45 protein-coding genes, 1 pseudogene and 1 riboswitch (2 of these 47 only partly in view) are annotated in these 57,671 nt (G+C 60.6%); of the genes and pseudogenes, 25 read left to right on the top strand and 21 right to left on the bottom strand.

What is annotated here, in order from left to right:
* The 6 genes from AC1RME_RS07680 to AC1RME_RS07655 form a co-directional block, all read right to left on the bottom strand.
* Positions 1 to 1,016: the 5' portion of an amidohydrolase family protein gene (locus AC1RME_RS07680; protein WP_096819988.1), read on the bottom strand. It extends 472 nt beyond the left edge of the window; the window shows 1,016 of its 1,488 coding nt (coding positions 1-1,016); the start codon lies at positions 1,014 to 1,016; its stop codon lies off the left edge, out of view.
* Positions 1,013 to 2,209 (bottom strand): amidohydrolase family protein, encoded by a 1,197-nt coding sequence (locus AC1RME_RS07675; protein ID WP_096819987.1) that lies wholly within the window; start codon positions 2,207 to 2,209, stop codon positions 1,013 to 1,015. The genes AC1RME_RS07680 and AC1RME_RS07675 overlap by 4 nt, the downstream gene beginning before the upstream one ends.
* An 85-nt stretch (positions 2,210 to 2,294) precedes the next feature.
* The gene (locus tag AC1RME_RS07670) at positions 2,295 to 3,347 is read right to left on the bottom strand and encodes an extracellular solute-binding protein (protein ID WP_096819986.1); all 1,053 of its coding nucleotides are present in this window, start codon (positions 3,345 to 3,347) and stop codon (positions 2,295 to 2,297) included.
* A 15-nt stretch (positions 3,348 to 3,362) separates the two neighbouring features.
* Positions 3,363 to 4,151, bottom strand: coding sequence for an ABC transporter permease (locus tag AC1RME_RS07665; RefSeq protein ID WP_064597101.1), 789 nt, complete (start codon positions 4,149 to 4,151; stop codon positions 3,363 to 3,365).
* Positions 4,148 to 5,065: an ABC transporter permease gene (locus AC1RME_RS07660; protein ID WP_007959454.1), complete on the bottom strand. Its 918-nt coding sequence runs from the start codon at positions 5,063 to 5,065 to the stop codon at positions 4,148 to 4,150. Before AC1RME_RS07660 ends, AC1RME_RS07665 begins: the two co-directional genes overlap by 4 nt.
* Before the next feature lies 1 nt (position 5,066).
* On the bottom strand, positions 5,067 to 6,152 hold the full coding sequence (locus AC1RME_RS07655; protein ID WP_096819984.1) for an ABC transporter ATP-binding protein: 1,086 nt from the start codon (positions 6,150 to 6,152) through the stop codon (positions 5,067 to 5,069).
* Positions 6,153 to 6,303: 151 nt separating this feature from the next.
* On the opposite strand from AC1RME_RS07655, the gene AC1RME_RS07650 reads away from it, so the two are divergent.
* The 4 genes from AC1RME_RS07650 to AC1RME_RS07635 all read left to right on the top strand — a co-directional run bounded on the left by AC1RME_RS07650 (position 6,304) and on the right by AC1RME_RS07635 (position 9,912).
* On the top strand, positions 6,304 to 6,993 hold the full coding sequence (locus AC1RME_RS07650) for a GntR family transcriptional regulator (RefSeq protein ID WP_096819983.1): 690 nt from the start codon (positions 6,304 to 6,306) through the stop codon (positions 6,991 to 6,993).
* Between the two features lie 130 nt (positions 6,994 to 7,123).
* Complete coding sequence (locus AC1RME_RS07645) at positions 7,124 to 9,235, top strand: PAS domain-containing hybrid sensor histidine kinase/response regulator (protein WP_096820225.1); 2,112 nt, start codon at positions 7,124 to 7,126, stop codon at positions 9,233 to 9,235.
* Positions 9,236 to 9,376: 141 nt separating this feature from the next.
* Positions 9,377 to 9,619: an HP1242/YdcH family protein gene (locus tag AC1RME_RS07640; protein WP_096819982.1), complete on the top strand. Its 243-nt coding sequence runs from the start codon at positions 9,377 to 9,379 to the stop codon at positions 9,617 to 9,619.
* Positions 9,620 to 9,726: 107 nt separating this feature from the next.
* Positions 9,727 to 9,912 (top strand): hypothetical protein, encoded by a 186-nt coding sequence (locus AC1RME_RS07635; protein WP_096819981.1) that lies wholly within the window; start codon positions 9,727 to 9,729, stop codon positions 9,910 to 9,912.
* 77 nt (positions 9,913 to 9,989) lie between these two features.
* Here the strand turns inward: AC1RME_RS07635 and AC1RME_RS07630 are convergent, their stop codons facing one another.
* The 4 genes from AC1RME_RS07630 to AC1RME_RS07615 form a co-directional block, all read right to left on the bottom strand.
* The gene (locus AC1RME_RS07630) at positions 9,990 to 11,006 is read right to left on the bottom strand and encodes an SMP-30/gluconolactonase/LRE family protein (protein WP_493091135.1); all 1,017 of its coding nucleotides are present in this window, start codon (positions 11,004 to 11,006) and stop codon (positions 9,990 to 9,992) included.
* Positions 11,007 to 11,062: 56 nt separating this feature from the next.
* Positions 11,063 to 12,208 carry a sterol desaturase/SRPBCC family protein gene (locus tag AC1RME_RS07625; protein ID WP_096819979.1) on the bottom strand — a complete coding sequence of 382 codons (1,146 nt, stop codon included), beginning with the start codon at positions 12,206 to 12,208 and terminating at the stop codon, positions 11,063 to 11,065.
* Between the two features lie 110 nt (positions 12,209 to 12,318).
* On the bottom strand, positions 12,319 to 13,182 hold the full coding sequence (locus AC1RME_RS07620; protein WP_102621816.1) for a LysR family transcriptional regulator: 864 nt from the start codon (positions 13,180 to 13,182) through the stop codon (positions 12,319 to 12,321).
* A gap of 84 nt (positions 13,183 to 13,266) precedes the next feature.
* Positions 13,267 to 14,985 (bottom strand): hydrogenase maturation protein, encoded by a 1,719-nt coding sequence (locus AC1RME_RS07615; protein ID WP_096819978.1) that lies wholly within the window; start codon positions 14,983 to 14,985, stop codon positions 13,267 to 13,269.
* A gap of 298 nt (positions 14,986 to 15,283) precedes the next feature.
* Between AC1RME_RS07615 and AC1RME_RS07610 the strand changes: the two genes are divergently transcribed.
* From AC1RME_RS07610 to AC1RME_RS07565, 10 genes are all read left to right on the top strand, one after another.
* Positions 15,284 to 15,790, top strand: a complete 507-nt coding sequence (locus tag AC1RME_RS07610; protein WP_096819977.1) for a sigma-70 family RNA polymerase sigma factor — start codon at positions 15,284 to 15,286, stop codon at positions 15,788 to 15,790.
* Positions 15,787 to 16,737 (top strand): FecR domain-containing protein, encoded by a 951-nt coding sequence (locus AC1RME_RS07605; protein WP_096819976.1) that lies wholly within the window; start codon positions 15,787 to 15,789, stop codon positions 16,735 to 16,737. Before AC1RME_RS07610 ends, AC1RME_RS07605 begins: the two co-directional genes overlap by 4 nt.
* Positions 16,738 to 16,828: 91 nt before the next feature.
* Positions 16,829 to 19,750 (top strand): TonB-dependent receptor, encoded by a 2,922-nt coding sequence (locus AC1RME_RS07600; RefSeq protein ID WP_096819975.1) that lies wholly within the window; start codon positions 16,829 to 16,831, stop codon positions 19,748 to 19,750.
* 269 nt (positions 19,751 to 20,019) lie between these two features.
* Positions 20,020 to 20,496 (top strand): antitoxin Xre/MbcA/ParS toxin-binding domain-containing protein, encoded by a 477-nt coding sequence (locus AC1RME_RS07595; protein WP_096819974.1) that lies wholly within the window; start codon positions 20,020 to 20,022, stop codon positions 20,494 to 20,496.
* Positions 20,493 to 20,996, top strand: a complete 504-nt coding sequence (locus AC1RME_RS07590; protein ID WP_096819973.1) for an RES family NAD+ phosphorylase — start codon at positions 20,493 to 20,495, stop codon at positions 20,994 to 20,996. The genes AC1RME_RS07595 and AC1RME_RS07590 overlap by 4 nt, the downstream gene beginning before the upstream one ends.
* Positions 20,997 to 21,114: 118 nt before the next feature.
* Positions 21,115 to 23,769, top strand: a complete 2,655-nt coding sequence (locus AC1RME_RS07585; RefSeq protein ID WP_096819972.1) for a TonB-dependent receptor — start codon at positions 21,115 to 21,117, stop codon at positions 23,767 to 23,769.
* A 114-nt stretch (positions 23,770 to 23,883) separates the two neighbouring features.
* Entirely contained in the window at positions 23,884 to 25,734 is a 1,851-nt protein-coding gene (locus tag AC1RME_RS07580; RefSeq protein WP_096819971.1) for an extracellular solute-binding protein, read from the top strand.
* Positions 25,721 to 26,791 (top strand): microcin C ABC transporter permease YejB, encoded by a 1,071-nt coding sequence (locus tag AC1RME_RS07575; protein WP_493090907.1) that lies wholly within the window; start codon positions 25,721 to 25,723, stop codon positions 26,789 to 26,791. The genes AC1RME_RS07580 and AC1RME_RS07575 overlap by 14 nt, the downstream gene beginning before the upstream one ends.
* On the top strand, positions 26,785 to 27,807 hold the full coding sequence (locus AC1RME_RS07570) for an ABC transporter permease (protein WP_096819969.1): 1,023 nt from the start codon (positions 26,785 to 26,787) through the stop codon (positions 27,805 to 27,807). Before AC1RME_RS07575 ends, AC1RME_RS07570 begins: the two co-directional genes overlap by 7 nt.
* Before the next feature lies 1 nt (position 27,808).
* Positions 27,809 to 29,392, top strand: coding sequence for an ABC transporter ATP-binding protein (locus AC1RME_RS07565; protein ID WP_096819968.1), 1,584 nt, complete (start codon positions 27,809 to 27,811; stop codon positions 29,390 to 29,392).
* Between the two features lie 52 nt (positions 29,393 to 29,444).
* Here the strand turns inward: AC1RME_RS07565 and AC1RME_RS07560 are convergent, their stop codons facing one another.
* Entirely contained in the window at positions 29,445 to 29,762 is a 318-nt protein-coding gene (locus AC1RME_RS07560) for an SCP2 sterol-binding domain-containing protein (RefSeq protein ID WP_085730743.1), read from the bottom strand.
* Positions 29,763 to 29,810: 48 nt separating this feature from the next.
* A complete protein-coding gene (locus tag AC1RME_RS07555; RefSeq protein ID WP_096819967.1) occupies positions 29,811 to 30,521 on the bottom strand; it encodes a histidine phosphatase family protein in 711 nt (236 codons plus the stop codon).
* A 205-nt stretch (positions 30,522 to 30,726) separates the two neighbouring features.
* Here AC1RME_RS07555 and sohB point away from each other — a divergent pair, with 205 nt between their 5' ends.
* On the top strand, positions 30,727 to 31,749 hold the full coding sequence (sohB, locus tag AC1RME_RS07550; RefSeq protein ID WP_096819966.1) for a protease SohB: 1,023 nt from the start codon (positions 30,727 to 30,729) through the stop codon (positions 31,747 to 31,749).
* 193 nt (positions 31,750 to 31,942) lie between these two features.
* Positions 31,943 to 36,823, top strand: coding sequence for a dermonecrotic toxin domain-containing protein (locus AC1RME_RS07545; protein ID WP_493090904.1), 4,881 nt, complete (start codon positions 31,943 to 31,945; stop codon positions 36,821 to 36,823).
* Between the two features lie 42 nt (positions 36,824 to 36,865).
* On the opposite strand, the gene AC1RME_RS07540 is transcribed toward AC1RME_RS07545, so the two are convergent.
* Positions 36,866 to 37,360, bottom strand: coding sequence for a DUF934 domain-containing protein (locus tag AC1RME_RS07540; protein WP_096819964.1), 495 nt, complete (start codon positions 37,358 to 37,360; stop codon positions 36,866 to 36,868).
* Positions 37,344 to 39,002: a nitrite/sulfite reductase gene (locus AC1RME_RS07535; protein ID WP_096819963.1), complete on the bottom strand. Its 1,659-nt coding sequence runs from the start codon at positions 39,000 to 39,002 to the stop codon at positions 37,344 to 37,346. Before AC1RME_RS07535 ends, AC1RME_RS07540 begins: the two co-directional genes overlap by 17 nt.
* A 525-nt stretch (positions 39,003 to 39,527) precedes the next feature.
* Between AC1RME_RS07535 and AC1RME_RS07530 the strand changes: the two genes are divergently transcribed.
* Positions 39,528 to 40,601, top strand: coding sequence for an ABC transporter substrate-binding protein (locus AC1RME_RS07530; protein ID WP_096819962.1), 1,074 nt, complete (start codon positions 39,528 to 39,530; stop codon positions 40,599 to 40,601).
* Between the two features lie 6 nt (positions 40,602 to 40,607).
* Here the strand turns inward: AC1RME_RS07530 and AC1RME_RS07525 are convergent, their stop codons facing one another.
* Positions 40,608 to 40,826, bottom strand: a complete 219-nt coding sequence (locus AC1RME_RS07525; RefSeq protein ID WP_096819961.1) for a DUF2970 domain-containing protein — start codon at positions 40,824 to 40,826, stop codon at positions 40,608 to 40,610.
* Positions 40,827 to 40,942: 116 nt separating this feature from the next.
* The gene (gene metH, locus AC1RME_RS07520; RefSeq protein WP_493090902.1) at positions 40,943 to 44,653 is read right to left on the bottom strand and encodes a methionine synthase; all 3,711 of its coding nucleotides are present in this window, start codon (positions 44,651 to 44,653) and stop codon (positions 40,943 to 40,945) included.
* Positions 44,654 to 44,811: 158 nt separating this feature from the next.
* Here metH and AC1RME_RS07515 point away from each other — a divergent pair, with 158 nt between their 5' ends.
* The 3 genes and pseudogenes from AC1RME_RS07515 to nfuA all read left to right on the top strand — a co-directional run bounded on the left by AC1RME_RS07515 (position 44,812) and on the right by nfuA (position 48,118).
* Entirely contained in the window at positions 44,812 to 47,106 is a 2,295-nt protein-coding gene (locus tag AC1RME_RS07515) for a fatty acid cis/trans isomerase (RefSeq protein WP_096819959.1), read from the top strand.
* A gap of 140 nt (positions 47,107 to 47,246) precedes the next feature.
* A pseudogene (locus tag AC1RME_RS07510) lies at positions 47,247 to 47,475 on the top strand (acyltransferase family protein); the annotation flags it as partial.
* Positions 47,476 to 47,533: 58 nt separating this feature from the next.
* The gene (nfuA, locus tag AC1RME_RS07505) at positions 47,534 to 48,118 is read left to right on the top strand and encodes a Fe-S biogenesis protein NfuA (protein ID WP_003225494.1); all 585 of its coding nucleotides are present in this window, start codon (positions 47,534 to 47,536) and stop codon (positions 48,116 to 48,118) included.
* Between the two features lie 47 nt (positions 48,119 to 48,165).
* On the opposite strand, the gene cobM is transcribed toward nfuA, so the two are convergent.
* The 5 genes from cobM to gltA all read right to left on the bottom strand — a co-directional run bounded on the left by cobM (position 48,166) and on the right by gltA (position 52,729).
* Positions 48,166 to 48,912 (bottom strand): precorrin-4 C(11)-methyltransferase, encoded by a 747-nt coding sequence (gene cobM / locus AC1RME_RS07500; protein ID WP_096819958.1) that lies wholly within the window; start codon positions 48,910 to 48,912, stop codon positions 48,166 to 48,168.
* 91 nt (positions 48,913 to 49,003) lie between these two features.
* Positions 49,004 to 49,417, bottom strand: coding sequence for a cobalamin biosynthesis protein (locus AC1RME_RS07495; RefSeq protein WP_085730754.1), 414 nt, complete (start codon positions 49,415 to 49,417; stop codon positions 49,004 to 49,006).
* Positions 49,414 to 50,115, bottom strand: a complete 702-nt coding sequence (locus AC1RME_RS07490) for a CbtA family protein (RefSeq protein WP_096819957.1) — start codon at positions 50,113 to 50,115, stop codon at positions 49,414 to 49,416. Before AC1RME_RS07490 ends, AC1RME_RS07495 begins: the two co-directional genes overlap by 4 nt.
* An 11-nt stretch (positions 50,116 to 50,126) precedes the next feature.
* A complete protein-coding gene (locus tag AC1RME_RS07485) occupies positions 50,127 to 50,324 on the bottom strand; it encodes a CbtB domain-containing protein (protein WP_016983301.1) in 198 nt (65 codons plus the stop codon).
* Between the two features lie 122 nt (positions 50,325 to 50,446).
* A riboswitch (cobalamin riboswitch) is annotated at positions 50,447 to 50,666 on the bottom strand.
* 773 nt (positions 50,667 to 51,439) lie between these two features.
* Positions 51,440 to 52,729 (bottom strand): citrate synthase, encoded by a 1,290-nt coding sequence (gltA, locus tag AC1RME_RS07480; protein ID WP_007959044.1) that lies wholly within the window; start codon positions 52,727 to 52,729, stop codon positions 51,440 to 51,442.
* Between the two features lie 364 nt (positions 52,730 to 53,093).
* On the opposite strand from gltA, the gene sdhC reads away from it, so the two are divergent.
* The 5 genes from sdhC to AC1RME_RS07455 all read left to right on the top strand — a co-directional run.
* The gene (sdhC, locus tag AC1RME_RS07475; protein ID WP_055137330.1) at positions 53,094 to 53,468 is read left to right on the top strand and encodes a succinate dehydrogenase, cytochrome b556 subunit; all 375 of its coding nucleotides are present in this window, start codon (positions 53,094 to 53,096) and stop codon (positions 53,466 to 53,468) included.
* Complete coding sequence (gene sdhD, locus AC1RME_RS07470) at positions 53,462 to 53,830, top strand: succinate dehydrogenase, hydrophobic membrane anchor protein (protein WP_085710546.1); 369 nt, start codon at positions 53,462 to 53,464, stop codon at positions 53,828 to 53,830. The genes sdhC and sdhD overlap by 7 nt, the downstream gene beginning before the upstream one ends.
* 3 nt (positions 53,831 to 53,833) lie before the next feature.
* Positions 53,834 to 55,606, top strand: a complete 1,773-nt coding sequence (sdhA, locus tag AC1RME_RS07465) for a succinate dehydrogenase flavoprotein subunit (protein ID WP_085608857.1) — start codon at positions 53,834 to 53,836, stop codon at positions 55,604 to 55,606.
* 11 nt (positions 55,607 to 55,617) lie between these two features.
* Positions 55,618 to 56,322, top strand: coding sequence for a succinate dehydrogenase iron-sulfur subunit (locus AC1RME_RS07460; protein WP_007959035.1), 705 nt, complete (start codon positions 55,618 to 55,620; stop codon positions 56,320 to 56,322).
* Positions 56,323 to 56,581: 259 nt separating this feature from the next.
* Positions 56,582 to 57,671: the 5' end (the start) of a 2-oxoglutarate dehydrogenase E1 component gene (locus AC1RME_RS07455; RefSeq protein WP_096822973.1), read on the top strand. Its footprint extends 1,742 nt past the window's final position; 1,090 of the gene's 2,832 nt are visible here — the first part of the coding sequence; its start codon is at positions 56,582 to 56,584; the stop codon falls past the right edge of the window.

Here is a 57,671-nt window from a genome sequence, read left to right as displayed (position 1 = left end):
TTTGCCAGCAAATCCGCCGGCCAGGTGTCGGTGCCGAGGGCGAAGTTGATGCCCTTGGCGCGATAACGTCCGAACGAATTCAGTGCCTCGCCGTCGCGGGCGAACACCAGTGGGCAGTGCACCAGACTCGCGCCGCCGTCGATGACCCGCTGCAAATCGTCATCGCCCGAGGTGTAGATGCCGTGGGGCAACAGGCTCCGCGGGGTGAGCAGGTCGAGTTGCTGCAACCAGCCCAGCGGCGAAGCACCGCGCAATTGCTCGACCATCGCCACTTCACCCTGCGCCTGACAGCAATGCAGACGCATCGGTGCGTTCAGTTCGCGGCTCAGGGCGGATGTGCGCTGAAGCAGCGCCGGGGTGCAGGTCTGGATACGATCCGGCAGCAGCGCACCGCGAATCAGCCCGGCGTGTGCGCCATCAAAATCCTTGAAGAACCGTTCGGCCGCGTCCAGCCCAGCCAGACCCCGCGCCTCATCCCAGTGGTGGGCGAGGGTGCCGTCGGCGCGCCAGTAACTCATGCCGCTCATGTAGCAGGGGCCGAGATAGGTGCGCAGCCCGAGTTCGCTCGCCACGTCGGCGACAGCGGCGAACTCGTCGTAGGTTTCCGCCCATTCGCGGTAGTACATCGAGGTGATCGGCATCGCCGTGGTGATGCCATTGCGGATCAACTGGGTGAAGGCGTAGCGGTATTTGAAGACCTCTTCTTCCGGGCTGAACGACTCACGCGGGCCGGTCGCCAGATATTCCGCAGACCACATCCGGCCCATGCTGCGTTCGTCACCGTTGTCCAGGGTCAGCACCGTGGAATCGAGGTCGCCGAGGGCGTCGAGGTCGATGAAACCGGGGCCGATCAGCGCATTGCCGTAGTCGATCCACTGATCCACAAGCCCTTGGTAACCGCGCCCGACAAACTCGATGCGCGATCCGCTGAATACCACTTCACCGTCACGCCACAACACATGCTGCGTGCCGTCGAAGCCGACCACGCAACCGGCCTTCAGGCCGATCCGTTTCACAGACGGCTGCCCAGCAAGCGACCGCCGCCGGCGATCAATTCGCCGCCGCGATAGACCTGACGCACAGGGCGCGAAACGACCGCTTCACCGAGCGTCTCGACCGGCATCAGCAGAAAGTCCGCCGGCCGGCCGATGGCGAAACCGTAATCCTCGATCCCCAATGCGCGCGCACCGTTGACTGTCGCCGCTTCGAACGCCGCCGCCAATTCATCGTCCTTGCCCAGGTCGAAACGGAACGCCAGCAACATCGCCCGTTCCAGCATGTCGCCATTGCCCATCGGCGACCATGCATCGCGAATACCGTCGGAGCCCAGGCACACGTTGACCCCGGTCTCGCGCAGCGCCATAAACGGCGGAACGGCGCAGTCGGCCGGCGCCGAACTCATCAGCGAAATGCCCAGCGCGGCGAGGCGTTCGGCGACGGGTTTGACCTGGCTCCACGGCAGCATGCCGAGGCAATAGGCGTGGCTGATCATCACCCGGTTCTGCAGGTTGAAACGCTCGGTGTAATCGGCGATCCGGGCGATCTGCCACAGGCCCAGTTCTCCTTTGTCGTGCAGGTGAATGTCGACGCCACGCTGGAATTCACTGGCCAGTTTGAACACGAAATCCAGTTGCGCGATCGGGTCGTTGTCGATGCCGCACGGGTCGAGCCCGCCGACGTTTTCCACGCCCAGGGCCATGGCTTCGCGCATCAGCTCGGCGGTGCCGGGGCGGCTGATCAGGCCGGTTTGCGGGAACACCACCAGTTGAAGGTCGATCAGGTCGCTGTAGGTTTCGCGCAGTTGTTGCATGGCTTCGACGTGACGCAGGCCGAATTCCGGGTCGATGTCGACGTGGCAACGCATCGTCAGCGAACCCCGGGCGATGCAGTTTTCCAGCAGGGCGCCGGCGCGTTCGGCAATCGGCGCTTTCACTTCGCGCAGGACGCGGCGCTCGTTGCTGATGTAGTCCTTGAGCGTCGGGCCGGCGCTGTTCGGGCGCCAGGGCTGGCCGTACAGGGTCTTGTCGAGGTGGACGTGGCTTTCCACCAGCGGGGCGGTGAGTAGCTGGTTCTGGCCGTCGATGTCGGTGGTAGCCAGCGGGGTGTTCGAGGCCGGGCGGCGTTGGGTGAACTTGCCGTTTTCGATCAGCAGGTCTTCGCCGGGGGCGCCGTAGGGTCGGATGTTTCTGAGCCAGCGGGGGTGGGACATTTCATACCTCTGTTTCTATGTTGTCTGGGTGGGCCTCATCGCTGGCATGCCAGCGATGGCCGCGCCACCGGTTCAAGTCAGGCAATCAACCCTTAAGCTTCGACCAAATCCGATCCTGCAGCTCCCGCGCCTTGTTGCTGCATTCCTTCTCCGGACGCAGCCGCGAGGCGTACTCTTCGGGCATGTTGATCGCATCCATGACCTTCCATTTCGCGTCCAGCAACTGATCGCTCTGAATCCCGTTGGCATAGGCAATCGCGTTGGACACGGCCGCCGCGTTTTCCGGTTTCATCATCCAGTCGATGAAGATCTTCGCGTTGCCCGGATGCGGGGCGCTTTTCGGTACGGCGAAGTTGTCCTGGAACATCGCCAGGCCTTCTTTCGGGTACACGTATTTGATCGTGCTCTTCTGCAACGTGGCGCGGGCCGTCGAGCCGTTCCAGTTCTGCATCATGATCACTTCGCCCGAGGCCATGCGGTCGACGGTGTTGTCGGAGCTGTACATCTTCAAAAACGGTTTCTGCTTTTGCAGCAGTTCGAGGATGCGTTTGGCGTCCTGCGGGTTTTCCGTGCATTCGTCGACATTCAGGTAATGGCTGGCGGCGTTGATCACGCTGCTGGAGGTGTCGAGGGCGGCGAGCTGGCCTTGCAGTTCCTTGCGCGGTTCGAAGAACTCTTTCCACGAGTCGTCGAGTTTGCCGCCGGGTACGCGGGCGCTGTCATAGGAAAAACCGGTGGTGCCCCACAGGTACGGAGCCGAAAACTTGCGCCCCGGGTCGAAGCTCGGATCGCGGAACGGGCCTTTGACGTACTGGAAGTTGCTCAGGGTCGGCGTGTCGATTTCCAGCAGCAGGTCCTGTTTGATCAGCGTCTGCATGATCGACTGCGACGGTACGATCACGTCATACGCGGCGCCGCCGGCCTGCAACTTGGCGAGCAGGGTTTCGTTGCTGTCGTAGCCGTCCATGGTGACCTTGATCCCGGTCTCCTTTTCGAACTTGGCCAGCAGGTCCACCGGGTAGTAATCGGTCCAGTTGTAGAAGAACAATTCCTTGGGCTCGGCGGCGTGGGCGCCGAACGCGGTGAAACAACTCAGGGCCAGACCGGATACTGCCAGACGCATGTTTTTCAATTTCATGAGAGCGCTCCAGGTTTATTGTTGTTTGCCGCGTTGGCCGAGCCAGAAGGCCAGCACCACGAGCACGATGGAAATCACCAGCATCAGGGTCGAAATCGCGTTGATCTCAGGTGTTACGCCAGCCTTGATCGCCGAGAAGATGTACACCGGCAACGTGGTCGAACCGGGCCCTGCGACGAAGAAGGTCATGATGAAATCGTCGAGGCTGACCACGAACGCCAGCACCGAACCGGACAACACCGCCGGCCACAGCAACGGCAAGGTCACGCGGCGGAACACCTGCCACGGGTTGGCGTACAGATCGTTGGCGGCCTCGAGCAGGCTCTTGTCCAGATCGTTGAGCCGTGCGCGGATCGGCAGGTAGGCGAACGGTATGCAGAAGCCAATGTGCGCGACGATCACCGTCATCAGGCCGAGCTTGATCCCCAGTGCCATGAACAGCAGCAGGGTGGCCACGGCGGTGACGATTTCCGGCAGGATCAGCGGCAGGTTGATCCCGCCTTCGACCATTTTCTGCCCGTAGAACGGCCGGTATGTCGCCAGTGCTGCGAGCAGCGCAATCGCCGTGGCGCACACGGTGGCGATGGTCGCGACGATGATCGAGTTCAGCGCCGCGGTCTGGATCGACGGGTTGGCCAGGATCCGCCCGTACCAGGCAAACGAGAACTCGGTCCACACCGTCGCCGAGCGGTTGGCATTGAAGCTGTAGGCGATCAACACCAGGATCGGTACGTACAGATAGGCGAGGATCAGCAGGCTGATTTCCCGGGTCGCCGGGAGTTTCTTCAGGTGCAGAGAGATCATGCTTTCGCTCCCCGATTCAGGGTTTTCGCCGCGCTGCGGCTGTAGAGGGCGTAGAGCACCAGTGACAGCAGCAGAATCCCCAGCAACAGGAACGACAGCGAACTGCCCAGCGGCCAGTTGCGCGCGGTGCCGAACTGTTGCTGGATCAGGTTGCCGATCATCAGGGTCTTGCCGCCGCCGAGGATCGCCGGAGTGATGAAGGCGCCGAGACTCGGCACGAACACCAGCAACGCACCGGCAATCACGCCGGGCATCGACAGCGGCAGGATGATCCGGCGCAGCGCATGCCAGCGATTGGCGCCCAGGTCATAGGCGGCCTCCACCAGACGCCAGTCGAGTTTTTCCAGGGTCGAGTAGATCGGCAGGATCATGAACGGCAGGAAGCTGTAGACCAGACCCACGCTGACCGCGAAGTCGTTGTAGAGCAGGGTGATGCCGCCGGCGCTCGGGAACAGCGCGTTGAGGCTCTGGGCGACCCAGCCCTGTTCACGCAGGATGATCAGCCACGCGTAGTTGCGGATCAGCAGGTTGGTCCAGAACGGAATGGTGATGAGCAACACCATCAGGTTGCGCCGGCGCGGAGTCAGGCTCGACATCCACAACGCCACCGGAAACCCGAACAGAAAGCACAACACCGTGGTGCCACCGGCCTGGAACACCGAGCGCAGCAGCGCCTGGGCGTAGACCCAGTTCAGCTCCAGTTCGCCGTCGAAACCTTCCTGGAAAAACAGCTGCACGTAACTCTGCAGTTGCCATTGGGCCTGCCAGTCGACGCCGCCGTAGGTGTTGCGCGGCAGCAGGCTGATGTAGCCCATGATCCCCAGCGGAATGGCGATCAGGGCGAGCAGGGTCAACACCACCGGGCTGAGCAACAGCGCGCGGTTGAGGGAGGGGGAAGTGCTGCTGACGCTCATCTCAGGCCTCCATCAACAGGCAGGCCTGGGGCGGCAGGTGCACCGCCACGCGCTCGCCGACCGCCCGACCACGGTTCAGGCCTTCGTTGTTTTCCCGCAGCATGACTTTGATGTCGTTGTTCAAACGGCACTGGTACAGGGTCGCGGTGCCGACATACAGCACGGCCTCGATCACGCCGCGCAGATGATGCGGCTGGTCCGCCGTGACCAGTTGCGAACGCTCGGGACGAAACGCCAGTTGCACGCTGCTGCCATTGACGCCCTGCGGCGGGCAGGGGATTTCCACCGGCATGCCGTTGGGCACGAAAATGTTTTCGTTGTGCTCGCCGCGCTTGAGCTGTCCGGGAAGGAAATTGATGTCGCCAATGAACTGGGCGACGAAACGGTGCTGCGGGCGTTCATAGATGTCGGTCGGGGTGCCGATCTGCAGGATCTTGCCGGCGGACATCACCGCGATCCGGTCGGACAGGGTCAGGGCTTCTTCCTGATCGTGGGTGACGAAGATGAAGGTGATCCCGGCTTCCTGCTGCACGCGCTTGAGTTCGACCTGCATTTCCTTGCGCAGCTTCAAGTCCAGCGCCGACAGCGGCTCGTCGAGCAACAGCACTTTCGGCTTCGGCGCCAAGGCCCGGGCCAGCGCCACTCGCTGCTGCTGGCCGCCGGACAGTTCCGCCGGTTTACGTCCGGCCAGGTGCTCCATCTGCACCAGCGCGAGCATCTCGTCGACCCGTCCGGGAATCGTCTTGCGATCAAGACCCTGCATCTCGAGGCCGAAGGCGATATTCTGCGCGACACTCATGTGCGGAAACAGCGCGTAACTCTGGAACACCGTGTTGACCCGACGCTTGAACGGCGGCAGGTGGTTCACCGTTTCGCCCGCCAGACGGATCTCGCCGTCGCTGACGTGTTCGAAACCGGCGATGGTGCGCAGCAGGGTGGTCTTGCCGCAGCCCGAGGGGCCGAGCAGGGTGAAGAACTCGTTATCGGCGATGTTCACCGACACGTTGTCGAGGGCCGGCGCGAGGCCAGGATCATCAGAGTACCGTTTGGAGACATTACGCACTTCAATTGCTATTGGTTGACCCATAATGGTGCAATCCTCTAATTATTGTATGCAATATCTGAATGCAATTTAGAAATACCCGGATTAATCTGCGGGTGCAACCCCCTTTTTCCCTGGCTGACGCTCTTGTAGGGATCGCGCCGGGAACCGTTGCCCGCACTGAAGGAGTTTTCAAATGACCGAGAAGAAACTGGAAACCACGGTCGACCGCGTCTACCAAGGGGTTTACGAGGCGATCAGCAAGCGTTCGCTGCGTCCGGGAATGAAACTGGGCGAAGCGTCGCTGGCGGAATTGTTCAATGTCAGCCGCACGTCGGTTCGAGCGGCGCTCAAGCAATTGGAGGCCGACGGACTGGTCACCACCGAGCCCAATAAAGGTGCGTCGGTGTCGCTGCCCAGCGATGAAGAGATCCGTTCGCTGTTCGAAACCCGGCGCCTGATCGAGATCGGCATCGTCACCGAGCTGTGCCGACGCAAGGACTCCGCCGCGATGCAGGACCTGCGCGAGCACCTGCTGCTGGAAGACGAGGCCCATGCGGCCGGTGACCACGAGCGGCTGATTCACCTGCTTGGCGAGTTCCACATCAAACTGGCCCGCAGCCTGAACAACCCGGTGTTGCTCGACTGGTTCCAGAAGCTGATTTCCCGCGCCTCGCTGTATGCCGCCGCGCTGGATGACGACAGCCACGAAGCTTGCCGCGATGACGAGCATCTGCGCCTGATCGAGTACATCGAGGCCGGCAATCAGAGCGCCGCCATCGAGCTGACCTGCATGCACCTGGACGGCATTCAGAAGGCGATTCTCGACGTCGCTGCGAAGCTCAAGACCGGCTACCACCCGCTCAAGCACCTGATCGAAGTCTGAGCGCCGGCCGCCAGTGAAATCGGCTATACCTCTATGAAACCATCGCTGCCCGATGCGCTCGAAACAGACGGGCGCCACGTCATCGGGCGTAGCGATCGAGCGAACCAACCACAAGGCGTTGAAGCAGTCGATGCAGTTTTTATCCGATAGCCACGGGTGTGACGGCTGGCAGGGCGAGATGGCCGGACGCATCCGCGCCTTTGACTGGAGCGGGACCGACCTGGGCCCCCTCGAAACCTGGCCGGCCAGCCTGTGCAGCACGGTACAGTTGATGCTTGCCTCGCCGTTGCCGATGGTCATGCTCTGGGGCCATGCCGGCTACATGATCTACAACGACGCCTACTCGCGGTTCGCCGGCGGCCGGCACCCTTATCTGTTGGGTGTGCCGGTGGAACTGGGCTGGCCGGAAGTCGCCGACTTCAACCGGCATGTGGTCGACACCTGTCTGGCGGGCGGCACCCTCGAATACCGCAACAAAGTGCTGGTGCTGTTGCGCGACGGCGTGCCCGAGGATGTCTGGCTCGACCTTTATTACAGCCCGGTGGCCAATGATGCCGGGGTGCCTTCGGGCGTGATGGCGATGGTGGTGGAAACCACTGAACTGGTGCTGTCCGAGCGTCTGCGCCAGGCCGCCGAAGACGCTTATCGCGCCGACAACGAACGGGTTCGACTGGCGCTGAACGCCGGGGCACTGCTCGGCTCGTTTGTCTGGGACGTGCGTAACAACGTGCTGTCCGCCGACGAGCGATTCGCCCGCACCTTTTCCTTTCCGCCGGATCAGGACCTGACCAACCTGCCGCAGCACATTGCCGAAGCGCACATTCATCCCGATGACCGCAGTTGGGTGCAGGAATGTGTCGAAAACTCGGTGCGTACCGGTGAACCGTACAACGCCGAATACCGCGTATTGCGCGCCGATGGCACTCATCTGTGGGTGCTGGCCAGCGGCGGTTGCGAATTCGATGAGCAGGGCCAGGCATTTCGATTCCCCGGTGTGTTGATCGACATTCATGAACGCAAGACCGCTGAAGAATCCCTGCTCAAATTCACCCGCAACCTCGAGCAGCGTGTGGCCGATGAGGTTGAGGCGCGCCTGAGCGCCGAAGAGCAATTGCGCCAGTCGCAGAAGCTCGAAGCCATCGGCGGCCTTACTGGCGGCGTGGCCCATGACTTCAACAACCTGCTGCAAGTGATCGCCGGCAATCTGCATCTGCTGGCGCGCCACGAACCGAACAATGCCAACGTGCAACGCCGGGTCAGCGCCTCGCTGGCGGCGGTGGAGCGCGGCGCCAAGCTGTCCTCGCAACTGCTCGCGTTTGCCCGCCGCCAGCCGCTGTCGCCGGCGGTGTGTGATCCGCGGCAGATATTCGAAGGCGTCGGGGAGCTGCTGCAACGGGCGTTGGGCGAAACCATCCAGATCGATGTGCAGTTGCCCGAGGAACCGTGGCACATCAACGTCGACCGCAACCAACTGGAAAACGCCATTCTCAATCTGGCGATCAATGCCCGGGACGCCATGAAAGGCGAGGGCACCATCGTGCTCGGCGCCGCCAACACCTCGCTCGACCGGGCGTTCTGCGTCGGCAAGGGCATCGTGCCGGGGGATTTTGTGCGAGTCTCGGTCAGCGACAGCGGCGTGGGCATTGCGCCGCACATGCTGGAGCAGGTCTTCGAACCGTTCTTCACCACCAAGGCCGATGGCCAGGGCACGGGCCTCGGATTGAGCATGGTGTTCGGGTTCGTCAAACAGAGCGGCGGGCATGTCGAGATCGACAGCCAGGTCGGCGAGGGCACGCGGGTGCAGTTGTATTTCCCGCGCAGCCTGCGGCCGCTGATCGATGAGACGCCCGGTGTGCGTCGTCAGCAGGCGGGCGGCAACGAAACCATTCTGGTGGTCGAAGACAACGAAGCGGTGCGCACGTCGGCGGTCGAATTGCTGCGTGAAGAAGGCTACCGCGTGCTGGTCGCGGGCAATGGCGACACGGCGATGCAGATGTTGCTGGAGGGCGCCCGGGTCAACCTGATCTTTACCGATGTGGTCATGCCCGGGCTGATCAAGAGCTCCGACCTGGCGGCGTGGGCCAAGGTGCAAATGCCGCCGGTGGCCGTGCTGTTCACGTCGGGACATACCCGGGACATCATCTCGCGCAATCACCAGCTCAGCCCCGACACCCATTTGCTCGGCAAACCTTACGGACCTGAGGCGTTGTTGCAGATGATCCGTGCGGTGCTGAGTACCTGACTGTCGCGGATCAACGAAGGGCGACGAACGGGCACCGCTGGTCTGACAGGTGGTCGACAGAACCGGTCAACCGAGGCCATTCTGATAACTGGCCAGCGCAATCGGTCGCGTTGGCTGCCGATCAACTGACGGAGGTGTTCCATGCCGGTGACCCATGATCTGTTACAGGACTTGAAGCTTACGAAGGAAGAGATCCAGCAAAAACGCACCGCGGATCCACATCTGGATGCACTGATCAACAAGTACTCCCAGGCGGACGCCGAAGTCGTCAAGGCCGAGACGGCGACCTCGGATGCGCCGAGCGACGACACGCTGAAGAAACTCAAAGAGAAACGCTTGCAGGTCAAAGACAAGATCGTTCAGCAGTTGCAGGCGCGAACCTGACCGTCAGTCGCGCCATTGATCTTCGGTGGTGCACGACTGGAACGACAGCCACGACGGCACCTCGAATGTACAGAGTCTTCACTTGGCGACTCTCTGCGAGGTGCCTCATGAACAAACCCAAGCTCCCCAATTACAAGTTCCCCAGTGAAGAGCTGGGCGCATTCGACCCGGTTCCCACGCATCCCGAGCCCAACAGCCCGGCGCATACCGTCCGCCATCCTGAGGAGGAACGGAAGATCGCGGATCTGCCGGAAGATGAAGACCCGGAAAAATTCGATCGGTCCAACAACTGACCGTCCGCCATCGCTGGATCGTCGGCCCGCCGCATCGCAGCGATGGCGCCCGCCGGTTCAACACGAATTTCAGGCCTTCATTTCAAGGCCGCATCCAGCGGCATCCGCGCCATGTGCGTGGCCTTCAGCGAGCCGAAATACAACCAGTCGCCATACTCGCGCGCCGTGGTGATCGGCGAGTAATTGCCGGCGCTGGCATCCTGCAGATTGGCGATCACCTTGCCGTCCAGATCCAGCCCCAACACGAACCCACGTTTTTCCAGCGGTTTGGGCAGGACGGTCATCGCCCGCACCAGCATCTTGCGCACGAACGGATGGCCGGCGGTGCGATCCAGCAACGGATTGCGCGGCGTGTACAGCGCCACCCAGAAACGATCCCGCCCATTGAACGCAAGGTTGTCCGGCAACCCCGGCAGGTTGTCGATGAACAGGTCATGGGTGCCGGCCTTGGGCCCCGTCAGCCAATAGCGGCTGATGCGGTAGGCGCCGGTTTCATTGATCAGCACATAGGCGTCTTCCGGGCCGAGGGTCACGCCGTTGGCGAATTCCAGTTTATCGAGCAGGACGCTGGTCTTGCCGGTCTGGAAGTCATAGCGCAGCAGACGCCCGTCACCGCCGTGCTCGATGATCGCTTCGCCGTCATGGCCGTAACCCCAGCGACTGGAGGCATCGCTGAAGTAGGCGTAATGCCCGGATTTGTCGATGGCCACGTCATCGGTGAAACCGAACTTCAGGCCATTGGCTTCAGTGGTCAGCGCAATCAGTCGGCCCTGGGCATCGAGTGACAGCAAACCCTTGACCCCGTCGGCGATCACCAGCAAGCCGTTGGGGTGCCGCGCCAGACCCAGAGGCCGGCCGCCGGTATCGGCCAGCACTTTGCGCTGCTGGCCGTCGAGGCTGGTGCGGATCAGGCGTCCATCGTGCAATCCGGTGATCAGCGCATCGTTTTCCAGCAGCAGGGCTTCCGGGCCTTCGATGTCGCTGGGGCCGACCTGCGCTGCGCTTTTGAGGCGCTGATTTTCGGTGTATATCCCTTCGGTCAGCGACGGTGCTGGTTGTGGTGTCCAGGCCACCGGTTCAACCTTGGTCGGCATCAGCAGCAGAAACGCCAGGATGAGGGCAATCAGCAGCAAGATCAGATGGCGCAGCTTCACACGTGAGCTCCCGCGAGTGCCAGATGCCGGGTCGCCCTGTCGCGCAGGGCCAGCATCGAGGCCGCCGATTCACGCTCGATGCGGCGCTTGAGCAGCAACTGATTGGCGATGCGCATGCCCAGGCTCTCGAAGCGATAATCCAGAGTACGCACGAAAGCCGTACCTTCGCCTGCGGCCGAGCATTCGTAGGTCAGATGCAATGACAATCCATGATCGCCCTGGGCCCGGGCACACCAGCGTCGTCCCGGCAGGTATTCGGTGACTTCCCAGCTCAAATGGCCTTCGCGGCCACCGGCATGAATGTCTTCCTCGAAACGCGCGCCGGCATGCAGCGGCCCTGCGGGACCATCGATTTTCAGCGAGGAAGGGTGCCATTCCGGCCAGCGGCTGACGGTGGCGGCATAGGCGAGTACGGCAATCGGGTCGCCGGCGATGTCGATCGGATGCTGCATGCGGGTCATGGGCGTTCTCGAATCGGTCAAAGGGACGGGCTCCGGCTCCCAATAGAGGGTGCCGAACAGGTAATCCATCAGGGGCAGGACGATGTTGAAATTGCGCTCCTGCATGCGCTCGCGCCGGTGATGCAACTCGTGCAGACGGCGCATCTGGCGAATCCACGGCAGGCGGCTCAGCGGGTGTTGCGCCGGCAAGTGCTCGCAGGCGTGAAACACCTCGTAGGTCAGGTAGCCCAGCACCATACTGCCGCCGAACAGTCCGGCGACGTTGGCGTTGACCTGCGCGAACAGCCACCACAGGGGCAGGGTGATCACCAGCGTGTGCACTACGATCAGCCACGCCGGAAACAGGATCACCCGCCAGTCGCGGGCGCTGTCCCAGGTCATGTGGCCGGGGGTGAAGAAGCTGTGATGGTCGCCGGCATGACGGGCATAGAACATCTTGGCGAAGGCTTTCTTGTGATGCCCGAGGTGGCGGTGCACCACGTACACACCGAAATTGAAGAACAGCAAGGTCAGCGGCAGAGCCAGCCATTCCAATGGACGCACCTGATGTGCGCTACTCCAGAACCCGCCGATGGCCAGCACTCCGAACAGCAGCACGAAGGCGCCGTGCAGCCACGGGTTGTACAGCGGATGAATCGCCGCACGATAGCGGCTGCGAAATGCCTCGGTGGTCTGCCTCACTGCGGTCACCTGCGGATATTGTCGTTATACCCGGCAGATTAGCCGATCCCACCGTTTGTGCAGGGTCTACCTTGAGGTCACAACTGCCATGCTCCGGTGTGTAGCGGTCGTCAGCTCAACGGGTTCCAGCGTTGCGACCAGTCGTCATCGGCCTTGATCACTTCGCGCAGCAGATCGAATGCCTGCTGCAGCGTCGCCGAATCGCGGTCACGGGAGTAGACGAGGTAGGTCGGGTAGCCGAATTCCGGGGCTTTGGTGACGGTTTCCAGTGCGCCGCTGTCCAGATAGGTGCGCACCACCCGCGTGCGGAAATAGCCGCTGCCGCCGTTCTCCAGAATGTATTGCAGGGCCAGCGGGCCGAGGTTGAAGCTCAGGGCGGCCTTGGCTTTTTCCGGCAGTGCGGCGTCGTGTTGACGGCGGAAGTCCTCGCCCCAATCGATGTACACGTAGGGAGCAGGGCGGTTGGGGGTTCTGACCAGAATCAGTTTCTCTTCCAGCACTTGCTCGACCTGCAATCCCGGCCAGTATTCCGGTTGGTAGACCAGCGCTGCGTCGAGCACGCCGAGTTCAAGTTGGCGCAGCAGGTTCTCGCCGTCGCGGATGTCCATGCGCAGGGCATGGCTGGGAATCTTCTCGCGCAGTTCGGCAGCCCAACTGAGCATCAACGGGTTGCACAGACTGACCTCGCCGCCGATGTGCAGCACGTTGTCGTAGCCTTCGGGCAGCGGCAGGTCGCGGCGGGCGGCTTCCCAGGTCTGCACCAGTTGATTGGCGTAGACCACGAAAGCCTCGCCGTTGGCGGTCAGGCGCGCACCGGCGCGGTTGCGCACGAACAGCGTGCTGCCCAACTGGCTTTCGAGTTTCTGCACACGGGCGGTGATGGCGGTCTGGGTGACGAACAGCTTCTCGGCCGCCGCAGCGAGGCTGCCGTGGCGGACGATTTCCAGAAAGGTGCGGGCGAGGTCGATGTCCATGGGCGGGCCGGTGTCTGAGGTGCCCGCATTGTAGGTGCAGGCTCGCGATCGCGTCATCGTGAAATCGCGAACCTGCATCGGGACTCAACCGGCGAGCTCAGCCTCACGCACTCGCGCCCAATCCTCCACCAACCGCGCTGGCGTGCAGCAAGTCTTGCGCTTGTACACAAAATTCCGGCACTTCTCGGCGAACTGATTGCGGTTGTACAGCATGTCTTCCTGCATCTCTTGCAACTCGGTTTCGCGGCATTGGCGGATCAGCTCATGATCGACCCGCAGCTTGCGTTCACGCACTGGCGCATACGTCGGATCGCTCAGTACCGAATTGGCCCGTTGCAGCAGCCACAAACCAAACTCGTCCGGGCAACGCGGGCCGATTTCCTGGACCATGCCCAGTTGCAGCGCCTGCGCAGCGCTGACCGGCAGACAGGCCTGGGTCAGTTGTTCGGCCATGGCCGGGCCGACGGCGCGGGGCAGGCTGTAGGTCCAGTATTCCGAGCCGTACAGGCCCATGCTTTTGTAATGCGGGTTGAGCACGATGTCGGCGCGAGCGAACACGATGTCAGCCGCCAGGGCGAGCATCACACCGCCCGCGCCGGCATTGCCGGTGACGCCGCTGACCACCAGTTGCCGCGCGCTGAGCAATTCCTCGCACACATCGTCGATCGCCTGGATATTGGCCCAGGCTTCGGCACCCGGATCTTCGGCGGCCTGGATCACGTTCAGGTGCACACCGTTGGAAAAGCTGCCGCGTCCACCCTTGATCAACAGCACTTGAGTGTCGCGGGATTTGGCCCAGCGCAGGGCCTCGACCATGCGCTGGCACTGCTCGGTGCTCATGGCGCCGTTGTAGAACTCCAGTGTCAGTTCGCCGACCTGCCCGGATTCGCGATAACGGATCGGCTGATACGCCTCGTCGCTGAACGGCGCATTGGCAATCGACCAGTCCAGCACCGGCACGTGCGCCAGTTGCCCGGCCAGCACATGCCGTGCCGGTCGCTTGAAGGCTTCTTCGCCCGGTTGCGGTTTGCGCCGCAGCGAGCCGATCCACAGGCTGTGATCACCGGTCGCCACCAGCACCGCATCGTCGTGCACCGCGAGGATCTCGCCGGGTATCCCGGTGCGCTGATCAAGGTGCGCGTCGTACACGTAATATTGGCCGCCAGCGAGGCTCGCGAGCACGCCGGGCTGACCGTCAGCCGCGTCGATGCAGCGCTTGATGAAGCGCGAGCAGTCGTGCCAACCGAAGGTGCGATCGTCCTGCTTCATGTTCGGTTGCAGGCGTCCCAGAACCTTGGGATCGGCATAATCCAGGTCCATCGGGACAAAGCCGTCGATGAATTTCTCCACCACTTCACGGATGCAACGGATCGCTGCGTCACTGACCCGGCCGTTGTACAGCTCGGATTTGCGCAAGCCTGTCGGCAAGTTGAATTCGCAGGTAGCCCAGACCGGGCCGGCGTCCATTTCTTCCACCGCTTGCAGGGCTGTCACGCCCCAGGATGGCAGTTCGCGCATGATCGCCCAGTCCAGTGCGCTGGCACCGCGATCGCCGACGATGCCGGGGTGGATGATCACCACCGGGCGTTGCGGGTTGCTCCACAGCGCATGGGGGACACGGTCCTTGAGAAACGGGCAGATCACCAAGTCAGCGCCGCTGTTTTCGATCTGTTCGCACACGGCGGCTTCGTCGGTGAACAGCACCACGCTGGGCGAATGGCCCGCCTGACGCAGGTCCAGCCAGGCACGTTGGGTCAGACCGTTGAATGCCGACGACAAAAGAATGATGTTGAGTGATCGCATGATTGCTCTTCCTTGAAGGGTCAGCCGCAGGCTCCCGGTGAGCCGTCCGTGGCTATCGATGGAGGCGCAAGGTTAGAGACTGGCGTGGCCGGCACCACTGATCGAGATCAACGTTGTGTCAGCCAATGTTGCCGTGGCGACGACGTGCCTTATTCTCAAAGGTTTGCTGATCCTGATTTTTTATTACTTCAAATGTCTTCGATGCTATTGCACAGTCGCTCCCCTGATCAACGCCGGACGATCCCGGCGTATCCATGGATTTTCGCAGCGGGTGGAGCCCGTTTTCAGGGAGTAAGGCATGGGGAGTCACAACCCGCATTACCAGGTCATCGGGCAAATGTTCCAAAAGGACTACCGATGGTTGTGCGCCGCAGTCAGCCGTACCCTCGGTTGCCCGCACAGCGCACAGGACATTGCTTCGGAAACCTTTCTTCGGGTGTTGGCGTTGCCCGATCCACTGGCCATACGTGAACCCCGCGCACTGTTGACCACGATTGCCCGGCGGCTGGTGTATGAAGGCTGGCGCCGGCAGGATCTTGAACGTGCCTACCTGCAAAGCCTGGCCCTGGCGCCAGAACCGGTGCATCCGTCACCCGAAGAACGGGCATTGGTGATCGAAGCACTGCTGGCGGTGGATCGCTTGCTCAACGGTCTGTCGGCCAAGGCCAAGGCTGCGTTTCTCTACCATCAGCTCGACGGCCTGACCTACAGCGAAATCGGCGAGCGCCTCGGCGTGTCCACCAGCCGTGTGCAGCAATACATGGTCGAGGCGTTCAAACGTTGCTATCAGGCGATGCAGGCATGAGGCCGGACGAAACGCTGATCGACGAAGCGGCGCAGTGGATGGCGTTGTTGCAATCAGGGGATGTCAGCCTGCAGGAGCGCGCAGCGTTCGACGCCTGGCGTGCGGCGGATCCACGGCATCAACAGATCATCGAGCAAATGGGCGGCGGGCTGAATCTGCTGCGTCAATCGAACCTGCGCGGGTTGCCGCGTGAGAGTGTGCTGCACAGCCTGAATGCGCCCTCCAGCAGTCGCCGCCGATTCATCAGCGGCAGCCTGAGTGTGCTCGGCATTGCGGTGCTGGCCGGTTTGCTCGGCCGACGTTATGGCTGGCTGCCGGAGGCCGGCGAGTTGTCGACCGGGACCGGGGAGCGCCGTCAATTCACGCTGGAGGATGGCAGCGCCCTGACGCTGAACGCCCGCAGCCGTGTGGTGCCGCGATTCGATAACGTCGAGCGCCTGCTGGGGTTGCGCAGCGGTGAACTGCTGGTCGATGTGGCGAAAAATCTGGCTCGACCGTTTGTGGTCGAAACCGAGCACGGGCGGATGCGTGCACTCGGTACGAAATTCCTGGTGCAGCGTGCTGAGGATTCGACGCGGCTGGTGATGCTGCATTCGCAGGTCGAAGTGGTTACTGCTGGCGGCGCGCGGCAAGTGGTGGAGGCGGGCGAGAGTCTGCTGTTCAACGGGCAGGAAATCCTCGCGCTGGAACGCAGCAAAGGGCAGGAAAGCGCCTGGGTACAAGGGCGACTCGAAGTGCGTGATCGTCCCTTGAGCGAAGTCATCGACAGCCTGCGCAGCTACCGTCGCGGCATTCTGCACCTGAGCCCCGACGTCGCCGGTCTGCGCCTCAGCGGCCTCTATCCGTTGGACGACAGCGACCGCACCTTGCAATTGCTCGAACGTTCGCTGCCGATCCGCGTCACCTGGCACAACCCGTACTGGGTGAGCATCGAAGCACGGTTATAAAACCATAACTTCCTGGTCTATCCGCGACCCTATAAAAAGCGCCGGCCCGCTGCTCATTCCCTGCAGACGCCTTCAACAGGGAAGCCCCTCGATGTTCTCATTCAAACAACAATTACCCCGCCTGACGCTGGCCGCCGCGCTAGCGATGGGCATCGTTCCTTCGGCCGTATTGGCGCAAGACGCCGCCACTCAGGTCTTTACTTTCGACATCGCCGCAGGAGCCCTCGACGAGGTGCTGCTGGACATCTCGCGTCAGACCGGCGTGCCGATTTCCTTCAGCCAGAATCTGGTGCAGGGCAAGCGCAGCGGTGCCGTGCGCGGTGCGTTGGGCGGCCGGCAGGCGGTGGAGAAGGCGTTGCTTGGCAGCGGTCTGCAAGTCGAGCAGGGCACTCAGGGTTTGAGCATTCGCCAGGCCGAGGTAACGAGCGCCGCACCGGTCAAGGCTGCCGTCGTGGCACCTGCCAGCAACGCCGATTACCGCATGGAAAAAGTCACGGTCACCGGTTCGCGGATCGCCCGTGCCCAGAGCGATGGCGCGACGCCGGTCAATGTCATCACCCACGAAGAAATGGAAGCGCGGGGCTACAAGAACGTCTACGACGCCCTCGCCACGCAGACGCAAAACACCGGCATGACCCAGGGCGAAGACTATGGCAACACCTGGCAACCGGCCGCCAGCGCCCTCAACCTGCGCGGCCTGGGGCCCAACCACACGCTGGTGCTGATCAATGGCCGGCGGGTCGCCGATTACCCGACGCCGTACGACGGCAAGGTCAACTTCACCAACCTTGCGAACATTCCGTCGGCGATCATCGACCGCATCGAAATCCTCAGCAGCGGCGCCTCGGCGATCTACGGTTCGGATGCGATTGCCGGGGTGGTGAACATCATCCTCAAGGACAAAATGAATGGCGTCGACGTCAACCTCAAGGGCGGCACCAGCGAGCGCGGCGGCGGTGACAATCAGCGGTTGCAGATCAGCGGCGGCGGCAGCTGGGGCGACTTCGATGGTTTGTTCGGGCTTGAGCTGACCAATCGTGATCCGATCTGGGCCGATGACCGAGGTTTCATGCAGAGCGGGCCGTTGGCGGATGTCGGTTACCGCCGCGACTTGAGCAACAACCGTTATCTGGGACCGGGCTGCGGTGCTTATCAAGGCACGTTCGACAACAAACTGTTCAACAGCGGCGGGCGCTGCCGCACCGACCAGATGTACAACGATTACTGGACGATCCAGACACAAAAGGAAAACTACGACGGCTACACCCGCGGCACCTGGCATTTCAGCGACAGCGGCCAGGTGTTCGCCGACCTGATGTATGGCCTCGACCACATTCAGAACAACACCCGTGGCCCGACCTTCACCTCGCCGGACTTCATCAACCAGAACAGCGGCAATCTGGAACGTTGGTATCGCCGTTTCGGTGAAGAAGAAATCGGCGGGCGCACCAGTAACAACAGCAAGTGGCGCGATACCTCGTGGACCGGCACGCTGGGGCTGTCGGACAAGATCGCCGACACCGGCTGGCACTATGATCTGGCGGCCAATCGCTCGGAATATAAAAGCGTGCGCACCACACGCTACACGCCGCTGTCGTCGATCCAGGATTTCTATCTCGGCCCGCAGCTCGGTACGCGCGGCGGCTACCCGGTATTTTCCCCGGACGCCTCGCGCCTCGACCGGCCATTGACGCCTCAAGAGTGGGAGCAGTTTCGCGGCAACCTGACCCAGAGCAGCAAGTCGGTGTCCACCAGCTACAACGCCTCGGTCAATGGCGATCTGTTTGACCTGCCGGCCGGCCCGGTCGGATTTGCCGGCGTACTGGAAGCCGGTAAACAGGAATACCGCATCGACCCGGACGACAGCCTCAACGACGGCAGTTTCTATGGCGTGACGCCGGCGCAAAGCTCCGGCGGTTCGCGCAAGCGATACGCGGCGGGTGGTGAGTTCAGCATTCCGGTGACCGACACAGTGCTGGCGACGGCGGCGGGGCGCTGGGACCAATACAAATTCAGCGGGCGCAGCGAACAGCAGAAAACCTACAACCTCGGTATCGAATGGCGACCGGTCACCAGCCTGTTGTTGCGCGGCAGCTACGGCACCAGTTTCCGGGCTCCGGACTTGAACTACATCTACCAGTCCGACAGCAACGGTTACTACCCGGCGCAGATCGATTATTACGGTTGCAGCCAGGGCGTGGCGGGCGCGTGTGATCGTGGGCGGGTCGACTACACACAAAGCGGCACGGCGGATCTGGAATCCGAACGCGGCAAGTCGTGGACCTACGGTTTTGTCTGGTCGCCGTCGCGCAACTTCGATTTTTCCACCGACTTCTGGCGCGTGGAAATCGATGACCTGCTGACCACCGTCGACGAAAACCGCCTGTTGCAGCAGGAGAACGAATGCCGCAACGGCACCCAGGACATCAACTCGGCCAACTGTCAGTCGACCCTCGCGCGTGTTGACCGCAATCCCGGCAATGCCGCCATCGATCCCAACCAGTTGCAGCGGGTGCGGGTGAATGCGATCAACGCGGCCAGCGAGCGGGTCAGCGGTCTCGATTTCAAGAGCAACATTCGCTGGGGCGCGGGCCAGTACGGCGCGTTCAGTTCGGCGCTGGGCTACACCCTGGTGCTGTCGCACTTCTACAAGGAATCGGATGAAGCCCCGACCCAGGACTGGCGCACTTCGCGCACCAACTACGACTGGCGCAGCAAGGTCAACGCCAGCCTGACCTGGGACTATCAGAAGGCCACGGCGACGCTGATGGGCATTCGCTATGGCTCGGTCACCAACGGCGCGGGTGACGGGCGTCTGTCGCCGTGGACGGTGTTCAATGCCAGTGCGCGCTATCGCTTGAACGACCGGGCAAGCGTCGGGCTGACCGTGAACAACGTGCTCAATCAGGTCAAACATGACGACTCGGCAGGCTGGCCGTATTACCCGACGGGCAACTACGACCCTTACGGTCGTCAGTGGTGGCTGGATGTGAGTTATCACTTCGGGAGTTGAGTAGGGAATGACGCTCGGCAACGTCCTACGGAAGTTGTCGGATTTTGAGTGAAAGCAGGGATATTTCCGACGACTTTTTAAGGTTGGCCGTCGGAAGCGGGGCCTATAGCATCGGTCGTGACATGAAGTCACTGACCGGCCTGAACGCTCGGGCCCCTGACATTGGATGGATTATGCGAACCGCACATCTCGAGCACGAAAACTCTACTTATTCCCCTCGTGATTTCTGGCGTGCCGATCACGCCAGGTGCCCTACGGAGGGTGCTCCCATGCCCCAGACAAAAGCACCCCGGCTCACCGGGCTGAAGAGAGTCGAGGGCAAACCCGTGGAGTTGTTGCTGCATGGCCGGATATGGGACAGGGACACCATGTACATCATCCGTTATGCGCTGGAAGGCTTTGATCTGCGTGACGTCGTCAACATGATTTCAACGTCTGAGCTGTACCGGGAAAGCGAACTTGTGCAGCTCATCACCGGAAGGTCCGTCAGAACCGTACGGCGCTTGCTTAACAGCGACGAGCCTACGCGCCTGAGCCGCCAGCAGAGCATGATCGCCTTCCAGTATGCGCACGCTCTGGAGTCCGCCATCGAGGTGTTCCACGATCAGTCGAGCGCCGAGGAATGGTTGAACAAGGCAACCAAATGGTTAAACGGTTACAGACCCGTCGCATTGATTGAGAGCTCTTTGGGGTATCAATCGGTCGATGCTTATCTGCACCGAATCAAATACGGGGTTTATCAATGAACCCGTTGCCTTGGGACGACCGTTGGTACGCGTGGCGGCTGGACCCTGAGGTTTATCGATGCACCTGGGACAGCGGTATTGGTTCGGAACTGCAGGGTGGCCGATGGAACCGGCCCGGCCGGCGTGTCGTTTATGCCTCGATCGATCCCTCTACCGCCATTCTGGAGGTGGCAGCTCATGGGAGTTTTAACGCACTGGATAAAAGTCCCTATGTGCTGACGTGCTTTGAGGTGATCAGTGAGGCACTTGTGAAAATCGTGCAACCCGAGGAGCTGCCCAACCCTTACTGGATGAGCCCGGCACAGTCTTCGCCTAACCAGCAGGAATTTGCCGATGCATTGCTCGCCGAGCATCCGTTCGTACTGATCCCCTCGGCAGCCACCCGGCATTCGTGGAACTTGCTGGTGAGCTGCGATTTGGCGGAAGGGCAATTCAGGATGGTCTCGCAAGAGCGGTTCGGGCTGGATACACGATTGCTGAGGGATGCAGAACTGGCCTGAGCAATCCACATGCCTTTTTTTGCATAACCTCAGCACCCAACGGTCTAAATCGCGCCCTATAAATCGCCATCTGCCATCGCACATCCCTGCATAAACCAAAACGCAGGGATGGCTGTTCATGATTCGATTTTCACCCGTTAAATCCCCGTTGAGCCTGGCCTTGCTGCTGGCGATCAACACATTGCCGGCGATTGCCGCCGACAGCAGTGCTACAGAGCCGACCACCCAACTGCAACGGGTTGAAGTCACTGGTACCGCGATCCGCCGAGTCGATGCCGAAACGGCGGTACCCGTCACCATCCTTCGGGTAGAGGAGCTGCAGAAGCAAGGCGTGACCACCACTGAAGAACTGGTCAATCGCATTTCTGCCAACCAGTCTTCCGTGGGCTCCGGACGTTCGGTGGGTTCGAGCAGCGGCGGGGCGTCTTACGCTGACCTGCGAGGCATTGGCCCGAACAAGACGCTGGTGCTGCTTAACGGTCGCCGCTTGAGCAATAACGCGACCAACGCCATCAACGGCTCCGGCGTGGACCTCAATACCATCCCGTTCGCCGCCATCGACCGGGTTGAAGTGCTGCGCGACGGTGCTTCGGCGTTGTACGGCACCGATGCCATCGGCGGGGTGATCAACTTCATCACCAAGACCAGCCTCACCGAAGGTCAGATCAGCACCAACTACGACACGCCGACCCATTCCGGTGGCGGTGAAAGCCGCAACTTCAGCGGCAGTTGGGGTTTTGGAGATTTGCAGGACGATCGCTTCAACGTGTTCGGCGTTGTGAGTTACGACAAGCAGCAACGGCTGGCCGCCGAAGATCGCGCTTACACCTACAACTACCAGCCGGGGCGAGGACTTGATTACACCTCCGGTACCGCGTCACCCGCCAACTGGAGTCAGGGCAGCAACGCCACCAACCCGTTGGCCGGTTCCGGTTGCAATGCACCGGGCCTGCTGTCGCGCAACGGCATCTGCCGCCAGAGCCTGTGGAATTACCTCGATCTGGTGCCGGAAACCGAAAAGACGTCGGCCTTCGCCAAAGCCACCGGCAAGCTGTCGGACGATCACAACGTCAGCCTCGAATACTTCTGGGCGCGCAACGAAAACCGCACCCAGATCGGCCCCGGTACGTTGATGGGCAATCAGGTCAATTCTGGTACTACGTTTTATCCGGGCAACGGCGTCACCCCGGGGCCGAGCGGTTTTGCCCTTGATCCAACGCAACCGGTAGACGTGAACTGGCGCGAAACCGCTGTCGGTGCTCGCCAGCATGAGGACGACAATACGGGTCAGCGCCTGCTGCTGAGCTTCGACGGCACGCTCGTCGGTTGGGACTACAACGTCGGTGCCTCGTACAACCAGAACAAAGTGGTCAATACCATCCGTAGCGGTTATGTGAACGACCGGGCTGTCAGCCAGGGCATTGCCAATGGCGTGATCAACCCGTTCGGCCCGCAGACGGCTGCAGGTTCCGCATTGCTGGCGGCCAACGCGGTGGACGGCGATTACGGAACAGCTGTTGGCCGGGTGAAGGCCATTGATGGCCGTGTCAGCCGCGAGATTGGTGACTGGTTTGGCGCAGGCCCTTCGGCGCTGGCACTGGGTGGCGAGTACCGAAAGGAAGACTTCCATCAGGATTTCGCCCAGTTCGCGGCCGATGTGCAGAGCCTGGGCGTTGACCCCAATGCCAGCGTCACCGGGGACCGCAGCGTCTCGGCGCAGTACGCCGAGGTCAACGTGCCGGTGCTCGACAGCCTGGAGCTGTCCGCCGCCGTGCGCCACGACAAATACAGCGATTTCGGCAGCACCACCAACCCGAAATACTCGTTCCGCTTCCAGCCGTTCAAGGAGCTGGTGGTTCGCGGCGCCTATAGTGAAGGTTTCCGCGCGCCGTCGCTGTATGAACTCTATAACCCGAACTTCACCACCTTCACCAACGCCAACTACAACGACCCGCGCCTGTGCGCCGGGGGTAATCCGAGCAATGGCGGGATCGCCAACCGAGACTGCGCCCAGCAGTTCAACCGGACCACGGGCGGCAACACGGACCTGAGCCCGGAGACGGCGCGCAACGTCACCCTCGGCTTCGTGTATCAGCCGTTCGATCGCCTGACCACCGGGCTGGATTTCTGGTGGATCAACATCGCCAACCAGATCGCCGAATTCCCTGAGTCGGCGGTGTTCGAAAACCCGGAACTGTACCCGGATCGTTTAATCCGCAAGCCTGATGGCTCCATCGATCACATCGTCACGGGACTGGCCAACCTGGGCAAGATCAAGACCAACGGCGTCGACGTGAGCTTCGACTATCGCCTGCCGAGCACGTCCTACGGCGATTTCGGCATCGGTCTGCAAGGGACCTATGTCAGTCGTTACGAGTATCAGCAGCAACTCAAGGGCGACTACATCGACAAACTCGGCGATTTTCGCGGCGGCGACTTTGCTTCGGCCGGTGCCGTGGCCCGCTGGCGTCACAGCCTGACCGGCAGCTGGAACTACGGCCCGTTCGGCGCAAGCCTGACCAACCGCTACACCAGCGGTTATCACGACTCGGATCGTGAGACCCACGACTATGTTGGCTCCTACAACGTCTGGGACGTGGCCGGTACCTACACCTGGCGCAAGACCCTGGCCGTGACGCTGGGGGTGAAGAACCTGTTCGACCGCGAGCCGCCATTCAGCAACCAGACCTACACGTTCCAGAGCGGCTACGACCCGAAGTACGGCGATCCGTTCGGGCGGACGCTGTTCACGCGGGTCAACTACAAGTTCTGAGAGTGACCAGTCGGTGCCGGTTTTAGTAACCGATCGTTCTAAAACCGGCCCTATAAAAAATGCCTGCCCGCTGCACATCAAAGGTAGGCAGGTACGCGGTTAAAGGATCTGCCCATGTTTTCCAGACTCACTTTGCTGGGCGTATGTCTTGTTCTGAGCCCGGCGATATTTGCGCAGCCTCAACATGCCCTCACGGTCTACGGCGAAGCTCCGAAGTACGCCCCGGACTTCCAGCACCTGGCCTACGCCAACCCCGACGCCCCCAAGGGCGGTAGCCTGCGGCGTTCTTCGCTGGAAAGCGGTCCGTTCGATCACCTGATTCCCTATGTCGAAAAAGGCACCGGCGTCGCCGAGATCGACGGTTGGCTCTACGCGCCACTGGCTTATCGCAGCAAGGATGAGCCCTACAGCGTCTACGGCCTGGTGGCGCAACGCATGGAACTGGACACGGATCGGCGCTGGGTGCGCTTCTATCTCAATCCAGCGGCGCGTTTCGATGACGGCACGCCGATCACCGCCGAGGACGTGCGCTACACCTTCGAGCTGTTCACCACACAGGGCAGCCTGAAGTATCGGCAGCAGTTTCGGGATGTCGCCGAAGTGCAGGTCGAGTCGCCAACGCAGGTGCGCTTCGTGTTCAAGAACAACGACAGCCGCACGTTGCCGCTGGATCTGGCGGTGCTACCCGTGCTGCCCGAGCATTGGTGGCGCACCCGGGACTTTGCCGAAGGCGCTGGTTTCGAGATTCCGCCCGGCAGCGGCCCCTATCGGGTCAGCGCCGTGGATGCCGGTCGCAGTGTGAAATTCCAGCGGGTTCAGGACTGGTGGGGCAAGGATCTGCCAATCAGTCGCGGGCTCTACAACTTCGATCAATTGAGTGTGGAGTTCTTCGCCGACACCGACGTATCGCGGCAAGTGCTCAAGGCCGGCGGCTTCGATTACAACCGCGAGTTCTCCGCCACCAGTTACACCATCGGTTATGCCGGCGCAGCGCTGGAGCAGGGCAAACTGTTGCGCGAACACCTCGCTCCCGGTGCTGCTCAAGGCTCTCAGGGTTTCGTGTTCAACCTGCAGAAACCGTTGTTTCAGGATCGCCGGGTGCGCCAAGCGATCGCCATGCTCTGGGATTTCGAATGGAGCAATCGGCAGATGATGCGCAGCATGTACCTGCGCCAGCGCAGTTACTTCTCCCACAGCGAGCTGTCAGCCACTGAATTGCCGGACGCCGGAGAACTGAAAATCCTAGAACCCTTGCGCGGCAAGATCCCCGATGAGGTGTTCAGCCAGGTGTTCGAAGCGCCGCGCACCGACGGCAGCGGCAACATCCGCGCGCAACAGTTGCAGGCGCTGAAACTGCTGGAAGCCGCTGGTTGGAAACCCCGTGGCGATCAACTGGTGAATGCCGCCGGCGAGCCGCTGCAATTCACCTTTCTCAACGGCCAGAAAGGTTTCGAGCGCTTGTTGCTGCCGTTCAAACGCAACCTGGCGCAGATCGGCATCGGCTTCGATATTCGTCAGGTCGACACCGCGCAATACACCAACCGCGTGCGCAATCGCGACTACGACATGATCGTCGTCGGTTATCCGGTGAGTCAGGCACCAGGGCGCGAAATGTTCAATTACTTCGGCTCCGACGGCGCCGATGATCCGGGTTCCAACAACTACATGGTGCTGCGTGATCCGGCGGTGGATGCGCTGCTCGAAGGCGTGGTGCAGGCCGACAGCCGCGCGAGTCTGTTGCGCCATGCCCGTGCGCTGGACCGGGTGTTGCAGTGGGGCTACTACTGGATTCCCAACTATTACCCACCGGGTATTTCCACGGTGTGGTGGAACCGTTTCGGCCGGCCGGCGATTGCGCCGCTGTACGACGCTGGCCTGGATACCTGGTGGGAAATCAGTCCGACGGCGTTGACCGCCACTCAGGCGCAAAAACAGCAAAAGGAGTTGGCCCATGTGGGGTTATAGCCTGCGGCGTCTGCTGCTGATCGTGCCGACCTTGTTGGCGATTCTGTTGGTGAACTTCGTGATCGTGCAGGCTGCGCCCGGTGGCCCGGTCGAGCAGGCCATCGCCCGTTTGCAGGGGATCGGTGTCGGTGGGGCAGTGGGTGCAAGTCATGTCGAAACCATTGGCGGCGAGTCCCGCGCGACCCGTGGCCTGGACCCGAAACTGGTGGCCGATATCGAGCGCCAGTACGGGTTCGACAAACCCGCCAGCGAGCGCTTGTGGCTGATGCTCAAGAGCTACGCGCAGCTGGATTTCGGCAAGAGTTTCTTTCGTGGCGCGACGGTGACGGAATTGATCTGGCAGAAATTGCCGGTGATCTTGTCGCTGGGGCTGTGGGCGACGTTGATCACCTATCTGGTGTCGATCCCGCTGGGCATCCGCAAGGCCGTGCACAACGGTTCGGCGTTCGATGTCTGGAGCAGCGCGACGATCATCATCGGTTACGCGATGCCGGGCTTTCTGTTCGCCCTGTTGTTGATCGTGGTGTTTGCCGGCGGTACGGCGCTGGACTGGTTTCCGGTGCGCGGGCTGGTCTCGGACAACTTCGCCGAGCTGACGCCGTGGGGCAAGGTGGCGGACTACTTCTGGCATCTGGTGTTGCCGGTCAGCGCGCTGGTGATCGGTGGTTTCGCGACCCTGACGATCCTGACCAAGAACAGCTTCCTCAACGAGATCTCGCGGCTGTACGTGGTCACGGCCCGGGCCAAGGGGTTGAGTGAGCGACAGGTGTTGTACGGACACGTGTTTCGCAATGCGATGCTGTTGGTGGTCGCCGGGTTGCCTCAGGCGCTGGTGACCGTGTTCTTCGGCGGCTCGCTGCTGATCGAGGTGATTTTTTCCCTCGATGGCCTCGGGCGCCTCAGTTACGAGGCGGCAGTGTCGAGGGATTACCCGGTGGTGTTCGGTTCGCTGTTCATCTTCACCCTGTTCGGACTCTTGATAAAACTGCTCGGTGACCTGTGCTACACGCTGGTCGACCCGCGCATCGACTTCTCTGCGAGGACCGCCCGATGCTGACGTTATCTCCCATCGGACAGCGCCGTTGGGCGCGGTTCAAGGCTCATCGGCGCGGCTGGTGGTCGTTGTGGCTGTTTCTCGCACTCTTCGGATTGAGCCTTGGCGGCGAACTGGTCGCCAACGACAAACCGCTGTTGGTGAGCTACCAGGGCGGTTGGTATTTTCCGGCGTTCAAGCGTTACACCGAACAGGACTTCGGCGGCGAGTTGCCGTTTCAGCCTGACTATCGCAGCGCCCAGGTTCGCGAGCTGATCGAGGGGCAGGGCGGGCGGATGTGGTTTGCGCCGATCCCGTTCGGTTTCGACACGGTCAATTACGACCTCATGGAACCGGCACCGAGCCCGCCCACCGGTGAGAACTGGCTGGGCACCGATGATCAGGCGCGGGATGTGCTGGCGCGGGTGATTTTCGGTACGCGGGTGTCACTGCTGTTTGCCTTGGCACTGACCGCGACCAGTGCGTTGATCGGCATCGCCGCCGGTGCGTTGCAGGGCTACTACGGCGGTTGGGTCGACTTGATCGGACAGCGTTTGCTGGAGGTCTGGTCGGGGCTGCCGGTGCTCTATCTGCTGATCATTCTGTCGGGCTTCGTCGAGCCGAATTTCTGGTGGCTGCTGGGCATCATGGCGCTGTTTTCCTGGCTGAGCCTGGTGGATGTGGTGCGCGCCGAGTTTCTGCGCAGCCGTGGGCTCGAGTACGTGAAAGCGGCGCGGGCACTGGGCGTCGGCGATGCGCAGGTGATCGTGCGGCACATCCTGCCCAACGCCATGAGCGCGACGCTGACGTACCTGCCGTTCATTCTCACCGGAGCCATCGCAACGTTGTCTGCGCTGGATTTTCTGGGCTTCGGCATGCCGGCGGGCAGTGCGTCGCTGGGTGAATTGATCGGTCAGGGCAAGACCAATCTGCAAGCGCCGTGGCTGGGCCTGACAGCGTTCTTTGCTCTCGCGCTGATTCTTTCATTGCTCGTATTCATCGGCGAAGCGTGCCGTGATGCCTTCGACCCCAGGACTTGATATGCGTGAACACTTGATCGAAATACGCGACCTGCGGGTTGCCTTCAAAGGCCAGGAAGTGGTCCACGGCATCGACCTCGACATCCGTCCGGGTGAATGCCTGGCGCTGGTGGGGGAGTCCGGTTCCGGTAAGTCGGTGACGGCCCACAGCATTCTGCAACTGCTGGACCCGAACATCACGAAGATCGACGGCAGCATTCGTTATGGCGGCGAAGAGTTGCTGGGCGTCCATGAACGTTATCTGCGGCAATTGCGCGGCAACCGCATTGCGATGATTTTTCAGGAGCCGATGAGTTCGCTCAACCCGTTGCACAGCATCGAGCGACAACTCGGCGAAAGTCTGGCGCTGCACAAAGGTCTGGCAGGCGCGGCGGCGCGCAAACGGATTCTGGAGCTGTTGGAACTGGTGGGCATTCAACGCCCAAGTGAACGTCTGAAGGCTTATCCGCATCAGCTCTCCGGCGGGCAACGGCAGCGAGTGATGATCGCGATGGCGCTGGCGTGCGAGCCTCAGTTACTGATCGCCGATGAGCCGACCACTGCCCTCGATGTTACCGTGCAGCGCAAGATTCTTCTGTTGCTAAAAGAGCTGCAACAACGCCTGGGCATGGCGCTGCTGATCATCAGTCACGACTTGAATCTGGTACGCACCATCGCCCAGCGAGTCGCGGTGATGCGCGGCGGCGAGATCGTCGAACAGGCGACTTGCGAGCAACTGTTCCGGGCGCCGCAGCATCCCTACAGTATTGAATTGCTTAACGCCGAACCCGGGGGCATGGCGCTGTGTCGGGACAAGTCGGAGGAACTGTTGCAAGTGCGCGATCTCAACGTGCGCTTTCGACTCGGTGGCGGCTGGCTGCGCCCAAAGTCGTATCTGCACGCGGTCAACGGTATCGATCTGAGCCTGCAACGGGGGCGGACCTTGGGGATTGTCGGTGAGTCGGGCTCCGGCAAGTCCACCCTCGGCCAGGCGATCCTGCGACTGATCGAGGCTGACGGCAGCATCCGTTTCGAAGGCAAGGCGCTGGAAGGCCTGAGCGGAAAGCAGCTACGGCCGCTACGCAAACGCCTGCAAGTGGTGTTTCAGGATCCGTTCGGCAGCCTCAGTCCGCGCTTGTGCGTGGAGCAGATCATCGCCGAGGGTTTGCAGGTGCACAGCGACATGAATGCGCGGGAACGTGAACAGGCCGTGATTGATGTCTTGCGGGAAGTGGGCCTCGATCCGGCGACACGTCATCGCTATCCCCACGAGTTTTCCGGCGGGCAACGACAACGCATCGCCATCGCCCGGGCGTTGGTGCTCAAGCCGGATCTGATCCTGCTCGACGAGCCGACGTCGGCGCTGGATCGCACGGTGCAGAAACAGATCGTCGCGCTGTTGCGCCGGTTACAGGAGGAGCACGGTCTGACGTATCTGTTCATCAGTCATGACCTGGCGGTAGTGCGGGCACTGGCTCACGACCTGATCGTGATGAAGGATGGCGAGGTGGTGGAGCGAGGGGAAACGGGTGAGTTGTTCGGCTCGGCAAAACACCCGTATACGCGGGAGTTGCTGGCGGCTTCGTTTGCCGGTTCGAGCGCCTGAAACGACAAATCCCGCCACAGGGGCGGGATTTGTTTGCAGTCTGGCTGCCGACTTATGCCGGGAACAGCTCGGACAGTTTCATCGACAGCATCATGTCGCCTTCAACGCGCAGCTTGCCGCCCATGAAGGCTTGCATGCCGTCGGTTTCGCCGCTGACGATGCCTTTCAGGGTTTCGCTGTCCAGCACGAGCGTGCAGTTGGCGTCGGCGTTTTCGCCTTCCTGGATGTCGCAAGTGCCGTCTTTGACGATCAGGGCGTAGTGCTTGTCTTCGTCAGTGATGTTGAAACCGAAGATCAGATCCAGACCGGCAGCAGCGGCTGGGTTGAACTTGGCTTGCATTGCTTTTACGGCATCAGCTACGGAGGTCATGGTTCGATCCTTTTTGGTTGATTGCAGCAGGGTCACAGTAATCCGGACTCAGCGAAAAGTGATGAGTTCCGGGGCCTTCAGCAGTTGCAGGTGTGCATGACTGTTGAAGGAAGCCAGAGCCACCTCGCGACCGCGGAACTTCAGCTGGTTGAGCGAGGTGTTGACGATTTGCCAGTTCAGTTCAAAGGCCTGCCGTGCAGGCATTTGCGTAATCAGGTGGAGCAGGGCGGTGATGGTGCCGCCCGAGGTGAACACTGCGATTTTCTGGGTGTTGTCGGCCTGATCGAGTAGGCGGTTCAGCCCGGCCTGGACCCGTTCGACGAAGCCCAGCCAGCTTTCCAGCCCCGGCGTGTCGTAGGTGCCGGCCAGCCAGCGTTCGATGATCAGGGCGAAGATGCGCTGGAACTCGCCACGATTCTGTGCGGCGTTGCGCAGGATCTCCAGCGCTTCGGGTTCTTCGGGCAGCATGGCCGGGAGCAGGGCGCGGATCACGGCGTCGGCGTCGAATTCGTTGAAGGCCGAATCGATTTCCAGAGCAGGGACCGGCAATCCGATGGCGGCGAACTGTTCCAGCGCGCTGTTGGCCGTGTGTTGCTGACGGCGCAGATCGCCCGACAGGCAGCGATCGAAGCTGACGCCGAGCTCGGCGAGGTGGCGGCCGAGGATCTCTGCCTGGCGTACACCGGTCGGCGACAGGACGTCATAGTCGTCTGCACCGAAGGAGGCCTGGCCATGTCGAATCAAGTAGATGCTGCCCACGTCCGCGTCATCCCGGTACGTTGAAGGTTGTGGCGAGGTTATGGGGATGGCGGAGAGCTGTCAATGAAAAAACATACGCTTGTTTGAAATGCCCGTTACAGGCCTGTTTCCAGAGGTTTCACGGCTGGCCGACGAAGCAGTGCATGGGTATGCTGGGGGTATCCCGCGCGTGTTAAGCAATTGCGCATCGTTTGAAGGAGTCACTGTGGAGTTTTTGACTGAATACGCCAGTTTCCTGGCCAAGACCGTGACACTGGTCATCGCGATTCTGGTGGTGCTGGCCAGTTTTGCTGCATTGCGCAGCAAGGGCCGACGCAAGTCTGCGGGCCAGTTGCAGGTCAACAAGCTCAATGATTTCTATAAAGGCCTGCGTGAGCGCCTGGAGCAGACCCTGCTCGACAAGGATCAGCTCAAGGCCTTGCGCAAGGGCGAGGCCAAGGCCGAGAAGAAACAGAAGAAGAACCCGGACGCCAAACCGCGGGTATTCGTGCTGGATTTCGATGGCGACATCAAGGCGTCGGCCACCGAAAGCCTGCGCCACGAAATCACCGCACTGCTGACCCTGGCTACACCGAAGGATGAAGTGGTCCTGCGTCTGGAGAGTGGCGGCGGCATGGTTCACAGCTATGGCCTGGCCTCGTCGCAACTGGCGCGCATCCGTGAAGCCGGCGTGCCGTTGACCGTGTGCATCGACAAGGTCGCGGCGAGCGGCGGCTACATGATGGCCTGCATCGGCGAGAAGATCATCAGCGCGCCGTTTGCCATTCTTGGCTCGATCGGGGTGGTTGCGCAGCTGCCGAACGTCAATCGCCTGTTGAAAAAACATGACATCGATTTCGAAGTGCTGACCGCCGGCGAATACAAGCGCACCCTCACCGTGTTTGGCGAAAACACCGAGAAGGGCCGGGAGAAATTCCAGGAAGACCTGGACATCACCCATAAGCTGTTCAAGAACTTCGTCGCCCGTTATCGCCCGCAACTGGCGATCGACGAAGTGGCCACCGGTGAAGTCTGGCTCGGCATCGCGGCGCTGGAAAAGCAATTGGTGGATGAGCTCAAGACCAGTGACGAATACCTGGCCGAGCGGGCCAAACAGTCCGAGGTCTATCACCTGCACTATGCCGAACGCAAAAGCCTGCAGGAGCGTATCGGCATGGCGGCCAGCGGCTCGGTGGATCGCGTGTTGCTGAGCTGGTGGAGCCGGCTGACCCAGCAACGATTCTGGTAAGTGTTGCGTACGCTCGTGAGGTTTCAGCCTCGCGAGCGTGAAGCGCTTTTATCGTAAGTCAGTGCGGTATATAGATGTTTTATCGTCGCATAATGTTGTTATTTTGGTCGGCAATACATCAACTAATCGCGCTGTATTGAGTGTTGTTTCAACTTTATTCTGGATGTTCATTTCAGAATGAGAGTTGTTAAACATGGAAGTTGAAAAGAATCAATCAAGTTTGCCCGTCATGACGCCAGCTCAACAAGGTGTCTTCTTTGAGTTGTATAAAAAGCGGATGCCCGCCTGGCTGCTTGAATCGTCAGAGGTCGCGCGCAATGATCTCTATGAAAGTTTCAAGGCCAGTTTCAAATCACGCCATGCCGCGCTGGAAAAGCTGCGGACGTTAAAATCCCCACAGAGCTTTTGCACACCCCTTCTGGCCAAGGCCATGGCTGAGAAACTGGGCGAACCCTTCGAAGTCGATGGGGCGATTTTTCAGCATGTGCGCTCGACGTCAAGTCTGTTGGGGCTGCGAAAGAAACTGGTGTTGCCGATCGATCGCGATCTGTTGACGGCGGCCTGTGAAAATTTCGAGTTGTCTGAAACCCTGGCCAGCAGCTATCACGAGAGCTCTTTGCTCTACGTTCCGCAGAAAGTAACGGGGCGGTCCAACCGGGTTTTGCCGATACAGCCCCATGAGTTCGCCAGACTTTGCCGATACCTGGATCTTGGCAAGCAATACCAGAAACATGTGGAAGGTTTTTTTGGCAGCGACACTCAACTCGCCAGTTTGCAGGAAACATCTGTCGCTTATTCCAGGGATCAATTCGATGTTGATCGGCATATCGCCTACATGCGTGGTCACATAAGCGCCGATGTTTATCAGATGCTCAAGTCGATCAAGAACTCGGAGTCCTCGATCAAACTGGGCAAAAACACGCTCGGCTATCAAAGTCTTGAAATGCTCGGTGTGCAACTTCGAGGCGCCATGTTCATCGGCCTGATCGACGAGCCAGAGGAAGACGATTACCGTTGTGTGATCTATATGCCGGGCGATCCTGATCATCCATTGAAAGAGTATGCGTCGTTCCAGAAATTCGAGCTTGAGCTGAGCGGGCGTTTACGCAATTCCGAGTTCCGACGTTTTTTCATGCGATTTCTCCCTATGCAAGATCGCTCACTTTTCCTGACCGGACTGAGTGTGCGATTGTTGAATGCCAGGCCGAACCATTTTCCCATTACTTCGACCTATCTGCCGCTGACAGGCATCGATCTTGAAGGTGACGCAAAACGGGACCTGTTTCTGGCCATCTTCCAGCACCGCGCGGCGCAGGTGCGGGCCGACACTCGTTTGCTGGTGGTACCCACCGACGATGAGGATGAGAAAACCCGTCTGGCCAGGCTGGACACCTACAAAGCGATCGGACTGAATACGCTGTTGTTTTTTGTCTCCTTTGTGCCGGTGCTCGGTGAAGTCCTGTGCGCCGTTGCCGGGCTGCAATTGCTCGGCGAGATTTACGAGGGCATCGACAGCTGGGCTCACGGCGATCAGGAGCATGCCGCCGATTGTCTGTTTGACACCCTTGAGAACCTGATCCTCATGGCGAGCTTCGCCGCTGGCGGTGTGGCCACCGGCGAGGCCTATAGACTCGTACGCTCGTCGAGTTTCATGCAGGGGTTGCGGCGCGTCCCGGTTGGCGCGATGTCGCATCGACTTTGGAATCCGGACATGACGGCTTACCGTCATCGTGAATCCTTGCCGAGCAACCTTGCTGCCGACGCACAAGGGTTGGTCTGGCGCGCAGACAAGCGCTATTTGCCGCTGGGGCCCGATGCGTACGCGGTGCGTCCGGTAACCGGCACCGGCTTGTGGGAGGTGCATGACCCGCAGTTGCCCGAACGCTATTCACCTTTACTAGAGACCAACGGTGCGGGCGCCTGGCGTCACGATTCCGAGTTGCCTCACGAATGGAGCTCCTTGACCCTGTTCCGTCGTTTGGGATTCCGGGAAGAGAAGGTTTCAGATACTCGCGCGCTGCAAATCATCGCGGCCAGTGGCATCGATGAGGCGGTTATGCGGCAGCTGTTTGTCGAGCGCGGCAAGCCGATGGCGGCGCTGTCGGATTCTGTAAGGCGTTTTCGCGCAGATACTGACGTCGGGTTGTTCATGGAGCAGATGGCTTTACCGGCGTCTGCCCCCATGGCAGACGCCGATCTGCAGTTGTATTTGCTGACGGGGGCAGGTCGTTGGCCACGAGACATGGCAATCATTGTGGAGGACGTCACCGGCGACGAAGTGACGCGCTATGGTGCAGGCAATGCGGCCCGTCAGGTGAAAATCAGTGAGGACGTGCTGAGCAAGGGACAGTTCCATGCACCACTGTTGGCAGCACTCAATGACAGTGAACGTTCGCGTTTGCTGGGTTCGGTTACCGTGGAGCAGAAAAATCAGACGGCGCTACTGGCCAGTCACATTGCCGCGCTGGCACCGCGCATGCGCATGGCGATGATGGATCGGCTGTTCCGGCGAGCCGACATTTGCGAACTTTCCAGAAACGAGCCGATCGTCAAGGCATTTCCGGGACTTTCAGCCAGTGTTATCGACGAACTGGTGCAACATGCCGATGTACGCGAGTGGGAGCAACTGGAATCCGACACTGTACCGCTGCGCCTGGCCGAAGAGGCGCGGCGCTATCAGCAGATCCAGCGTCTGAACCGGGCCTATGAGGGGGTGTATCTGGACGCGGCCTGCGGGCGCGATCCCGACATGCTGATACTCGACACGTTGACCCATTTGCCTGGCTGGCCTGGCGATGTGTTTGTCGAAATTCTGGATTGGGGTGTGTATGCCGATCAGCGGGCAACCGTCGGCCCGAGTGACGCCGCGCACAAAGTGCTGATCGAAGCCTACGCCGAGCGCTATCAGGGCCAGGACACGCGTCACACGGTCATCTCCAGTCAGCCGACGCGCACCCGGGCGAATTTTTTCCAGACGTTGTGGGAAAGCTTGCCGGCCCACAGTCGCAAGGCCATCGGGGTCGACAAGGACATCGACGGCACTGGCTTGCGGCAGAAAATCACTGTATCGGCACTGCAGCGGCGCGAGGCATTTGCCAAGGTATTGGGAATTGAACCGATGAGCGCCGATTACCGTTCACCCATGGGCCTGGCGGATCGTCGGATCGAGCAAGCCTTCGTCCAGCAGTCGGCTCCTTCGAGTTCTGCATCGGGAACATCTCCCGTGCTCATACGTCGGGCACAGGAGCTGTATCCGGCCCAATCCCCCGCGCAGCTCAAACGTTTCGTGACCTCGCTGGGCACCGACGAAGTCCTGGTCATCAGATCGCTGGAGCGGCTGCGCGAGCAATACAGGACGATGGTCGAAACCCTGGAGCGCTGGACTCACCGCGATACGTATTATCAGGAAGAGGAGGGGCCGAGAATCAAGGTGCCTACCCATAGCAAGGCTCGGGCAATGCAAGCCATTTTGCGCGCCTGGCGCAAGGAAACCCGCCACTCCGTGCACTCGGGTCATCCGACCTACAGTCTGACATTCGATGCAGCGCCGCTGGGGGAAATACCGACCCTCGTTGGTGATTTTGCCCACATCACCGCTTTGGAGATGAGTGGCGTTGGCGCCAGTGCGGGTTTGAACACATTTTTGCGTAACTTTTCCGGATTGCGGGTGCTGAATCTGTCAGGGAACGGGTTGACGCGCATTCCTCTTGCGATCGGCGATATGCCGGCGCTGACCGGGCTGGATCTGAGCAATAACAGTATTCGCCTGACCGAGCGATCGATGCAGGAACTGGGCGGCAAGCAGCATTTGCGCACGCTGGACCTTGGGTTCAACTCGACTTTGGGGCAGACGCCTGATGTCAGTGCGATGCGCAGTTTGCGCCATCTGAACCTGCGTGACACCGGCATCAGCGAATGGCCCGGGAACACCGATGGGCTTGCGCATCTGGAGTCTCTCGATTTGCGCAACAACAGGATCGTCGATATCCCGTCGTCCGTGTTCACCTCCCGCGCGGTACTGAACCGGGGCACCACGATCGATGGCAACCCGCTGTCGGCGACAAGCCTGAAAGACATTGCTGCGTACCAGCAGTCACAAGGTATAAGCCTCGGCGTGATCACCACCGAATACACCCGCACTGTACGATTGGCGGGTGATCGTGAGGGGGCCGGGTGGGTCAACGGCCTGCCGGCGGTGGAGATCGGCCGGGCGAAGCAGGTGCTGTCATCGCTGTCGGCTGCGCGGGACTCCCGGGATTTTTTTGAAGTGCTCATGCAACTGCGTGAAACGGCCGATTACTCCCGAACCCGCGAACAGCTCGGGCAGCGGGTGTGGAATGTGCTGGAGGCGGCCTGCGAGGATGATTCGTTGCGTCGAGCGCTGTTTCGCATGGCCCGGTCAGGTTGGGTCAGTGCTCCCAATGTTGCGGGGCTGTTCAGCGATCTGGAGGTCAGGGTTCTGTGTTATCGGGCAGCGGCAGCGGCCCGCACCGGTACACAGACACTTGAAGGCGACCTGGTCCGTCTGTTGCGCGGGTTGTTCCGTTTGCAGCAGGTGGAAAAGCAAGCGTTGCTCGATATTGCGCGACGTTCCCGCTCAGGGACCTTCACTCAACGTCAGGCGCTGGATGTCAGCCTGATTTATCGAGTGAGACTGGCGCGGCGCCTGGCGTTGCCAGCACAACCCACAGAGCTGAATGTACCGTTGGATACCGAGGTGACCGACGCGCAGATCGATCACGCGTATCTGGAGGTCGTCAGGGCCGAGCAGACGGTGCTACTGACTGAGTCGGTCAGCAGACAGGAGTTCTGGGCGGAGTATTTGCTGACGACACGTCAGGATGCATTTATCAGCGTTTTCGATCGAAGTGCGCAAGCGTTTTCGCGATTGGAGGCACAGGTCGGGTTGTCTCGTGAGGCCGCCAGTCAGCAAATGACGACGATCTTCGACAACTTCAGAAATGAAAGCCTGGAACTGCGAAAACAACTGACCAGCGCGGCACTGGCGAGGCATCCGGGGCTGACTTTGCCGGTCACACCGGGGCCCAACAGGTTAGGAACGAGAGAGGGATAAGCAGAGCCCCCGAGCCCGCGTTTGCGGGCTCGGAGTACACGGTCAGCGGCGACGGAACAGTGGCAGCGGTTCGTCAGTGGCGGCCTGATAGGTCACCGAGAAGTCCTTGAGGCTTTCCAGGGCGTCGTACGGGTCTTTGTCCGCGCGCAAGGCGAAGGCATCGAAACCGCAACGGCGCATGTAGAACAGTTGGTCGCGCAGCACGTCGCCAATCGCCCGCAGTTCGCCTTTGAAACCGTAGCGGTCACGCAGCAGACGGGCGTTGGAGTAGTTGCGGCCATCGGTGAACGCCGGGAAGTTCAAGGCAATTACCTGGAACTCATTCACGTCGTCACCGATTTCCTCGGCTTCTTCGTCGGCGTCCAGCCAGACACCCAGACCGCCATCGCGGGCCTTGAGCATGCGGCTGTGTTCACGCCACAGTTGCAGCGGGACGATCAGGTCGTCGCAGTTGCTGATCTCGTCAATGTTGAAATCCTTGGGCAGCAGGTGCCAGGTTTCGTCGACGACCTCGTTGTTCTTAATGATTCGCTGCATAGACGCGTTCCTTGAAGAGGTCGATGCCAATACGCTGGTAGGTGTCGATGAAGCGCTCGTCTTCGGTACGTTGTTCCACGTACACGTCGATCAGCTTGGAGATCACATCCGGCATGTCGTCCTGGGCGAAGGACGGGCCGAGGATCTTGCCCAGGCTGGCGTCACGGCTGGCGCTGCCGCCGAGGGAGACCTGATAGAACTCCTCACCTTTCTTGTCCACGCCGAGGATGCCGATGTGGCCGACGTGGTGGTGACCGCAGGCGTTCATGCAACCGGAGATGTTCAGGTCCAGCTCACCGATGTCGAACAGGTAGTCCAGGTCGTCGAAACGGCGCTGGATCGATTCGGCGATCGGGATCGACTTGGCGTTGGCCAGGGAGCAGAAATCACCGCCAGGGCAGCAGATGATGTCGGTCAGCAGGCCGATGTTCGGTGTAGCGAAACCACCTTCACGCAGTTCGCCCCACAGGGTGAACAACTGGCTCTGCTCGACATCGGCCAGAATGATGTTCTGCTCGTGGGAGGTGCGCAGTTGACCGAAGCTGTAGCGGTCGGCCAGGTCGGCGACGGCGTCGAGCTGCTTGTCGGTGATGTCGCCCGGTGCAACGCCGGTCGGCTTCAGGGACAGCGTTACGGCTACATAGCCCGGCTTCTTGTGTGCCAGGGTATTGCGGGTGCGCCAGCGGGCGAAACCCGGGTGTTCCTTGTCGAGGGCGGCCAGTTCGGCGTCTTGATTGCTCAGCGCCTTGTAGTCCGGGTCGACGAAGTGTTTGGCGACGCGATGCAGTTCGGCTTCGGTCAGCGTTGTCTGGCCGCCGCGCAGGTGTTCCATTTCGGCATCGACTTTTTGGGCGAAGACTTCTGGAGTCAGCGCTTTGACGAGGATCTTGATCCGCGCCTTGTATTTGTTGTCGCGACGGCCGTAGCGGTTGTAGACCCGCAGGATCGCGTCGAGGTAGCTCAACAGATCCTGCCACGGCAAGAACTCGTTGATGAAGGCACCCACCACCGGAGTACGACCCAGACCGCCGCCGACCAGCACGCGGAAACCGAGTTCGCCAGCGGCGTTGTGGACCGGCTCAAGGCCGATGTCGTGGACTTCGATGGCCGCGCGGTCGGAGGTCGAACCGTTGACGGCGATCTTGAATTTGCGTGGCAGGTAGGCGAATTCCGGGTGGAACGTGGTCCACTGACGAACGATTTCGCACCACGGACGCGGATCGATCAACTCGTCGAACGCAACACCGGCGAACTGGTCGGTGGTGACGTTGCGCAGGCAGTTGCCGCTGGTCTGGATCGCGTGCATCTGCACGGTGGCCAGTTCGGCGAGGATGTCCGGGATGTCTTCGAGTGCCGGCCAGTTGAACTGTACGTTCTGGCGGGTACTGATGTGGGCGTAGCCCTTGTCGTAGTCACGGGCAATCTTCGCCATCATGCGCATCTGACGCGAGGTCAGTTGGCCGTAAGGCACCGCCACCCGCAACATCGGCGCGAAACGCTGGATGTACAGGCCATTCTGCAGGCGCAGGGGGCGGAATTCTTCTTCGCTCAGCTCACCTGCCAGATAGCGTCGGGTCTGATCACGGAACTGCTTGACGCGGTCCTCGATGATCCGCTGATCGTACTCGTCGTATACGTACATATAAGTCCTGTTCTCAGGCTTTGGGCTACTCGGAAAACGCTGCGTTTTCGCTTGCTGGAGTCCGATGGTGCCTCTGCAATTACGCGCGCACGGCCGCGCACTCCCTAATGGAGCCGGGGCAATATACCCGTTTGCAGTTATGCGCAAAAGTGATGTTTGAGTATATGGAAAGAACCAAAACGACTAACGAGAATCACTGTTAACTAACCCACATTTGTCGTGCGGACAATCATCGTCTTAACTGTGGTCGAGTCTTTCTGCAATCACCGATAAAACCGACAAGAGGCGATGCAATGAGCAACCCAACCAAGGCAAGGAAAAGCGATAGCAGTGTCGATGCGTGGGCCATTCTGTTCCTGATCATTCTGGTCGTTGGAACAGCGGTGTTCTGGGTCAGTCATCAGTAAAACGACCCCTCCGGGCCCGCTTCCGACGATTGTCGGACAAAAAGCGGGATCAGGCGCTAATGGCCGGCGATTGAATGGCTATAATGCGCGGCCATTTTTCCCCGGGCCCGGATGCTTCATGTTCAAGTTTCTCCACATCAGTCTGCTTTTGCTGGGCATGGCCTTCGGGACCAGTGCGCGGGCGGAGTCCGTGCTGTTTCTGAATCCGGGCTCGACCCAGGAAGCGTTCTGGGTCAGTTACTCGCAATTCATGCAGGCCGCCGCTCGGGATCTTGGAATCGACCTGCACATCCTCTATGCCCAGCGCCAGCCCGAACTGACCCTGGCGCAGGCGCGACTGGCGTTGCAGGGGCCTGATCGCCCGGATTATCTGGTGTTCGTCAATGAACAGTACGTCGCGCCGCAGATTTTGCGCATGGCCAATGACAGTGGCGTGAAGCTCTTTATCGTCAATTCGGCACTGACACCCAACCAGCAGGCGCTGGTGGCAGAGCGCGCGGATCGTATCGGTAGCCTGGTGCCCAACGATGAGGAGGGTGGTTACCTGATGATGAAGGAGCTGATTCGCCTGCATCCACCCGTGGCCCCCGGTGAAAACATCGACCTGCTGGCGTTTTCCGGCCTGAAGATCACGCCCTCGGCGCAACTGCGCGAAAAGGGCATGCAGCGGGCGCTGGCCGAGCATCCTCAGGTACGTTTGCGGCAACTGGTCTACGGCGGCTGGACGCAACAACGTGCCTACGAGCAGGCGAAGCAATTGTTGGTCCGATATCCAAAAGTGTCATTGGTGTGGGCGGCCAACGATGAAATGGCCTTCGGTGCGATGCGCGCCGTTTCAGAGGCCGGCAAAGTGCCGGGCAAGGACGTGTTGTTCAGCGCGGTCAATACCTCGCCCGAAGCTTTGCAGGCCATGGTTGACGGTCGCCTGAGCGCGTTGCTCGGCGGGCATTTCACTCTCGGTGGCTGGGCGCTTGTCGAACTGCATGATCACGCGCAAGGCGTCGATCTGAATCAGTACGGCGGTCGTGACCGGCAGATTCCATTGTTGCAACTGATCGACAGAGATCATGCCCGCCGAATGCTGGCCATGGGCACTGCGCCGGACTACGGCGTGCATTTTCGCAAGCTCTCGGCGAAGGGCCGTCCGGTTTCGTATCGCTATCCGTTCAATCTGCAAACCCTGATGCACTGACGCCGGTCACGCGCCTGCCAGATGCACCACCAGTTGCACGATGCCAAACAGCGTCAGGGCGAACACCGCCGTGAACGCAATGCCCAGGAAGATGAAGTGGCTGGGCTTTCCATGGGTGAAGTCCCTTGCCCGGTTCTTGCCGCTCTGCACCCCGAACGCCGCCGCCATGACGCTTTGCAGCATCTGCCAGAAGGTCGGTGGCTTGTTGTCGACTGGATCGTCCATAAATCCCTCGTCTGCCGTGTGTGTCAGACAAGCATAGCCAACCCTTTCCGGGGTGCAGAAATACCTGTGGGAGCCAATAGGCTCCCACAGGGTGTCACGTGTCGCGTGAAGCTGGATCAGTTGTCGTAACCCAGGTTCGGCGCCAGCCAACGCTCGGTCAGGCTCAGTTCCTGGCCTTTGCGCGAGGTGTAGCTCTGCACCTGATCCTTGTCGACCTTGCCCACGGCGAAGTACTGCGCCTGCGGATGCGCGAAATACCAGCCGCTGACCGCCGCTGCCGGGAACATCGCGTAGTGCTCGGTGAGGAACACACCGCTGCGGCCGGCGCGCATTTCCTGGGCCTCAGGGTCGAGCAGGGCGAACAGCGTGGCCTTCTCGGTGTGATCCGGGCATGCCGGGTAGCCCGGGGCAGGGCGGATGCCGGAATACTGCTCTTTGATCAACGCCTCGTTGTCGAGAACTTCATCCTTGGCGTAACCCCAGTGTTCTTTACGCACCTGCTGGTGCAGCCATTCGGCACAGGCTTCAGCCAGACGGTCGGCCAACGCCTTGACCATGATCGAGTTGTAGTCGTCGCCAGCGTCCTGATAGGCCTTGGCCACTTCTTCGGCGCCGATCCCGGCGGTGGTGATGAAACCACCGACGTAGTCAGTCACTTCGCTGTCCTTCGGCGCGACGAAGTCGGCGAGCGAGAAGTTCGGCTTGCCGTCGGTCTTGATGATCTGCTGGCGCAGGTGATGCAGGCGCGCCATCGGCTTGCCGTCATCGCCGTACAGCTCGATATCGTCGTCATGCACCTGATTGGCCGGCCAGAAGCCGAACACCGCACGGGCGCTGATCAGCTTCTCGTCGATCAGCTTGGTCAGCATTTCGCGGGCGTCCTTGTACAGCGAGGTCGCGGCCTCACCGACCACTTCGTCTTCGAGGATGCGCGGGAACTTGCCGGCCAGGTCCCAGGAGATGAAGAACGGCGTCCAGTCGATGTACTCGACCAGGACGTTGAGGTCGATGTTGTCCAGCACGCGGCTGCCGGTGAACGTCGGTTTGACCGGGGTGTAAGTGGCCCAGTCGAACTGCGGTTTTTTCGCGATCGAGGCCGCGTAGCTCAGGCGTTCGGTACGGGCGCTGCGGTTGGCGGTGCGCTCGCGGACTTCGACGTACTCTTCGCGGGTCTTCTCGACGAAACCGGCCTTCAGCTCCTTGGACAACAACTGCGTCGCCACGCCCACGGCGCGGGAGGCGTCGGTGACGTAGACCACCGCGTCGTTGCTGTACTTCGGCTCGATTTTCACCGCCGTGTGCGCCTTGGAGGTGGTCGCGCCGCCGATCATCAGCGGCAGGTGGAAGTCCTGGCGCTGCATCTCGCGGGCCACGTGGACCATTTCATCCAGCGACGGGGTGATCAGGCCGGACAGGCCGATGATGTCGCACTTCTGTTCCTTGGCCACTTGCAGGATCTTCTCGGCTGGTACCATCACGCCGAGGTCGACGATGTCGTAGCCGTTGCAACCCAGTACCACGCCGACAATGTTCTTGCCGATGTCATGCACGTCGCCTTTAACGGTGGCCATGAGGATCTTGCCCTTGGCTTCCGGCTTGTCGCCTTTTTCCAGTTCGATGAACGGGATCAGGTGGGCCACGGCCTGTTTCATCACGCGGGCGGACTTCACCACCTGCGGCAGGAACATTTTGCCGGCGCCGAACAGGTCGCCGACGATGTTCATGCCGGACATCAGCGGGCCTTCGATCACTTCGATCGGACGGGCGAAGGACTGACGGGACTCTTCGGTGTCTTCGACGATGTGGGTGGTGATGCCCTTGACCAGTGCGTGTTCCAGGCGTTTGTTGACGTCCCAGCTGCGCCATTCTTCGGTCTCGGCTTCCTTGACGCTGCCGTCGCCCTTGTACTTGTCGGCGATGGCGAGGAGGGCGTCGGTGCCTTCCGGCGTGCGGTTGAGGATCACGTCTTCAACGGCGTCACGCAGTTCCTGCGGGATCTGGTCGTAGATTTCCAGCTGACCGGCGTTGACGATACCCATGGTCAGGCCGGCGCGGATCGCGTACAGCAGGAACACCGAGTGAATCGCCTCGCGCACCGGGTTGTTGCCACGGAACGAGAACGACACGTTGGACACACCGCCGGAGGTCAGCGCATACGGCAGTTCGTCACGGATGTAGGCACAGGCGTTGATGAAGTCCACAGCGTAGTTGTTGTGTTCTTCGATACCGGTGGCCACGGCGAAGATGTTCGGATCGAAGATGATGTCTTCCGGCGGGAAGCCGACTTCGTTGACCAGAATGTCGTAGGAGCGTTTGCAGATTTCTTTCTTGCGCGCTTCGGTGTCGGCCTGGCCGGCTTCGTCGAACGCCATCACCACCACGGCGGCGCCGTAGCGTTTGCACAGTTTGGCGTGGTGGATGAACTGCTCGACGCCTTCTTTCATGCTGATCGAGTTGACGATGCCCTTGCCCTGAATGCACTTCAGGCCCGCTTCGATCACGTCCCATTTCGAGGAGTCGATCATGATCGGTACGCGGGAGATGTCCGGCTCGCCGGCAATCAGATTGAGGAAGGTCACCATGGCCTTCTTCGAATCGAGCATCCCTTCGTCCATGTTGATGTCGATCACTTGGGCGCCGGCCTCGACCTGCTGCAGGGCGACTTCCAGCGCTTCGGTGTAGTTGTCTTCACGGATCAGACGGGCGAATTTTGCGGAACCGGTGATGTTGGTCCGCTCGCCGACGTTGACGAACAGCGAGCTGCGATCGATGGTGAACGGCTCCAGACCCGACAGGCGGCAGGCCTTGGGAATGTCCGGAATCTGCCGTGGCGCGTAGCCGGCAACGGCTTTGGCGATGGCTTCGATGTGCCCCGGGGTGGTGCCGCAGCAACCACCGACGATGTTGAGGAAACCGCTCTGGGCGAATTCTTCGATGACTTTGGCGGTGTCCACCGGCAACTCGTCGTACTCGCCGAATTCGTTCGGCAGGCCGGCGTTCGGGTGCGCCGAAACGTGGGTGCTGGCCTTGTCCGACAGCTCTTCCAGGTACGGACGCAGTTCACGGGCGCCGAGTGCGCAGTTCAGACCGACCGAAATCGGCTTGGCGTGGGCCACGGAGTTCCAGAAGGCTTCGGTGGTCTGGCCCGACAGGGTGCGGCCGGAGGCGTCGGTGATGGTGCCGGAAATCATGATCGGCAGTTCGATGTGCAACTCTTCGAACACGCCTTGCACGGCGAAGATCGCAGCCTTGGCGTTGAGGGTGTCGAAGATGGTTTCGATCAGGATCAGGTCGGCGCCACCCTCGATCAGGCCTTTGGTGGCTTCGGTGTAGTTTTCCACCAGCTCATCGAAGGTGACGTTGCGATAGCCCGGGTTGTTGACGTCCGGCGACAGCGAGCAGGTGCGGCTGGTCGGGCCGAGCACGCCGGCGACGAAGCGCGGCTTGTCCGGGTTCTCGGCGGTCTTGGCGTCGGCGACCTTGCGCGCCAGTCGTGCGCCTTCTACGTTGAGTTCGTAGGCCAGCTCTTCCATGCCGTAATCGGCCATGGAAATGCGGGTGGCGTTGAAGGTGTTGGTTTCCAGGATGTCGGCGCCGGCATCCAGGTAGGCTTTCTCGATGCCGCCGATCACGTCGGGACGGGTAATGACCAGCAGGTCGTTGTTGCCCTTGACGTCGCTCGGCCAGTCGGCGAAACGCTTGCCGCGATAATCCTGCTCTTCGAGCTTGTAGCTCTGGATCATCGTGCCCATACCGCCATCGAGTATCAGGATGCGCTCTTTGAGGGCTTGCTTGAGAGCTTGAAGGCGGACGCTGCGATCGGACATTGGGACTACTCGAAAAAGACCATGACGAAGGAGCGGGATCATAACAAACCTGTGCGGATTTAGAGCATGCGGCACTTTTGCATGAATATCGCTCATGTTGGCACGGGCGTCATAACGGTAGAATCGCGGCGTTTTTATTCAGGATCAGGATCAAGGATATGTCGTACCGCGTCGTCAGCATGGTGTTGCTGTTTTTGAGCTTTGGCGCGGCGGCGCAAAGTCCTGCGATCTCGCCTGCCATTTCTTACACCCGCGACATCCAGCCGATCTTCACCGAGAAGTGCGTGGCCTGCCATGCGTGCTACGACTCCGCCTGCCAGTTGAACCTGGGCAGCGGTGAAGGCGCGGCCCGTGGCGCGAGCAAGATGCCGGTCTACGACGGCGAGCGTACTCAAGCGGCGCCGACCACGCGGCTGTTCTACGACGCTTTTGGCAAACGTGCCTGGCAGCAGAAAGACTTCTATTCGGTACTCGACGCCCAGGGCAGTCAGGCGGCACTGATGGCGCGCATGCTGGAATTGGGGCACAAAACGCCACTGACACCCAACGCCAAGCTGCCGGAAGACATCGTCCTCGGCCTGCAACGGGAAAACATGTGCGCGATGCCGGCCGAGTTCGACGGCTATGCCGGCGCCCACCCGAAAGAGGGCATGCCGCTGGCGGTCACCGGCCTGACCAACCAGCAATATCAGACGTTGCAGCGCTGGCTGGCGTCCGGCGCGCCGATCGATGAGCAGGGCCTGGCGCCGAGCGCCAAGGAAGCGCTGCAGATCGTGCAGTGGGAAAACCTGCTCAACCAGCCTGGCGCGCGGGAGAGTCTGGTCGGGCGCTGGCTGTATGAGCACTGGTTCCTGGCGCACATCTACTTCAAGGACGGCGAGCCGGGGCATTTCTTCCAGTGGGTGCGTTCGCGCACGCCGACCGGCCAGCCGATCGACCTGATTGCCACCCGTCGCCCGAACGATGATCCGGGCACCCAGGTGTATTACCGCCTGTGGCCGGTGCAGGGCGTGATCGTGCACAAGACCCACATCACTTATCCGCTGAGTGCGGCGAAGATGGCGCGGGTCAAAAGCCTATTCTACAACGGCAACTGGCAGGTGCATGCGCTGCCGGGTTACGGGCCGCAGAGCCGGGCCAACCCGTTTGCGACCTTCGAAGCGATTCCGGCGCAGGCGCGTTATCAGTTCATGCTCGATAACGCCGAATACTTCGTGCGCACGTTCATTCGCGGCCCGGTATGCCGTGGCCAGATCGCAACTGACGTGATCCGCGATAATTTCTGGGCGCTGTTCCAGGCGCCGGAACATGACCTGTATATCACCGATCCGAACTATCGCGGCCAGGCCACGCCGTTGCTGGCCATGCCGGGGCAGAACGACGATGTCGGCAGCGTCCTGAGCCTGTGGCACGACTATCGCAACAAGCGAAACAAGTACGAAGCCTTGCGCCGTGACAGTTATGCCGACCAACCGGCGCCGAGCTGGTCGACCCTGTGGGCGGGCAACGACAATGCGCTGTTGAGCATCTTCCGCCACTTCGACAGCGCGTCGGTGACCAAAGGCCTGATCGGCGAAGTGCCGCAGACCATGTGGCTGTTCGACTATCCGTTGCTGGAGCGCACCTATTACCAGTTGGCGGTGAATTTCGATGTGTTCGGCAACGTCTCCCATCAGGCGCAGACCCGACTGTACTTCGACCTGATCCGCAATGGCGCCGAGCAGAATTTTCTGCGTCTGATGCCGGCCGATTCCCGCGAGGACTACCTCGACGATTGGTATCAGAGCAGCGGCCAATTCAAAATGTGGCTGGACTATGAGTCCATCGACGACGACAAGCCAACGGCGCTGAAACTCGACGGAAAAGACCCGAAACATGTCTTCGCCATGCAGTTGCTCGCCCGTTATGGCGACCTCAACGCACGGCCCGATCCGATCAATCGCTGCGTGGATGCCTACTGCTCGCGGCCGAACATCGACCCGGCGCTGCAAAACGCCGAACAGGCGCTGAGCCGTCTGACGGCGCGTCCTGCGGCGGGGCTGAAAGTGATCGATCAGTTGCCGGAAGCGACCATGCTGCGCATCGAAACGGCCAGCGGCAAACGCGAGGTCTACAGCCTGCTGCGCAACCGCGCCCACAGCAACGTGGCGTTCCTGCTCGGTGAGTCACTGCGCTATCAACCGGGCCTCGACACCCTGACCATTTATCCGGGCGTGCTGAGCAGCTACCCGAACTTCATGTTCAACATCCCGGCGGATCAGGTGCCGGCGTTTGTCGATGCCATGGAAAGCGCGAAGGATGCGCCGCAGTTCGAGAAGATCGTCGAACGTTGGGGTATTCGCCGCAGCCATCCGCAGTTCTGGTTCTATTTCCATGACCTGAGCCAGTACATCCATGAAACCGACCCGGTGGAAGAGGGCGTGCTGGACATGAACCGGTACGAGAATCTTTGATCGTTTGATCGATGGCAGCAGTCCCAATCCTGTGTAGCACGGGATCGGGAGCGCCATCGATGTTGATTTCAGTGCAGGCCCTGCGAGCGCTCGCCGCGTGGGCGGTGGTCTGCCATCACTTCATGCAGATTTTCTTCGACTCGGTGTATCTGATGCACGTGCTGGTGCTGTCGGGCAGGCGCTTATCTGGCCCGACGCTATGGGATCAACCCGTATTTGATGTTATTTGTCTGTGCGCTGGCCATCGGAGACGCTTCATGGCTGAGCTGCGAATGGGTAGAAAAACGCAGCTATCCGTGGCTTAAAGCGCGGATTGACGGCGAACCTGGCGCTTGGCCGATTTGCGAACTATTCCTACGTAAATACTAGGACTTTGTGCCGCGCGCCGATTGGCGTAAACTCCGCCTCAAGCCTGCGAGGAGTTTCCATGACCGCTATTACCATTACCGACGCCGCCCATGATTACCTGGCCGATCTGCTTTCCAAGCAGAACACCCCGGGTATTGGCATCCGCGTCTTCATCACCCAGCCTGGCACCCAGTACGCCGAAACCTGCATTGCCTATTGCAAGCCGGGCGAAGAGAAACCTGAAGACACAGCGCTGGGGCTGAAAAGCTTCACCGCCTACATCGACTCGTTCAGCGAAGCGTTCCTCGACGATGCTGTCGTCGACTACGCCACCGACCGCATGGGCGGCCAGCTGACCATCAAGGCACCGAACGCCAAAGTACCGATGGTCAACGCCGACAGCCCGGTCAACGAGCGCATCAACTATTACCTGCAAACCGAAATCAACCCGGGGCTGGCCAGCCACGGCGGTCAGGTCAGCCTGATCGATGTGGTTGAAGACGGCATTGCCGTGCTGCAGTTCGGCGGCGGTTGCCAGGGCTGCGGCCAGGCGGACGTAACCCTGAAGGAAGGCATCGAGCGCACCTTGCTCGAGCGCATTCCGGAGCTCAAGGGCGTTCGCGACGTGACCGACCACACGCAGAAAGAAAACGCCTACTACTAAGGCGTTCGCTGCGGCATAAAAAACGGCGCCCCGTGAGCGCCGTTTTTTTATGGTCGATACAAATGCGCATGCCCCGCGCGATACAGCGACGATTCACTGAAATGATCGCTGCCCAACACCCGCCCGACCAGAATCAGTGCCGTACGCCGAAACCCCTTGGCGGCCACCTTCGCGGCAATATCCTCCAGCGTCCCGATCACCCAGTCCTGATCCGGCCACGTCGCCCGGTGGATCACCGCGATCGGGCAGTCCGCACCATAGTGCGGCAACAACTCGGCGAGGATCTTCTCCAGATGATTGACCCCCAAATGAATCGCCATGGTCGCCCCGTGCTGCGCCAGGTTGCCCAGTTCCTCGCCGGCAGGCATCGCGGTCTTGTCCGCGTAACGGGTCAGGATCACGCTTTGCGAGATGTCCGGCAGAGTGAGTTCGGCGCCCAACAACGCCGCGCAGGCAGCAGTGGCGGTTACGCCGGGGACAATTTCGAACGGGATGTCCAGCTCGCGCAGATAACGGATCTGCTCGCCGATGGCGCCATACAGGCTCGGATCGCCCGAATGCACCCGCGCCACGTCCTGGCCCTTGGCGTGGGCGGTCTTGATCAGATCGATGATCTGTTCCAGATGCAGTTCGGCGCTGTTGACCACGGTTTCAGCCGAATGACCGTCCAGCACCGCCGCCGGCACCAGCGAACCTGCATAGATGATCACCGGGCAGCTGCGAATCAGTCGCTGACCTTTGACAGTGATCAATTCCGGGTCGCCGGGGCCGGCGCCGATGAAGTAAACGGTCATCGTTGGATCCTGTGAAAGTAGGGCAGGTCGAGGCTTCAAGAGCAGTTCAGATGAAGAATGCTCATGATCGAAAGCGGGGATTATCGGGAATTTACGCCGCGCCGGCCAATGCCAGGGTTGCCTGGGCGTATTTTTGTCTGGAAATCAGCAGTTTTGCCGGGGCCTGGATCAGTTGTTCGGCAAGCGCCAGTGCGGCGCTTTCCGCCACGCCGTAGCAACCGGTGCGTTCGAAAGCGATCTGCGAATGGTGACTCAGGCGTTGCTGATAACTGGCCAGTTCTTCGCTGCTGAAATACAGCAGCGGCAGCGCCAGTTGTGCCGCCAGTTCCTGCAGGCCGGGTTCGTCGCGTTTCAGGTCGATACTGGCCAGGGCCTTGACCGCTTCGAGTTCGATGCGATGCGCCTGCAGGGCCTGGTCGAGCAAGGCGCGCAGCGTACTGGCCGGGCAGCCGCGCTGGCAGCCCAGGCCGACCACCAGAGTCGGCGCTGCGCTGTCATCGGTCATGCGTGGTATTGACCATCGCTTTTGCGGCGGAACAACCAGGCGCTGATCAGGCCCAAGGCCAGCCAGAACGCCACATTGGTCAGCTGCGAAGCGATTTTGAATTGAGCTTCCAGGGCTTCCGGCGCGAGCATCGAGTGCACTTCCGGTTGCGGGGCGCCGATCACGTGCGGCACAGCGAGAATCGCCACGCCGAGGATCTTCAGCAACCAGTTGCCACCGAACGCGATCAACGCCAGGCCGACAGCAGTAGACGCGGCGGTGCCGATCCACCACATCTGGCGCGACGCCAGGTCTGCGGCAGCGGTGCCTGGCAGCTCAGGTGGAAGGCCAAGGGTTGGAGCGAGCACGAAAGTCGCGTAACCCGCAAGGCCCCAGAGCAGGCCTTGCGACGTCTTGGTCGGCGCACGCAGGGTGTACAGACCGGCCAGCATCAGGGCGAAACCCACGGCCACGACCAGATTGCCGCCGGTAGTGGACACCACGCGCTGCCAGCCGTCTACCGGCTCCCAGGCTTCGGCATCGTGGGTATGGGCGGCGGTGCCGGCGGCGTGTTCGTGAACGGCGGCAACCGGCTCGGCTTTCTCGAAAGTCTCTGCCTGAAGAATCAGCGGCGACACCCAGAAGCTTTGCAGCAACGTCAGGAGCAGAGCGGCCAGAAGGCCGGTGAAACCTGCGGTCTGCGCAATACGCTTGATCATGTCGTCGGGTCTCAGTGGCACGGGAACGCGGCGCTGTGGCGGGTATCGTGAGCGGCGTTGTGAACCGCTTCGATGTGCGAGAAACCGGCGAAATAGACCAGGCTGGCACCCAGGATCGACGCGAAGATCGCAGCGGTCAGGCGTTGGCTCAGGGTGGTGGTGCTGGAGATTTTGTCCGTGTTGCTGCCGGTGCTGCTGATGATCGACATGGCGCTTCCCTCTGGAGTGTCAGCGGGTGAACGGTGCGCATGAAAACCCCTGCGAGTCGGGCACGCAGAGGTTCGAACAGCGCCCGCCCACCGCGGGTTTGTTATGTTCAGTGACGCAAGATGCGTACTGTGTGTTGCGGGCCGGTCTCCGGGCTCACGAGGGGTGGCTGTCTGCCGACCTGTTAGCGTCACCTTCCCATGCCCGTGGGCACAGTGGATCTGACGCTCTCTCGCTTACCGTTGCGGGGGCAGCACCGGACTGACATGGCTTTAGAGTAAAGCACATGATTCACCGGTTTCCCGTTTCACCCTTTGCAGGGCACCCGTAACAAGTTGTGTAGGAGACCATGGGTTGGGGAATTTAGTCAATTTTGTGGGCATATCCGTTTTTGTGGGCATATCCGTTGCTGCGGTTATGGCCACTTAGGGTTCCGCCCTTACGGCGGGTCACTTTTTCCAAACGCCGAAAAAGTAACCAAAAAGGCTTTACCCTGACGTTCGGCCCCTCGCTGAGGCTCGGGGTTCCTTCGCTCCGGGATTGTTCCGGGGGCATCGCCTACGGTTTGCTTCGCTGCACCTCCTCTCGATGTGTTTGGCTTTGCCAAACGGTCGCTGCGCTCCCACCCCCGGATCAATCCCTCCACTCAGCCTGCCGACGGGCCTTGAGATCAAAAGCTTTACTCGAGCTAACGCTCATCGTGGTGAGTGGTGAGTGGTGAGGGGGCTCTTGATCGGGCTTTGCTCTGGCTTTGGCCTTTGATTTTTTGCCCCTTCGGCAGGCCGAGCGGAGGTGTTCATCAGGGGGTAGGCGCGCAGCGCCGTGCGGCGAAGCCGCATACATCGAGAGGAGGTGCAGCGAAGCAAACCGTAGGCGATGCCCCCTGGTGGACACCGTAGCGAGGGAACACTGAGCCTAAGCGAAGTGCCGTACGCCGGGGTTCAGCCTTTTTGGTTACTTTTTTGGCGTTTGAAAAAAGTGACCCGCCGTAAGGGCGGAACCCTAAGAAGCCGTTACCGCAGCAACGGATATGCCCCCAATCCAAAAACGAAAAACGGCCCCCATTCACATGGAGGCCGTTCCCGTTACAACTTAAGACGTTATCGCAAGACAGGTCTTATTTGCGATCTTCCAGCTTGGTAATGTCACGCGACTCGTAGCCGGTGTACAGCTGGCGCGGACGGCCAATCTTGTACGGACTGGAGAGCATTTCCTTCCAGTGCGAGATCCAGCCGACAGTACGTGCCAGGGCGAAGATCACGGTGAACATGCTGGTCGGAATGCCGATCGCCTTGAGGATGATCCCCGAGTAGAAGTCGACGTTCGGGTACAGCGAGCGTTCGATGAAGTACGGGTCGGTCAGGGCGATCTCTTCCAGGCGCATGGCCAGTTCGAGTTGCGGATCGTTCTGGATGCCCAGTTCCTTCAACACTTCGTCGCAAGTCTGCTTCATCACGGTCGCACGTGGGTCGCGGTTCTTGTAGACGCGGTGACCGAAGCCCATCAGCTTGAACGGGTCGTTCTTGTCCTTTGCCTTGGCGATGAACTTGTCGATGTTCGAGACATCGCCGATTTCATCGAGCATGGTCAGCACGGCTTCGTTCGCACCGCCGTGGGCAGGGCCCCACAGTGCGGCGATACCGGCGGCGATACAGGCGAACGGGTTGGCGCCCGAGGAACCGGCCAGACGCACGGTGGAGGTCGAAGCGTTCTGCTCGTGGTCGGCGTGGAGGATGAAGATCCGGTCCATGGCCTTGGCGAGTACCGGGCTGATCGGTTTGATCTCGCACGGGGTGTTGAACATCATGTGCAGGAAGTTTTCCGCGTACGACAGGTCGTTGCGCGGGTACATCATGGGTTGGCCCATGGAGTACTTGTAAACCATCGCGGCCAGGGTCGGCATCTTGGCAACCAGGCGGATCGCGGAGATTTCGCGATGCTGCGGGTTATTGATGTCGAGGGAGTCGTGGTAGAAGGCCGAGAGGGCGCCGACTACACCACACATGACGGCCATCGGGTGGGCGTCACGGCGGAAGCCGTTGAAGAAGGTTTTCAGCTGCTCGTGAACCATGGTGTGGTTCTTCACGGTGCCGACGAACTGGGCCTTTTGCTCTGCAGTCGGCAGTTCGCCGTTCAGCAGCAGGTAGCAGGTTTCCAGGTAGTCCGACTTTTCAGCCAGTTGTTCGATCGGGTAGCCGCGGTGCAGCAGGATGCCGTTGTCGCCATCGATATAGGTGATCTTCGATTCGCAGGAAGCGGTCGACATGAAACCGGGGTCGAAAGTGAAGCGGCCCGTGGCCGTCAGGCCCCGAACATCGATTACATCGGGACCAACGGTGCCGGTTAAAATGGGCAGCTCGACGGGGGCTGCGCCCTCGATGATCAACTGCGCTTTTTTGTCAGCCATGTGGCCTCCTATTTATGCTTGAAATCATCAGACAGACCCCCCACGCAGGGCCCGCACCACTATAGTGAGATAAATTCGAATGTCAATTTGCCTAAAGTCTTGCTCCAGAAGGCTTTAACCGCACTTTTTCCTCGAAATTGCCTGCCATTTACGCCTTTTATACAACTTGTGCAATCAGCTATTGGGGGTAGGCGATTGCGTTGTCATTAGTAGCCTAACTGTCTATACTCGGCGACCGACCGCCAAGGGCTTTTGGGCTTGCTTTCATTGGGGGTCGCATCCCTGGGTGGTGGTTACCTGACCAGTGCACTCCCCAACAACTTTGCCCTGATTGTTAGGGGCTCTTCAGTGTGAAAAAAAAGCCGTGAAAAGCCAACGACCTGTAAACCTAGACCTAAGGACCATCAAACTCCCCATCACCGGCGTTACGTCGTTTCTTCACCGTGTTTCCGGCATCATCCTCTTCCTGGGCCTTGGCATCATGCTTTATGCATTGGGCAAATCCCTGGGTTCCGAGGAAGGTTATGTCGAGGTGAAGGCATGCTTGACCAGCCCGCTGGCCAAGTTCGTAGCATGGGGCCTCCTGTCCGCTCTGCTGTATCACCTGGTTGCCGGTGTGCGCCACTTGATCATGGACATGGGCATCGGTGAGACGCTGGAAGGCGGCCGCCTGGGCTCGAAAATTATCATCGCCGTTTCCGTGGTGCTGATCGTTCTGGCAGGAGTTTGGATATGGTAACCAGCGTTACGAACCTTTCGCGTTCGGGCCTCTATGACTGGATGGCACAGCGTGTGTCTGCGGTTGTTCTCGCGGCTTATTTCATCTTCCTGATCGGCTACCTCGCCGCTCACCCGGGCATTGGCTATGAACAATGGCATGGCCTGTTCGCCCACAACGGAATGCGTATCTTCAGTCTGCTGGCACTGGTTGCCCTGGGCGCTCACGCCTGGGTCGGCATGTGGACCATCGCGACCGACTACCTGACGCCGATGGCGCTGGGCAAGTCCGCGACTGCAGTACGTTTCCTTTTCCAGGCAGTATGCGGCGTTGCGATGTTCGCTTACTTCGTCTGGGGTGTGCAGATTCTCTGGGGTATCTGAGTCATGGCTAACATTCCAACGATTTCTTTCGACGCCATCATTATTGGTGGTGGCGGTGCCGGCATGCGCGCTGCGCTGCAGCTGGCACAGGGCGGTCACAAGACTGCCGTGATCACCAAGGTCTTTCCGACCCGTTCACACACTGTATCCGCCCAGGGCGGCATCACTTGCGCCATCGCGTCCGCTGACCCGAACGATGACTGGCGCTGGCACATGTACGATACCGTCAAGGGTTCCGACTACATCGGTGACCAGGACGCTATCGAATACATGTGTCAGGAAGGCCCGGCTGCCGTTTTCGAACTGGACCACATGGGTCTGCCGTTCTCGCGTACCGAGCAAGGCCGTATCTACCAGCGCCCGTTCGGCGGTCAGTCGAAGGATTACGGTAAAGGCGGGCAGGCTGCCCGTACTTGCGCCGCTTCCGACCGTACCGGTCACGCGCTGCTGCACACCCTTTATCAGGGCAACCTGAAAGCCGGTACCACGTTCCTGAACGAGTACTACGCTGTCGACCTGGTGAAAAACCAGGAAGGCGAATTCGTCGGTGTGATCGCAATCTGCATCGAAACCGGCGAAACCACCTACATCCGCGCGAAAGCCACCGTACTGGCGACCGGCGGTGCAGGTCGTATCTATGCATCCACCACCAACGCCCTGATCAACACCGGTGACGGCGTCGGCATGGCTCTGCGTGCTGGCGTGCCGGTACAAGACATCGAAATGTGGCAGTTCCACCCGACCGGCATCGCCGGCGCCGGTGTACTGGTTACAGAAGGCTGCCGTGGTGAAGGTGGTTACCTCATCAACAAGCACGGCGAGCGTTTCATGGAGCGTTACGCTCCGAACGCCAAAGACCTGGCTGGTCGTGACGTGGTTGCCCGTTCGATGGTTAAAGAAATCATCGCCGGCAACGGTTGCGGTCCGAATGGCGACCACGTAATGCTCAAACTCGACCACCTGGGCGAGGAAGTGCTGCACAGCCGTCTGCCAGGCATCTGCGAACTGTCGAAGACTTTCGCTCACGTTGACCCGGTGGTTGCCCCGGTTCCGGTTGTTCCGACTTGCCACTATATGATGGGCGGCGTTGCCACCAACATTCATGGCCAGGCGATCACCCAGGACGCCGAAGGCGTGGATCAGATCATTCCTGGTCTGTTCGCGGTCGGTGAAGTGGCTTGCGTATCGGTTCACGGCGCCAACCGTCTGGGCGGCAACTCGCTGCTCGACCTGGTGGTCTTCGGTCGCGCTGCCGGCCTGCACCTCGAAAAAGCGCTGACTGACGGCATCGAATACGATGACGCCACCGAAGCCGACATCGAAGCTGCACTGTCGCGCCTGAACGCACTGAACAACCGTACCGACGGCGAAGACGTCGCTACCCTGCGTCGCGAGCTGCAAAGCTGCATGCAGAACTACTTCGGTGTATTCCGTACCGGCGAATACATGCAGAAAGGTATTGCCCAGTTGGCTGATCTGCGCAAGCGCATCGCGAATGTGAAGATCAACGATAAGTCGCAGGCGTTCAACACTGCACGTATCGAGGCGCTGGAACTGCAAAACCTGCTGGAAGTGGCTGAAGCTACCGCCATCGCTGCCGAAGTACGTAAAGAGTCCCGCGGCGCTCACGCCCGTGAAGACTTCGAAGATCGTGACGACGAAAACTGGCTGTGCCACACCCTGTACTTCCCGGGTGACAAGCGCGTCACCAAGCGTGCCGTGAACTTCTCGCCGAAGACTGTTCCGACTTTCGAACCAAAAGTCCGGACTTATTAAGGGTGACCGCCATGTTGCAAGTCAGTGTTTATCGTTACAACCCTGATCAGGACGCTGCGCCGTTCATGCAGGAATTCCAGGTCGATACCGGTGGTAAAGACCTGATGGTGCTGGACGTGCTGGCCCTGATCAAAGAGCAGGACGAGGGTTTCTCCTATCGTCGCTCTTGCCGTGAAGGTGTCTGCGGCTCCGACGGCATGAACATCAACGGCAAGAACGGCCTGGCGTGCATCACGCCGCTGTCCGCTGTCGTCAAAGGTAACAAGTTGATCGTTCGTCCTCTGCCAGGTTTGCCGGTTATCCGTGACCTGGTTGTCGATATGAGCATCTTCTACAAGCAATACGAGAAGGTTAAGCCATTCCTGCAGAACGACACGCCGGCTCCGGCCATCGAGCGTCTGCAGTCCCCTGAAGAGCGTGAAAAGCTCGACGGTCTGTACGAGTGCATCCTGTGCGCCTGCTGCTCGACCTCTTGCCCGTCCTTCTGGTGGAACCCGGACAAATTCCTGGGTCCGGCTGCCCTGCTGCAAGCGTACCGCTTCCTGGCAGACAGCCGTGACACCAAGACGTCCGAGCGTCTGGCGTCCCTCGATGACCCGTTCAGCGTCTTCCGCTGCCGGGGCATCATGAACTGCGTCAACGTATGTCCGAAAGGCCTGAACCCGACTAAGGCCATCGGTCACATCCGTAACATGCTGCTTTCGAGCGGCGTGTGATTCAGAAGCTGTAAAAGTAGTACTGCTTCACCGTAGAGGCTGTGGCGCGGGCTTCAACCCGCGCCAGAGCTATAACCAGAGCAACAGCCATAAGCTGCGGCTCTTATTTTGAAGAAATGAGACAAGCAGGGGCATCCGGGCTGGTACCCGGACTATCAGTGTGATCCTAAGTGGCTTGTTTTGGTCGCTGCATTCGGACTTCTGCAAGTTTGCTCGGTGTCGACACCGATGGTGTTCCCCTAACCGAGGGTGACCAAGCATGCAAGAAAGCGTGATGCAGCGCATGTGGAACAGCGCCTACCTTTCAGGTGGAAACGCTGCCTATGTGGAAGAGCTTTATGAGCTCTACCTGCACGACCCTAACGCTGTGCCAGAAGAGTGGCGCACCTACTTTCAGAAGCTGCCCGCCGACGGCGGCTCTGCCACCGATGTTTCGCACTCCACAATTCGCGATCATTTCGTGCTGCTGGCAAAGAACCAGCGCCGCGCCCAACCGGTTTCCGCCGGCAGCGTGAGCAGTGAGCACGAGAAGAAGCAAGTTGAAGTGCTGCGATTGATCCAGGCCTACCGTATGCGTGGCCACCAGGCAGCCCAGCTTGACCCGCTGGGACTGTGGCAGCGTCCTGCACCTGCAGACCTGTCGATCAATCATTACGGCTTGACCAATGCCGATCTTGATACGACCTTCCGTGCCGGCGACCTGTTCATCGGCAAAGAGGAAGCGAGCCTACGCGAAATTCACGAAGCGTTGCAGCAGACATATTGCCGCACCATCGGCGCTGAATTTACGCATATCACCGATTCCGTGCAGCGCCAGTGGTTCCAGCAGCGTCTGGAAAGCGTACGTGGCCGTCCGACCTACTCCGCCGACATTCAGAGCCACCTGCTCGAGCGCGTCACCGCCGGTGAAGGTCTGGAAAAATACCTGGGTACCAAATACCCGGGCACAAAGCGTTTCGGTCTGGAAGGCGGCGAAAGCCTGATTCCGATGCTCGACGAACTGATCCAGCGTTCCGGTTCCTACGGCACCAAGGAAGTCGTCATCGGCATGGCCCACCGTGGCCGTCTGAACGTGCTGGTCAACACCTTCGGCAAGAACCCGCGCGAGCTGTTCGACGAGTTCGAAGGCAAGAAGAAGGTCGAGCTGGGTTCCGGTGACGTTAAATACCACCAGGGCTTCTCGTCCAACGTGATGACCGCCGGCGGTGAAGTTCACCTGGCCATGGCGTTCAACCCGTCCCACCTGGAAATCGTTTCCCCGGTGGTTGAAGGTTCGGTTCGCGCCCGTCAGGATCGTCGTAACGACCCTACCGGCGAGAAGGTTCTGCCGATCTCCATCCACGGTGACG

The organism is Pseudomonas sp. GW822-FHT03F08, from assembly GCF_058801265.1.
The sequence above is the reverse complement of the archived record's forward strand: the minus strand, read 5'-3'. Positions and strand labels throughout refer to the sequence as shown.

Bases quoted from the DNA above. Each gene is read 5' to 3' on its own strand.
- AC1RME_RS07650 (WP_096819983.1), top strand. From the start codon at position 6,304: ATGACCGAGAAGAAACTGGAAACCACGGTCGACCGCGTCTACCAAGGG.
- AC1RME_RS07580 (WP_096819971.1), top strand. From the start codon at position 23,884: ATGTTTTCCAGACTCACTTTGCTGGGCGTATGTCTTGTTCTGAGCCCG.
- AC1RME_RS07545 (WP_493090904.1), top strand. From the start codon at position 31,943: ATGGAAGTTGAAAAGAATCAATCAAGTTTGCCCGTCATGACGCCAGCT.
- AC1RME_RS07605 (WP_096819976.1), top strand. From the start codon at position 15,787: ATGAGGCCGGACGAAACGCTGATCGACGAAGCGGCGCAGTGGATGGCG.
- AC1RME_RS07570 (WP_096819969.1), top strand. From the start codon at position 26,785: ATGCTGACGTTATCTCCCATCGGACAGCGCCGTTGGGCGCGGTTCAAG.
- AC1RME_RS07485 (WP_016983301.1), bottom strand. From the start codon at position 50,324: ATGTCGATCATCAGCAGCACCGGCAGCAACACGGACAAAATCTCCAGC.
- nfuA (WP_003225494.1), top strand. From the start codon at position 47,534: ATGACCGCTATTACCATTACCGACGCCGCCCATGATTACCTGGCCGAT.
- AC1RME_RS07565 (WP_096819968.1), top strand. From the start codon at position 27,809: ATGCGTGAACACTTGATCGAAATACGCGACCTGCGGGTTGCCTTCAAA.
- AC1RME_RS07675 (WP_096819987.1), bottom strand. From the start codon at position 2,209: ATGTCCCACCCCCGCTGGCTCAGAAACATCCGACCCTACGGCGCCCCC.
- AC1RME_RS07585 (WP_096819972.1), top strand. From the start codon at position 21,115: ATGATTCGATTTTCACCCGTTAAATCCCCGTTGAGCCTGGCCTTGCTG.
- AC1RME_RS07595 (WP_096819974.1), top strand. From the start codon at position 20,020: ATGCCCCAGACAAAAGCACCCCGGCTCACCGGGCTGAAGAGAGTCGAG.
- AC1RME_RS07460 (WP_007959035.1), top strand. From the start codon at position 55,618: ATGTTGCAAGTCAGTGTTTATCGTTACAACCCTGATCAGGACGCTGCG.
- AC1RME_RS07530 (WP_096819962.1), top strand. From the start codon at position 39,528: ATGTTCAAGTTTCTCCACATCAGTCTGCTTTTGCTGGGCATGGCCTTC.
- sdhD (WP_085710546.1), top strand. From the start codon at position 53,462: ATGGTAACCAGCGTTACGAACCTTTCGCGTTCGGGCCTCTATGACTGG.
- cobM (WP_096819958.1), bottom strand. From the start codon at position 48,912: ATGACCGTTTACTTCATCGGCGCCGGCCCCGGCGACCCGGAATTGATC.
- AC1RME_RS07490 (WP_096819957.1), bottom strand. From the start codon at position 50,115: ATGATCAAGCGTATTGCGCAGACCGCAGGTTTCACCGGCCTTCTGGCC.
- sdhA (WP_085608857.1), top strand. From the start codon at position 53,834: ATGGCTAACATTCCAACGATTTCTTTCGACGCCATCATTATTGGTGGT.
- metH (WP_493090902.1), bottom strand. From the start codon at position 44,653: ATGTCCGATCGCAGCGTCCGCCTTCAAGCTCTCAAGCAAGCCCTCAAA.
- AC1RME_RS07655 (WP_096819984.1), bottom strand. From the start codon at position 6,152: ATGGGTCAACCAATAGCAATTGAAGTGCGTAATGTCTCCAAACGGTAC.
- AC1RME_RS07560 (WP_085730743.1), bottom strand. From the start codon at position 29,762: ATGACCTCCGTAGCTGATGCCGTAAAAGCAATGCAAGCCAAGTTCAAC.
- AC1RME_RS07615 (WP_096819978.1), bottom strand. From the start codon at position 14,985: ATGCGATCACTCAACATCATTCTTTTGTCGTCGGCATTCAACGGTCTG.
- AC1RME_RS07515 (WP_096819959.1), top strand. From the start codon at position 44,812: ATGTCGTACCGCGTCGTCAGCATGGTGTTGCTGTTTTTGAGCTTTGGC.
- AC1RME_RS07660 (WP_007959454.1), bottom strand. From the start codon at position 5,065: ATGAGCGTCAGCAGCACTTCCCCCTCCCTCAACCGCGCGCTGTTGCTC.
- AC1RME_RS07645 (WP_096820225.1), top strand. From the start codon at position 7,124: ATGCAGTTTTTATCCGATAGCCACGGGTGTGACGGCTGGCAGGGCGAG.
- AC1RME_RS07590 (WP_096819973.1), top strand. From the start codon at position 20,493: ATGAACCCGTTGCCTTGGGACGACCGTTGGTACGCGTGGCGGCTGGAC.
- AC1RME_RS07610 (WP_096819977.1), top strand. From the start codon at position 15,284: ATGGGGAGTCACAACCCGCATTACCAGGTCATCGGGCAAATGTTCCAA.
- AC1RME_RS07495 (WP_085730754.1), bottom strand. From the start codon at position 49,417: ATGACCGATGACAGCGCAGCGCCGACTCTGGTGGTCGGCCTGGGCTGC.
- gltA (WP_007959044.1), bottom strand. From the start codon at position 52,729: ATGGCTGACAAAAAAGCGCAGTTGATCATCGAGGGCGCAGCCCCCGTC.
- AC1RME_RS07620 (WP_102621816.1), bottom strand. From the start codon at position 13,182: ATGGACATCGACCTCGCCCGCACCTTTCTGGAAATCGTCCGCCACGGC.
- AC1RME_RS07630 (WP_493091135.1), bottom strand. From the start codon at position 11,006: ATGCCGACCAAGGTTGAACCGGTGGCCTGGACACCACAACCAGCACCG.
- AC1RME_RS07635 (WP_096819981.1), top strand. From the start codon at position 9,727: ATGAACAAACCCAAGCTCCCCAATTACAAGTTCCCCAGTGAAGAGCTG.
- AC1RME_RS07670 (WP_096819986.1), bottom strand. From the start codon at position 3,347: ATGAAATTGAAAAACATGCGTCTGGCAGTATCCGGTCTGGCCCTGAGT.
- AC1RME_RS07665 (WP_064597101.1), bottom strand. From the start codon at position 4,151: ATGATCTCTCTGCACCTGAAGAAACTCCCGGCGACCCGGGAAATCAGC.
- AC1RME_RS07575 (WP_493090907.1), top strand. From the start codon at position 25,721: ATGTGGGGTTATAGCCTGCGGCGTCTGCTGCTGATCGTGCCGACCTTG.
- AC1RME_RS07525 (WP_096819961.1), bottom strand. From the start codon at position 40,826: ATGGACGATCCAGTCGACAACAAGCCACCGACCTTCTGGCAGATGCTG.
- AC1RME_RS07540 (WP_096819964.1), bottom strand. From the start codon at position 37,360: ATGCAGCGAATCATTAAGAACAACGAGGTCGTCGACGAAACCTGGCAC.
- AC1RME_RS07640 (WP_096819982.1), top strand. From the start codon at position 9,377: ATGCCGGTGACCCATGATCTGTTACAGGACTTGAAGCTTACGAAGGAA.
- AC1RME_RS07600 (WP_096819975.1), top strand. From the start codon at position 16,829: ATGTTCTCATTCAAACAACAATTACCCCGCCTGACGCTGGCCGCCGCG.
- AC1RME_RS07535 (WP_096819963.1), bottom strand. From the start codon at position 39,002: ATGTACGTATACGACGAGTACGATCAGCGGATCATCGAGGACCGCGTC.